The sequence below is a fragment of the Streptomyces sp. NPDC002328 genome, from assembly GCF_042890065.1.
In the GTDB taxonomy this organism is placed as follows: Bacteria; Actinomycetota; Actinomycetes; order Streptomycetales; family Streptomycetaceae; genus Streptomyces.
Genome location: NZ_JBIARQ010000004.1, coordinates 55255 through 112371 on the forward strand (window position 1 = coordinate 55255; position 57117 = coordinate 112371).

The 57117-nt window shown below is 72.5% G+C and carries 50 protein-coding genes, 1 pseudogene and 1 riboswitch (2 of these 52 cut by a window edge); of the genes and pseudogenes, 11 read left to right on the plus strand and 40 right to left on the minus strand.

What is annotated here, in order from left to right:
- From tdh to ACFYX4_RS12765, 7 genes and pseudogenes are all read right to left on the minus strand, one after another.
- Positions 1–23, minus strand: partial view of an L-threonine 3-dehydrogenase gene (gene tdh / locus ACFYX4_RS12735; protein ID WP_389330424.1) — the 5' end (the start) only. It extends 1006 nt beyond the left edge of the window; 23 of the gene's 1029 nt are visible here — the first part of the coding sequence; the start codon lies at positions 21–23; the stop codon falls past the left edge of the window.
- Between the two features lie 179 nt (positions 24–202).
- Entirely contained in the window at positions 203–772 is a 570-nt protein-coding gene (locus ACFYX4_RS12740) for a GAF domain-containing protein (RefSeq protein ID WP_389330427.1), read from the minus strand.
- Positions 773–844: 72 nt separating this feature from the next.
- Complete coding sequence (locus ACFYX4_RS12745; RefSeq protein ID WP_389330430.1) at positions 845–1555, minus strand: ATP/GTP-binding protein; 711 nt, start codon at positions 1553–1555, stop codon at positions 845–847.
- The gene (locus tag ACFYX4_RS12750) at positions 1533–1904 is read right to left on the minus strand and encodes a DUF742 domain-containing protein (RefSeq protein ID WP_389331691.1); all 372 of its coding nucleotides are present in this window, start codon (positions 1902–1904) and stop codon (positions 1533–1535) included. The genes ACFYX4_RS12745 and ACFYX4_RS12750 overlap by 23 nt, the downstream gene beginning before the upstream one ends.
- A gap of 2 nt (positions 1905–1906) precedes the next feature.
- A complete protein-coding gene (locus ACFYX4_RS12755; RefSeq protein WP_389330433.1) occupies positions 1907–2341 on the minus strand; it encodes a roadblock/LC7 domain-containing protein in 435 nt (144 codons plus the stop codon).
- Between the two features lie 1493 nt (positions 2342–3834).
- Positions 3835–5046 (minus strand): annotated as a pseudogene (locus ACFYX4_RS12760) (sensor histidine kinase); the annotation flags it as partial.
- A gap of 386 nt (positions 5047–5432) precedes the next feature.
- Entirely contained in the window at positions 5433–6629 is a 1197-nt protein-coding gene (locus ACFYX4_RS12765) for an MBL fold metallo-hydrolase (RefSeq protein WP_389330436.1), read from the minus strand.
- Between the two features lie 160 nt (positions 6630–6789).
- Between ACFYX4_RS12765 and ACFYX4_RS12770 the strand changes: the two genes are divergently transcribed.
- Together ACFYX4_RS12770 and ACFYX4_RS12775 are read left to right on the plus strand one after the other, a co-directional pair.
- Positions 6790–8004, plus strand: a complete 1215-nt coding sequence (locus ACFYX4_RS12770) for a Glu/Leu/Phe/Val dehydrogenase dimerization domain-containing protein (RefSeq protein ID WP_389330439.1) — start codon at positions 6790–6792, stop codon at positions 8002–8004.
- A 79-nt stretch (positions 8005–8083) separates the two neighbouring features.
- Positions 8084–8686 carry a TetR/AcrR family transcriptional regulator gene (locus tag ACFYX4_RS12775; RefSeq protein WP_389330441.1) on the plus strand — a complete coding sequence of 201 codons (603 nt, stop codon included), beginning with the start codon at positions 8084–8086 and terminating at the stop codon, positions 8684–8686.
- A gap of 273 nt (positions 8687–8959) precedes the next feature.
- On the opposite strand, the gene ACFYX4_RS12780 is transcribed toward ACFYX4_RS12775, so the two are convergent.
- The 6 genes from ACFYX4_RS12780 to ACFYX4_RS12805 all read right to left on the minus strand — a co-directional run bounded on the left by ACFYX4_RS12780 (position 8960) and on the right by ACFYX4_RS12805 (position 17481).
- The gene (locus ACFYX4_RS12780; protein WP_389330444.1) at positions 8960–9778 is read right to left on the minus strand and encodes an SIMPL domain-containing protein; all 819 of its coding nucleotides are present in this window, start codon (positions 9776–9778) and stop codon (positions 8960–8962) included.
- A 151-nt stretch (positions 9779–9929) separates the two neighbouring features.
- Positions 9930–10715, minus strand: coding sequence for an SGNH/GDSL hydrolase family protein (locus tag ACFYX4_RS12785; protein WP_389330447.1), 786 nt, complete (start codon positions 10713–10715; stop codon positions 9930–9932).
- Positions 10716–10858: 143 nt separating this feature from the next.
- The gene (locus ACFYX4_RS12790; protein WP_389330450.1) at positions 10859–11593 is read right to left on the minus strand and encodes a DUF6250 domain-containing protein; all 735 of its coding nucleotides are present in this window, start codon (positions 11591–11593) and stop codon (positions 10859–10861) included.
- A complete protein-coding gene (locus ACFYX4_RS12795) occupies positions 11577–13592 on the minus strand; it encodes a hypothetical protein (RefSeq protein WP_389330453.1) in 2016 nt (671 codons plus the stop codon). The genes ACFYX4_RS12790 and ACFYX4_RS12795 overlap by 17 nt, the downstream gene beginning before the upstream one ends.
- Before the next feature lie 270 nt (positions 13593–13862).
- Positions 13863–14894: a peptidoglycan DD-metalloendopeptidase family protein gene (locus ACFYX4_RS12800; RefSeq protein WP_389330456.1), complete on the minus strand. Its 1032-nt coding sequence runs from the start codon at positions 14892–14894 to the stop codon at positions 13863–13865.
- A gap of 4 nt (positions 14895–14898) precedes the next feature.
- Positions 14899–15061: riboswitch (cyclic di-AMP (ydaO/yuaA leader) on the minus strand.
- A gap of 302 nt (positions 15062–15363) precedes the next feature.
- On the minus strand, positions 15364–17481 hold the full coding sequence (locus ACFYX4_RS12805) for an alpha-galactosidase (protein WP_389330459.1): 2118 nt from the start codon (positions 17479–17481) through the stop codon (positions 15364–15366).
- A gap of 231 nt (positions 17482–17712) precedes the next feature.
- Here ACFYX4_RS12805 and ACFYX4_RS12810 point away from each other — a divergent pair, with 231 nt between their 5' ends.
- On the plus strand, positions 17713–18510 hold the full coding sequence (locus ACFYX4_RS12810; RefSeq protein ID WP_389330462.1) for a tyrosine-protein phosphatase: 798 nt from the start codon (positions 17713–17715) through the stop codon (positions 18508–18510).
- A 7-nt stretch (positions 18511–18517) separates the two neighbouring features.
- Here ACFYX4_RS12810 and ACFYX4_RS12815 read toward each other — a convergent pair whose 3' ends face one another.
- From ACFYX4_RS12815 to ACFYX4_RS12910, 20 genes are all read right to left on the minus strand, one after another.
- Complete coding sequence (locus tag ACFYX4_RS12815) at positions 18518–18640, minus strand: DUF6126 family protein (protein ID WP_389330465.1); 123 nt, start codon at positions 18638–18640, stop codon at positions 18518–18520.
- A complete protein-coding gene (locus ACFYX4_RS12820; protein ID WP_389330469.1) occupies positions 18637–19290 on the minus strand; it encodes a helix-turn-helix domain-containing protein in 654 nt (217 codons plus the stop codon). Before ACFYX4_RS12820 ends, ACFYX4_RS12815 begins: the two co-directional genes overlap by 4 nt.
- Before the next feature lie 109 nt (positions 19291–19399).
- Positions 19400–20830, minus strand: coding sequence for an aspartate aminotransferase family protein (locus tag ACFYX4_RS12825; RefSeq protein ID WP_389330472.1), 1431 nt, complete (start codon positions 20828–20830; stop codon positions 19400–19402).
- Complete coding sequence (gene dxs, locus ACFYX4_RS12830) at positions 20827–22734, minus strand: 1-deoxy-D-xylulose-5-phosphate synthase (protein ID WP_389330475.1); 1908 nt, start codon at positions 22732–22734, stop codon at positions 20827–20829. Before dxs ends, ACFYX4_RS12825 begins: the two co-directional genes overlap by 4 nt.
- A 28-nt stretch (positions 22735–22762) precedes the next feature.
- The gene (ispG, locus tag ACFYX4_RS12835; RefSeq protein ID WP_389330478.1) at positions 22763–23920 is read right to left on the minus strand and encodes a flavodoxin-dependent (E)-4-hydroxy-3-methylbut-2-enyl-diphosphate synthase; all 1158 of its coding nucleotides are present in this window, start codon (positions 23918–23920) and stop codon (positions 22763–22765) included.
- A gap of 4 nt (positions 23921–23924) precedes the next feature.
- Positions 23925–24947, minus strand: a complete 1023-nt coding sequence (gene hpnH / locus ACFYX4_RS12840; RefSeq protein WP_389330481.1) for an adenosyl-hopene transferase HpnH — start codon at positions 24945–24947, stop codon at positions 23925–23927.
- A gap of 5 nt (positions 24948–24952) precedes the next feature.
- Entirely contained in the window at positions 24953–25594 is a 642-nt protein-coding gene (locus tag ACFYX4_RS12845) for a 1-hydroxy-2-methyl-2-butenyl 4-diphosphate reductase (protein WP_389330484.1), read from the minus strand.
- Positions 25594–27627, minus strand: a complete 2034-nt coding sequence (shc, locus tag ACFYX4_RS12850; RefSeq protein WP_389330487.1) for a squalene--hopene cyclase — start codon at positions 27625–27627, stop codon at positions 25594–25596. Before shc ends, ACFYX4_RS12845 begins: the two co-directional genes overlap by 1 nt.
- A gap of 119 nt (positions 27628–27746) precedes the next feature.
- A complete protein-coding gene (locus ACFYX4_RS12855; RefSeq protein ID WP_389331695.1) occupies positions 27747–28811 on the minus strand; it encodes a polyprenyl synthetase family protein in 1065 nt (354 codons plus the stop codon).
- An 80-nt stretch (positions 28812–28891) separates the two neighbouring features.
- Positions 28892–30292: a hydroxysqualene dehydroxylase HpnE gene (gene hpnE, locus ACFYX4_RS12860; RefSeq protein WP_389330490.1), complete on the minus strand. Its 1401-nt coding sequence runs from the start codon at positions 30290–30292 to the stop codon at positions 28892–28894.
- A complete protein-coding gene (locus ACFYX4_RS12865; RefSeq protein WP_389330493.1) occupies positions 30289–30441 on the minus strand; it encodes a DUF6380 family protein in 153 nt (50 codons plus the stop codon). Before ACFYX4_RS12865 ends, hpnE begins: the two co-directional genes overlap by 4 nt.
- Positions 30441–31391: a presqualene diphosphate synthase HpnD gene (gene hpnD, locus ACFYX4_RS12870; RefSeq protein ID WP_389330496.1), complete on the minus strand. Its 951-nt coding sequence runs from the start codon at positions 31389–31391 to the stop codon at positions 30441–30443. The genes ACFYX4_RS12865 and hpnD overlap by 1 nt, the downstream gene beginning before the upstream one ends.
- Entirely contained in the window at positions 31388–32290 is a 903-nt protein-coding gene (hpnC, locus tag ACFYX4_RS12875; protein WP_389330499.1) for a squalene synthase HpnC, read from the minus strand. Before hpnC ends, hpnD begins: the two co-directional genes overlap by 4 nt.
- A gap of 360 nt (positions 32291–32650) precedes the next feature.
- A complete protein-coding gene (locus tag ACFYX4_RS12880) occupies positions 32651–33445 on the minus strand; it encodes an ABC transporter ATP-binding protein (protein ID WP_389330502.1) in 795 nt (264 codons plus the stop codon).
- Positions 33432–34361, minus strand: coding sequence for an ABC transporter permease (locus ACFYX4_RS12885; protein ID WP_389330505.1), 930 nt, complete (start codon positions 34359–34361; stop codon positions 33432–33434). Before ACFYX4_RS12885 ends, ACFYX4_RS12880 begins: the two co-directional genes overlap by 14 nt.
- A gap of 98 nt (positions 34362–34459) precedes the next feature.
- Entirely contained in the window at positions 34460–35344 is an 885-nt protein-coding gene (locus ACFYX4_RS12890) for a glycosyltransferase family 2 protein (RefSeq protein ID WP_389330507.1), read from the minus strand.
- Positions 35341–36120 (minus strand): CDP-alcohol phosphatidyltransferase family protein, encoded by a 780-nt coding sequence (locus tag ACFYX4_RS12895; protein WP_389330510.1) that lies wholly within the window; start codon positions 36118–36120, stop codon positions 35341–35343. The genes ACFYX4_RS12890 and ACFYX4_RS12895 overlap by 4 nt, the downstream gene beginning before the upstream one ends.
- Positions 36098–37159 (minus strand): iron-containing alcohol dehydrogenase family protein, encoded by a 1062-nt coding sequence (locus tag ACFYX4_RS12900; RefSeq protein ID WP_389330513.1) that lies wholly within the window; start codon positions 37157–37159, stop codon positions 36098–36100. The genes ACFYX4_RS12895 and ACFYX4_RS12900 overlap by 23 nt, the downstream gene beginning before the upstream one ends.
- Entirely contained in the window at positions 37147–37899 is a 753-nt protein-coding gene (locus ACFYX4_RS12905; RefSeq protein WP_389330516.1) for a sugar phosphate nucleotidyltransferase, read from the minus strand. Before ACFYX4_RS12905 ends, ACFYX4_RS12900 begins: the two co-directional genes overlap by 13 nt.
- Positions 37896–39722 carry a DUF5941 domain-containing protein gene (locus ACFYX4_RS12910; RefSeq protein ID WP_389330519.1) on the minus strand — a complete coding sequence of 609 codons (1827 nt, stop codon included), beginning with the start codon at positions 39720–39722 and terminating at the stop codon, positions 37896–37898. The genes ACFYX4_RS12905 and ACFYX4_RS12910 overlap by 4 nt, the downstream gene beginning before the upstream one ends.
- Positions 39723–39922: 200 nt before the next feature.
- Here ACFYX4_RS12910 and galE point away from each other — a divergent pair, with 200 nt between their 5' ends.
- From galE to idi, 3 genes are all read left to right on the plus strand, one after another.
- Positions 39923–40900 carry a UDP-glucose 4-epimerase GalE gene (gene galE, locus ACFYX4_RS12915; RefSeq protein WP_389330522.1) on the plus strand — a complete coding sequence of 326 codons (978 nt, stop codon included), beginning with the start codon at positions 39923–39925 and terminating at the stop codon, positions 40898–40900.
- Positions 40901–41076: 176 nt separating this feature from the next.
- The gene (locus ACFYX4_RS12920) at positions 41077–42018 is read left to right on the plus strand and encodes a cation diffusion facilitator family transporter (protein WP_389330525.1); all 942 of its coding nucleotides are present in this window, start codon (positions 41077–41079) and stop codon (positions 42016–42018) included.
- 254 nt (positions 42019–42272) lie between these two features.
- Complete coding sequence (gene idi, locus ACFYX4_RS12925; protein ID WP_389330528.1) at positions 42273–42866, plus strand: isopentenyl-diphosphate Delta-isomerase; 594 nt, start codon at positions 42273–42275, stop codon at positions 42864–42866.
- A 71-nt stretch (positions 42867–42937) separates the two neighbouring features.
- Here the strand turns inward: idi and ACFYX4_RS12930 are convergent, their stop codons facing one another.
- Together ACFYX4_RS12930 and ACFYX4_RS12935 are read right to left on the minus strand one after the other, a co-directional pair.
- Positions 42938–43468, minus strand: a complete 531-nt coding sequence (locus tag ACFYX4_RS12930) for an ATP-binding protein (RefSeq protein WP_389331698.1) — start codon at positions 43466–43468, stop codon at positions 42938–42940.
- Between the two features lie 174 nt (positions 43469–43642).
- Positions 43643–44281, minus strand: a complete 639-nt coding sequence (locus tag ACFYX4_RS12935; protein ID WP_389330531.1) for an HdeD family acid-resistance protein — start codon at positions 44279–44281, stop codon at positions 43643–43645.
- Between the two features lie 122 nt (positions 44282–44403).
- On the opposite strand from ACFYX4_RS12935, the gene ACFYX4_RS12940 reads away from it, so the two are divergent.
- From ACFYX4_RS12940 to ACFYX4_RS12950, 3 genes are all read left to right on the plus strand, one after another.
- A complete protein-coding gene (locus ACFYX4_RS12940; RefSeq protein WP_389330534.1) occupies positions 44404–45153 on the plus strand; it encodes an enoyl-CoA hydratase/isomerase family protein in 750 nt (249 codons plus the stop codon).
- A gap of 169 nt (positions 45154–45322) precedes the next feature.
- A complete protein-coding gene (locus ACFYX4_RS12945; protein WP_389330537.1) occupies positions 45323–45454 on the plus strand; it encodes an LPFR motif small protein in 132 nt (43 codons plus the stop codon).
- Positions 45455–45544: 90 nt separating this feature from the next.
- Positions 45545–48001, plus strand: coding sequence for a Tex family protein (locus ACFYX4_RS12950; RefSeq protein ID WP_389330540.1), 2457 nt, complete (start codon positions 45545–45547; stop codon positions 47999–48001).
- Between the two features lie 183 nt (positions 48002–48184).
- Here the strand turns inward: ACFYX4_RS12950 and ACFYX4_RS12955 are convergent, their stop codons facing one another.
- Both ACFYX4_RS12955 and ACFYX4_RS12960 read right to left on the minus strand, forming a co-directional pair.
- The gene (locus ACFYX4_RS12955; protein ID WP_389330543.1) at positions 48185–49825 is read right to left on the minus strand and encodes an ABC-F family ATP-binding cassette domain-containing protein; all 1641 of its coding nucleotides are present in this window, start codon (positions 49823–49825) and stop codon (positions 48185–48187) included.
- A 191-nt stretch (positions 49826–50016) separates the two neighbouring features.
- Entirely contained in the window at positions 50017–51969 is a 1953-nt protein-coding gene (locus tag ACFYX4_RS12960; RefSeq protein WP_389330547.1) for a Xaa-Pro dipeptidyl-peptidase, read from the minus strand.
- Positions 51970–52168: 199 nt separating this feature from the next.
- Between ACFYX4_RS12960 and ACFYX4_RS12965 the strand changes: the two genes are divergently transcribed.
- Positions 52169–53674 carry a M1 family metallopeptidase gene (locus ACFYX4_RS12965; protein ID WP_389330550.1) on the plus strand — a complete coding sequence of 502 codons (1506 nt, stop codon included), beginning with the start codon at positions 52169–52171 and terminating at the stop codon, positions 53672–53674.
- 74 nt (positions 53675–53748) lie between these two features.
- On the opposite strand, the gene ACFYX4_RS12970 is transcribed toward ACFYX4_RS12965, so the two are convergent.
- Both ACFYX4_RS12970 and ACFYX4_RS12975 read right to left on the minus strand, forming a co-directional pair.
- The gene (locus ACFYX4_RS12970; protein WP_389330553.1) at positions 53749–54231 is read right to left on the minus strand and encodes an Appr-1-p processing protein; all 483 of its coding nucleotides are present in this window, start codon (positions 54229–54231) and stop codon (positions 53749–53751) included.
- 79 nt (positions 54232–54310) lie between these two features.
- Positions 54311–55777, minus strand: a complete 1467-nt coding sequence (locus ACFYX4_RS12975) for an amino acid permease (RefSeq protein WP_389330556.1) — start codon at positions 55775–55777, stop codon at positions 54311–54313.
- A 218-nt stretch (positions 55778–55995) separates the two neighbouring features.
- Here ACFYX4_RS12975 and ACFYX4_RS12980 point away from each other — a divergent pair, with 218 nt between their 5' ends.
- Positions 55996–56703 (plus strand): MerR family transcriptional regulator, encoded by a 708-nt coding sequence (locus tag ACFYX4_RS12980; RefSeq protein WP_389330559.1) that lies wholly within the window; start codon positions 55996–55998, stop codon positions 56701–56703.
- A 24-nt stretch (positions 56704–56727) separates the two neighbouring features.
- Here ACFYX4_RS12980 and ACFYX4_RS12985 read toward each other — a convergent pair whose 3' ends face one another.
- A protein-coding gene (locus tag ACFYX4_RS12985; RefSeq protein WP_389330562.1) for a 3-hydroxyacyl-CoA dehydrogenase NAD-binding domain-containing protein crosses the window boundary here: on the minus strand, positions 56728–57117 show its end. The gene runs 1788 nt beyond the window's last position; only the last 390 of its 2178 coding nucleotides appear in the window; its start codon lies beyond the right edge, outside the window; its stop codon occupies positions 56728–56730.

Here is a 57117-nt window from a genome sequence, read left to right on the forward strand (position 1 = left end):
TTCTGCTTGACCAGCGCCTTCACGACGGCTCCTGTGGTTCGGCCCCCGGGTCAGGGCACGCCGAAGGGGCCCGTACCGGGGAGAAATGGAATCCCGTAGCAATCTGCCGTACCGCGCGCCCCGGGTCCATCGAGAGTTTCTTAAGCAGATCAACAGCTCCGCTTCACACGGCGGCGGCAAGCCCCTCCGGCGGGCGGCGGCGTCACAGGGGGAGCCCGTCGCTCTCCCGGTGGCACAGCCGTCCGGCGAGGTCGGCGGCGGTCGCCTTGATCGTCTCCAGGCCGCCTCTCCCCCAGGAGCGGGGCGCGAGATCGGCGACGCACACCGTGCCGAGCGCCATGCCGCTCGGGTCGACGACCGGGGCGCCGAGGTAGGAGCGGACGCCGTACGTGTCGACGACCGGGTTGCCCGCGAAGCGCGGGTAGTCGGCGACGTCCTCCAGGACCAGCGCCTTGCGCCGTACGACGACGTGCGGGCAGTACCCGTGGTCGCGGGGCAGGGCGCGGCCGATCTCGGGCTTGCCGCCGCGGGCGGCCCGGCCGCCGGGCGGGGTGTGCAGCCCGGCGAAGAACTGCCGGTCCTCGTCGATGAAGTTGACCATGGCGTACGGAGCGCCGGTCAGCTCGGCGAGACGGTCCGCGAAGGCGTCGAGGGCGGGCTCGGGCCACACCCCGAGGCCGAGTCGGCGCAGTCTTCGGGTGCGGGCGGGAGCTTCCTTGTCCTCGGGGGTGAGCAGCAGTCGACCGGCCGGGCGCGGCGGGTCGTAGCTCATGAGCGGACTCCGTCCCTATAGAGGTGCGACATATACGGCATCGGCGGCTCCGGGTGCGGGTGTGTGCGGGGATCACATGTGGGCGCCGCGGCTGGGCTGAGGCGCCGCCGGCGCGTGGGCGATGAGGTGCCGGACCAGGGTGAGCAGCGTCTGGACGCTGGACGCGGAGATCCGGGCGTCGCAGCGCACGATGGGGACCTGCGGGTCCAGGTCGATGGCGGCGCGCACCTCCTCGGGGTCGTAGCGGTGGGCGCCGTCGAACTCGTTGATCGCGATGATGAAGCCCAGGCCGCGTTCCTCGAAGAAGTCGACGGCCGCGAAGCACTCCTCCAGCCGGCGGGTGTCGGCGAGGATGACCGCGCCGAGGGCGCCCTCGGACAGTTCGTCCCACATGAACCAGAACCGTTCCTGGCCCGGAGTGCCGAACAGGTAGAGGACGTGCTCGGGATCGAGGGTGATACGGCCGAAGTCCATCGCGACGGTCGTCTCGACCTTGTTCTCGATGCCGTCGAGGTTGTCGGTCGCCGCGCTGACCGTGGTGAGCAGCTCCTCGGTGCTGAGCGGCGCGATCTCGCTGACGGCGCCGACGAACGTGGTCTTGCCGACCCCGAACCCGCCCGCGACGAGGATCTTCAGCGCGGTGGGGAAGGGCGCGGGGCGGTCGCCGTAGGCGGGGCTGTTGCCGTTCGCACGGCGGTCGTCGTAGGCGGAGCTGTCGCCGTGCGCGGGGCTGTTGCCGTTCGCGGAGCTGTCGTCGTGGTCAGAGCTGTCGTCGTAGTCCATCGAGCACTGCCTCCAGTAGGGCCCGGTCGGTGGGGATGTGGTGGTACTCGGGTGGCTTGGTGGTCAGCGCCCCGCAGTCGACGAGGTCCGACAGCAGCACCTTGGTGACCACGGCCGGCAGCTTCAGGCAGGCGGCGACCTCGGCGACCGGGACGGGCGCCCGGCACAGGGCGAGGGCCTGCGCGTGCTCGGGGCCCAGATAGCCGAGGGGGGTCGCGCCGGTGGCCCTGACCTGTGACATCAGGTCGAGGGCGACGCTGGGCCGGGTCCGGCCGTTGCTGACCGTGAACGGTCGCACCAGCCGGCCGGCCGCGTCGTCGAGCCAGGGCCCGTCGCCGGCCGCCGCCACGCTCAAGGTCCCGTCACCGACGGTTCGACGGCGTGCTGCCGGGGGGCGGTCGTCAGGTAGGGGCGGACGCTCTTGACGAGCATGGCCATCTCGTAGCCGAGGACGGCGGCGTCGGCCTCGCGGCCGGCGAGGACGGCGAGGCAGGTGCCGGAGCCGGCGGTGGTGACGAACAGCAGGGTCGAGTCGAGCTCGACGACGACCTGGCGCACGTCGCCGCCGTCGCCGAAGCGGACGCCGGCGCTGCGGCCGAGCGAGTACAGGCCGGAGGCCAGGGCCGCCATGTGGTCGGCGCTGTCGTGGTCGAGGCCGTGCACCGACTTGACGAGGCCGTCGCAGGAGAGGAGGACCGCGCTGGTCGTGTGCGGGACGCGCTGCACGAGGCCGCTCATCAGCCAGTCGAGATCGGATACACGGCCGGTCGGCGCTTCGCTCGCCATGGGGGATCGACTCCTTGGGGTACGCGGGTCTGCGGGAGCGGTGGGGGTTCTGGTGGGAATGGGGGTGGGGGTGGGGGTGGGGATGGGGGCGGGGACGGGGATGGGGGCGGGGGTGGTCAGGGTGCTCATCCGGTCGGCGTGCTCCCGTCGTGCCGGCCGATGAGGAACGACGCCGGGCCCGGGGGCGGGGGCGGGGTGGTCGTGGGGTCGGTGTACGGGTCCGGCTCCAGGTCCTCCGGCTTCAGGCTCTGCTGGGCCTCCGCGAGGCCGATGCCGCGCTGGAAGGCGGCCATGAGGCCGGGGTCGTGACCGGCGGGCCGGTCCACGTCCTGGCGGGGGGCCGGGCCGCCGCGCAACTGGGGTGCGATGTGCTCCTGGGCACGGCGGCGGGGCAGCTGCGGCTTGCCCATGGTGCCGCGCACCGCGCCCGAGCGGGGGGTGGGCGCGATGCCCGCGTTCTCCTCCACCACGGGCCGGTCCCCGGGCCGGATCCCGGGCACGGCCTCCGCCGGATTGGGCCGCTCCGCACGAGCCCCGCGCACGGGCAACGGAGCCGGCCCACGACGGCCCGCCCGCGCGGAGGAGGAACCGAGCAGCTCATCACCCACGTCCGTCGGCTGCGCGCGCCCGTGGGCGTGCGCCTGAGACTGCGTGGGAAACGCGCCCTGACCGCCCGCCAGAGCCGACCCCGAGGCCCGGACGTGGGCCTGGGCATCGGCGGCGAGGGGATCCTGAGCCGGGGCGGGGCCGACACCGGGCGCCTGCGCACGGGAATGCCCCTGAGCCCCGCTCGCCCCCTGCCCCGGGGTCACGGTGCCGCCGGCGGCTCCCCCACTGGGGGCCTGCCCCTGCCCTGCCCCCGAAGCGGACGCCGCCACCGAACCGGAGGCGGGCCCCTGAACCCGGGTCGGATGATCGGAAGCGGTGCCCGACGCGGGGCCCGCGACCGAGGCGTGCGGCCCTGCCGAGCCGGGTCCCGCGGCCGAGGCGTGCGGCGTCGCCGAGGGGTGCGTGGTGCTCGCCCGATGAGGAGTGCTCGGCCGTGCCGGGACTGCGGGCGTTGTCGGGGCTGCCGGCGCTGTCGGGACTGTCGGCGCTGTCGGGACTGTCGGCGCTGTCGGGACTGTCGGCGCTGTCGGCGCCGTCGGCGCTGTCGGGACTGTCGGCGCTGTCGGGACTGTCGGCGGATGCGGCGGTAAAGCCGGCGGCCTGCGCCGGACCTGCGGCGCGGCAGGCACCGCCGCTGCCACCGACGGCGACACCCCGCCCCCGGCACCACGACCGGCACCACCCTCGCCCCCACGACCGGCACCGCCCGCGGACCCGCGCTCGGCCCCCTGCCCAACACCACCCGCAGCCCCGCGCCCGACACCCCCCTCGGCCCCCTGCTCGCCCCCGAGACCGACACCACCCCCCACAACCTGCCCGGCCCCGGGCCCGACACCACCCCCCACAACCTGCCCAGCCCTCGACTCCTCCTCCCCCTCCAACAACCCCGCCGCCGACCCCAACAGCGCCTGCGGTACGACGAGAACAGCCTGGACGCCGCCGTAGATGTTGTTCTGGAGGCGGACGCGGATGCCGTGGCGGCGAGCGAGTTGGGAGACGACGTAGAGGCCGATGCGGCCGTCGGCGAGGAGGCGGCCGACGTTGACCTGGTCGGGGTCGGCGAGCAGGGCGTTCATCCGGCTCTGTTCCTCGACGGGCATGCCCAGTCCGCGGTCCTCGACCTCGACGGCGAGCCCCGAGGTGACGAGGTTGGCGCGCAGCAGCACTTGGGTGTGCGGGTTGGAGAACACCGTGGCGTTCTCGACGAGTTCGGCGAGGAGATGGATGACATCCGCGACGGCGTGCCCGCGCAGCTCCCCGGCGATCGGCGGGACGAGCTTGACCCGCGAGTACTGCTCCACCTCGGCGATGGCGGAGCGCAGCACCTCGGTCATGCAGACGGGGTTGCTCCACTGCCGCCGCGAGACGGCCCCGCCGAGCACGGCGAGGTTCTCGGCGTGGCGGCGGATGCGGGTGGCGAGGTGGTCGACGTGGAAGAGGCCCTTGAGCAGGTCGGGGTCCTCGATCTCGCTCTCCAGCTCGTCCAGGATGGAGATCTCGCGGTGCACGAGGGACTGAAGCCGCCGCGCGAGGTTGACGAAGACCTCCAGTTTCTGTTCGCTGCCGGCCTGGCTGGAGAGCTGGGCGGCCTGGACGACCACAGCGACGGCCCCGTCGTGGGCGCGGGCCAGGTCGGCGGCGAGGAGCTCGAAGTCGTCGGCGTCGCCGGGCGGACCGCCCCGCGTCTTGCGCGCGGGCGGGGCCTCGCCGCGGCGCAGTGTGTCGAGCAGGGCGCGCAGGTCGGCCTCGCCGCGCGCGCTGCTCTTGCGCAGGGCGGCAAGGCGGTCGCTGACGGAGCGGGCGGCGCGGTCGGCGGCGACGGCGGCGACGAGGATCCCGACGCCGGTCACCCCGATCGCGCCGGTCAGGACGGCCCACAGGGTGGGGCTGGGCCGGGCGCCGGTGGAGCGCACGGTGAACAGGACGGCCGCGCAGGCGCTGAGGGCGACGGCGGTCGGCGGGAGCACGGCGAGCCGCACGAGCTGCGGCCGTATGTGCGTCTCCACCGGCGAGAGTGCGGGGCGGGCGACCGGCCGTCCGTGCCGTCCGCCCTCGCGGCGGTCTGCGCGTGGGGCGGGTGCGCGGAGGTGAGACATCGGTGACCTCGGTGTCCTCGTACTGTCGGTCCGTCGGGCGTGGTGGCTCGCGCGGGGTGCGCGACACGGGCACGCGCCATCACGGTGTCGGTCGAGAGGGCCGGAAATTCGGCCGCACGTCGCCCGACGGACACTCACAGTAGTCGCCAACGCATCATGTGCGGTGGGCAGTTGACAAAGTCCCCCGGAGAGAGTCCCGCTCTGGTATGAGGCTTCGCACGACAGACCGATAAGGCCCGCAATGCCCTCGTTCTCGGATCACACCGGAACGACGAAGGAACGATCGAGGTCGATCAAAATTGGTCACTGTCGGTGAACGGTCCGCGAGGCGCGCCGCCCGGAGCGCGTCCGGTCCGCCAGATGTCTACGCGCGCCCCGCGGCCGACTCAGCGGTCCCCCGCCAGATCCAGATCGTCGCGGTCCGACGGCGTCGGGGTCGTCTCCGGGCGGTGGGTCCGGCGCCAGGGGCGGGGCAGGGGGGCGGAGACGCCGCGCCACCACGGCTCTGCCGGGATCTTGCCGGTCGGTTCGAACGGTTCTCCGGGCTGGGGGAGCGCCACCGCCTGGCCGGCGTCCTCGGCGGCGTCCTTCGTCCACTCCCCCGGCTCGGCCCACGGGTGCATGGCCAGGTTGAAGGTGCCCCAGTGGATGGGCAGCAGCACGCCCGCCGGTTCGCCGCCCTGGAGGTCGAGGTGGGCGCGGACGCCCTCCTCCGGGAGCATGTGGATGTCGGGCCAGAACTCGGAGTACGCGCCGATCTGGATCATCGTGGCGTCGAACGGGCCGTGCTCCGCGCCGATCTCGCGGAAGCCGTCGAAGTAGCCGGTGTCACCGCTGTGGTAGATCCGGTGCTCGTCGCCCGCGACGACCCAGGAGGCCCACAGGGTGTGCTGCGTGTTGCGCAGACCCCGGCCGCAGAAGTGGCGGGCCGGGGTGGCGGTGAGGGTGAGTCCGCCGACCTTGGTCGCCTCGTGCCAGTCCAGCTCGCGCAGCCGGTCCGCGGAGACGCCCCAGTGTTCGAGGTGGGCGCCGACGCCGAGCGGCACCGCGAACAGCGTGTCGGTGCCGGCCAGCGCCTTGATCGTGGGCAGGTCCAGGTGGTCGTAGTGGTCGTGCGAGATGACGACGACGTCGACCGGACCCAGGGCGGCGAGCGGCAGCGGAACCGGGTGCAGCCGCTTCGGTCCCGCGAAGGGGAAGGGGGAGCAGCGCTCGCCCCAGACCGGGTCGAAGAGCACCCGGTGCCCGTCGATCTCCGCGAGCACGCTGGAGTGGCCCAGCCAGGTCAGCCGCAGGCCCGTGGCGGCCGGCTTCGCCAGGTCGGCGAGCGTGGTGGCGTGGACGGGGAGCGTGCCGACCGGGGCGCGGCGGGTGCGGGTGTTCTTGTCGAGGAACGCCTTCGCCAGGTCGAGCGTGGAGCCCGAGGGGCGGGTGCGCGCCGGGCCGCCGGGGTTCTGGAAGACGCCGTCCTTGAAGTGGGGCGATCTGCGGATGCGCGCCAGGCGCTCACCGCTCGGGTCCGCGCCGAAGGCCTCGGGCTGCAACGCGCGGAGCCCGGAGCTCGGGGAACGGAAACCGGCCACGGTACCTCCAGGTGGAGTCGCTGAGGATTCCATTATGGTCGGCCCCTACGACAACGCCGGACCGGCCTCGGCACAGGACCCCGGCACCGCGTTGACACAGCGCCCTCCGACTCCCGATACTGACCTGCCGTTCAGTAGAGGCCCAGGTCGAGGAGCCCGTATGACCACCCCCGCGACCGTCCCCACGACCACCCCCGCGACCGCCCCCTTGCTGTCCCTCACCTGGACCGACGACCTCACCGGCCGCCAGGGCTTCCTGGTGGTCGACCGGCTCGTGCGCGGCGTGTGCAGCGGCGGGCTGCGGATGCGGGCGGGCTGCACCCTGGACGAGGTGACCGGCCTCGCCCGCGGCATGAGCCTCAAGGAGGCCCTGCACTACGACCCCGAGGCCCGTTACGTCCCCCTCGGCGGCGCCAAGGGCGGCGTCGACTGCGATCCGCGGGACCCGGAGGCATACGGGCTGCTGGTGCGGTATCTGCGGGCGGTGCGGCCGTACGTCGAGAGCTGCTGGACCACCGGCGAGGATCTGGGGCTCACCCAGGACGTCGTGGACCGGGCCGCCGCCGAGGCGGGGCTCGTGTCGTCGGTGCAGGCCGTCTATCCGCTGCTCGACGACGAGGACGCGGCCCGACGGCGGCTCGCCGACGCCTTCGCCGTCGAGGTGGACGGCATCGGCCTGGACGAGCTGGTCGGCGGCTGCGGAGTGGCCGAGTCGGTGCTCACGGCCCTGGACCGGGACGGCGTGGCGTACGCCGGGACGCGGGTCGCGCTCCAGGGGCTGGGCACCATGGGCGGGGCCACCGCGCGGTTCCTCACACGCGCGGGGCTGACGGTGGTCGCCGTCGCCGACGTCAAGGGGACGATCGCCAACCCGGCGGGCCTGGACGTGGAGGCGCTGCTCGCCGCGCGGGACGCGCATGGCACCGTCGACCGCGCCGTCCTGCGCCGCGACGACCGCGAACTGCCGGGCGACGCCTGGCTCTCCGTCGACGCGGAGGTGCTGGTGCCCGCGGCGGTGTCGTACGCGATCGGGGTCGAGGAGCAGGAGCGGATCACCGCGCGGTGGATCGCCGAGGCCGCCAACATGCCGGTCCTGCCCGAGGCGGAGGAGCTGCTCCACGCGCGCGGGGTGCGCGTGCTGCCGGACGTCGTGGCCAACTCCGGGACGAACGCCTGGTGGTGGTGGACGCTCTTCGGCGACATCGGCGCGGACGCCGACGAGGCCTTCGCCCACACGCGCCGGTCGATGCGCGCGCTGGTCGAACTGGTCCTCGCGCGCGCGGAGGCCGACGGCACGACGCCCCGGGCCGCGGCCCACGCCATCGCCGCGCAGCGCCTGCCGGCGATCACGGAACGGTTCGGCAGCCGGCGCTGAGGCGGGGTGCCCCCTGGGAGCGTGCGGGGCGGCCATGAGCGCGTCGGCGCAGGTCACGGGGGCTGTGTAGGGTTGCCGCGTGGCGAGAGTGCGGTTGAGCGTGGCCGAGCGGCGCGAGGAGTTGCTGCGGGCGGCCATCGAGCAGATCGAGGCGCGGGGCGTCGCGGCGGTCAGGATCGCCGACGTGGCCGCCGCGCTCGGCGTGAGCAACGCGCTCGTGCTCTACCACTTCGAGACCAAGGAGAAACTGGTCGCCGCCGCCTTCGCCTACGCCGCCGAGGACGATCTCGCCCGGCTGCGCAAGCTGCTCGGCCGCCGCGCCACCGCCCTGCGCCGGCTGCGGTCCGCCGTGCGCTGGTACGCGCCCACGGGCCAGGCCAAGGGCTGGCGGCTGTGGATAGAGGGCTGGGCGGTGTCGCTGCGCGAGCCCGCGCTGCGGGAGGTCGCCCGCGACCTCGACCGGCAGTGGAAGGCGGCGCTGTCCGAGGTGATCGCCGAGGGCGTGGCCGCGGGCGAGTTCCGCTGCCCCGACCCGTCCGGCACCGCCCTGCGCCTGACCGCCCTGCTCGACGGCCTCGCCGTCCAACTGACGTCCTACCAGGGCGCGGTGTCGCGGGCCAAGGCCCAGGAGTGGGTCGAGGACGCGCTCGTCCGCGAGCTCGGCCTGCCGTCGGCTCACTGAGCCACGCCGGTCCGCCGACGGCTGGACGCCGGGGACCGGCGCGCCGCTGCCGCACCACCGTCGACCCGCCCGCCGACCGGGACTCCGCGCACGGCGCGCACCTGGGCCTCGGGCGGGGCGGCGACACGTACCGGGGCACCGCCGACGGGACCCGGCTGACGCCGGTGAACCGGCTGCGTCCGGTGGTCGGCCTCGGCACCGGTCCGCTGCGGCTCGGCGGCAACGTCATCGAGGTCGAGGTGGCGGCACCGCCCGGGGGAAGGGGCGCGTCCGTCAGGTCAGTTCGTAGACCGCCGTCACGGTCGCCGTCGTCCGGACCACGCCCGGTGCGACGGGCACCCCGCCGGCGGCGCCGAGCGCGTCCGCGGCCGGTGCCATGGGACGGGCGGAAGCGACGGGGCCCTCGCTGAGGGAGACGAGGCGGCCGAGGCGGTGGCCGCTGAGTTCGGCGTACTGCTGGGCCTTGTCGTGGGCGTCGTCGTGGGCGGCCCGGCGGGCGCGGGCCTGGAGCGGGGCCGGGTCGGACACCTCGAAGACGACGGAGCCGATGCGTCCGGCCTCGCCGGTGGCGTCGGTGATCGCCTGGAGCACCGCGCCGGTCCGCTCCACGTCCCGCACCTTCACGGAGAAGGACTGCGTCGCCTCGTAGCCCTTCAGCCGGGCGGCGCCGTCCGGGTAGTCGTAGACGGGGTTGAGGGCCACGTTCTCGGTACGCACGTCCCGGTCGGCGACGCCCTGTGCGTGGACGGCCTCCAGCAGCGCCCGTGCCGCCCGGGACTGCGCGTCCACGGCCCGCTGCGGGGTCGGGGCGGTGGCCTCGACGCTCGCCGCGACGACCGCGAGATCGGGAGCGGCGCTCGCGCTGCCCTCACCGGTCACGGTGACGGTCCCGGCGGAAGCCTCGGTGTGGGCCGGCACGGCAGACAGGGCCGGCGCGGCGAGGTGGCCGGGCGCGGCGGCCGACGCGGGCACGGCGACGACGGCCGGGACGACCAGGGCGAGCAGGGCCGCGCCGGCGGCGACGGCCGCACGGCGGGAGAGGCGGAGCCGCCGGGACGGGCCGAGCCGGTGCGGCGGGTGGGGAAGGGACATGCGGAACGTCCTTCGGGGCTGGGGGGACGGTGTGCGGTCATCCCAGCACCCGGCCCGGCCCGCGCGGCCGCACCACTCCCGTGTGCTCACCTCACTGGTGGAGCGTGGAGCGGCGGGCCGCGCGCCCGGAGGGCTCACCCCGACCGGCGCGTCACGCCACCGAGGCGATCCACGACTTGATGTCGTCCGGCGACAGCGCGCCCTTGGCCGTGATGTGGTCCCCGGACGACTCCCCGCGCAGCCGGCGGCCGATCCACGGCACCAGGTACTCGCGGGCCCAGTGGACGTCGTCGCGGCGGACGTCGAGAGCGCCGCGGGGCGGGAGCGGCGGCCAGGCCTGCTCCGGGTCGGCCGGGATCTCCAGGCCGAGGGCCTGCCCGGCGCGCAGCGCCACGCGCGTGTGCCCCTCCGGGGAGAGGTGGAGCCGGTCGTGGTCCCAGGCCCGGCGGTCCTGGACGGACCTCAGGGACCACAGGTCCAGCACGGGACAACCGTAGCGGTCGGCGATGGCGCGCACATGTCCGTTGTAGGTGGCGATCTTGCCGCGCAGGTGCTTGAGGACGGGGACGCCACGGGTGTCGAAGCCGGTCGTCACCATGACCGTGCCGGACACGGCGGTGAGTTCGGCGATCGCCCGCTCGAAACGCTCGGCGACCTCGTCGGGGTCGGTGCCGGGGCGGAGGATGTCGTTGCCGCCCGCACAGAAGGAGACGAGGTCGGGCGCGAGCTCGACGGCCCTGGGCAGCTGGTCGGCCATGATCTGGTCGAGCAGCTTGCCGCGCACCGCGAGGTTCGCGTACCTGAAGTCGCCTTCCGGGCGCCGGTCTGCGAGGAGTACCGCGAACCGGTCGGCCCAGCCGACGAACGCCCCGTCGGGCCCGGGGTCGCCGACGCCCTCGGTGAAGCTGTCCCCCACCGCCACGTACGACCCGATCACTGATCTGCTGTCACTCTTCGAATCGTCTGCCACAACAGGGCATGATTCACCTTCGAATGTGACCTACGCGACCGTAGGCAAGGGTTGACGGACGGTGAGATAAGACACCCTTAAAGAGTTTGCCAATCGGGGAATAGCGTCCCTCACCGCCCCCGCCGGGTGGACCACACCCGGAAGTCGTTGATCCGGAAGTGGCTCCAGGTGGTGCGGAAGGCGAAGTGCCCGCCGGTGTAGGGCTCGGGGTCGACGTGGTCGAAGACCAGCCGCCCGTTGTTCCACCACCGCACGGTGGACCCGTCGGAGACGATGCGGACGTGGTTCGGCTCGTTGGCGACGAGCAGCGGCTCGGTGTAGTCGTACAGCAGCGGCCGCTCCCCCGGCCAGCCGACGTAGCGGCGCAGCCGGGTGGTGGTGTTGGTGTTCGCGCCGTAGCCGACGTAGTACGTCCTGAGGTTGTCGTACTCCGCGAGCGCGCCGCCCCTCGGGGTGGCGAAGAGGTCGTCCGGGGAGCGGGCGTCGACGGCGTTCCAGAAGTTGTTGAGGTCGGAGACGCGGTCGTTGACGCCGCCCGCGGAGACGGGGGTGGCGGTGTACTCCAGGACGTACGGTCCTTCGAGCCGCTGGCGGAACCAGATGGTCGCGCCGGCGGGCACGTCGACCTCCAGGGTGCCCCGGGAGGCGGTGACGGTGCCGCCCTTCTCCAGTTCCACGGCCCACCGGCGCAGTCCGTGCCGGAAGTCGTCGTGGGCGAGGAGCCGGCGATGCCGGGGCGCGCCGTGGCCGGCGGCCGTGCTCGCGGCGGCGGTGTGCGCGGGGGCGAGGGCGGCCAGGGCCGCGCCGGCGGCCAGGGCGCCGAAGGCTCTACGCGTGGTCGTCATGGGAGACGGCTCCTTCAGGGGTCGTGATCGCGGGCCTGGGGACACGCCGTGTCTCGGCGCCCAGGTAGTAGTCGGTGTACGTGGACTGGAGGTAGCCGCGCACGGTCCAGCCCAGTCGGTACGCGGGGTTCTGGGCCAGCGTGTAGAAGCGCGTCCGCGTGGGCTCGGTGGTGGTGTAGAGGCGCAGCGCGGTGTGGTCGGCGGTCTCGGCGAGGATCTCCTCGCGCCAGTCGCCGACGAGATCGCCGTAGAAGGGGGTGGCGTTGCGCGCGCCGGAGACCACTCCGGCCGGTTCGAAGATCCTGGTGCTGGTCTCGGTCGCCGGGTCCCACTTCTCGACGTGGGTGAAGTCGAGCAGTTCTGACGCTTTGTCACCGTCCCACCAGATGCGGAAGTTGACGCTGGGCGTGGTGGTGGACACCTTGCCGTCGCGAACGTTGAAGACGCCCGCGCCGGGCCGGGTGACGTCGGCGGTGGAGGTCCAGTACTCGTAGCCCGGGTGCCCGGGGTCGATGTCGGCGGCGTTGCCGCGCCCGGTGTCCAGGTCGGCGTCGCTCACCGGGTCCGCCGGGTGCGCGCCGGTGACGAGCCGCTCGCCGGTGTCCGCGTCGTAGTAGTACCAGGGGAACGCGGAGACGACGCCCAGCTCCGACTGCTGGATGGCGAAGCCCTCCAGGCCGGGCCGGGCGGGGTCGAGGTCGGCGATGTCGAAGCGGTCCCCGTGGATGGCGCGGTCGACGACATAGCGGAGGGTGCCGTCGCTGTTGACGACGTAGTTGCCGTCGGCGATCTCGTCCTTGCCGTCCTGGTCGACATCGACGGTGCGGATCTGGTGGAAGCTGCTCGCGCCGGCGGCCGGGTCGACGACGTGCTTCCAACGGCGGGTCAGCTCGGTGCCGTTGAAGTCCCAGGTCTGGAAGAGGATGCGGAACGCGCCGCGGCGGGCGCCGACGCGGGTCACCAACTTGGTCACGAGCGAGGGGCGTTCGCCGTCGAGGTAGGCGATGCCGAAGTGGCCGCCGGAGGGGCCGTCGGCGGTGAAGTCGTCGGGGACGGGCTGCCGGGTGCGTTCGGCGCCGGTCGCGCCGTCGATGACCGACACGAACTGGTCGGCGGGCGAAGGGGATTCGACTTTCGCGCCGTCGGCGAACGTGGTCCCGGCGGCGGTGTGCGCGAGCACCTCCGCCCTTCCGTCGCCGTCGAGGTCGTACACGGTGACGTTGTCGTCGTTGCGGTAGCCGCCGATGGGCGTGGAGCCGCTGATCGCCGCCGGGGCCGGGTCGTTGGCGCCGTTCCCGCCGGCCTGGGTGTAGGAGCCGGGGCCGAGGTCGACGCGCCAGAGCCGCTCGCCCGCGAGGCTGTACGCCTCCAGCAGGTCGGGCCGGTCCCGGGTCCCGGACAGCCGGCTGACGACGAGTTCGTAGCGTCCGTCGCCGTCGAGGTCGCCGGGCCAGGCGTGCTGGACGGTGTAGCCGTCGGCGGCGGCGAGCGGGATCTCGGCGTAGCCGTCGGTCCAGCGCAGGGCGGGCGAACTCGGCCTGCTCTCCCGTCCGTCGATCACCGTGCGCACGGTGTAGACGCCGGTCCCCCGGGTGTCGTCCTGGTACGTGGTCGACTTCCGGACGGGCTCGCGGTTGAGGCGGCGGCCGTTCTTGTACACGTTGAAGGCGATGGCGTCGCCGTGGTGCGCGTACTCGGTGCCGAGGAGGCGCCAGCTGAGGAACACGCCCTTCCCGGACGGCACGGCGACCAGGCCCCGGTCCAGGTCCTCGACGGTCCTGCGCGGCTGCTCGGCGGCCCCGGGCGACCGCTCGGCGGCCTGACCGACCGGCGCGGCGACGAGCCCGGCGAGCAGGGCCACGGCGGTGGCGGCGGCGGAGAGGGCGACTCCCCTGGCGGCGATTCCCCTGGCGGCGGTGCCTCTGGCGACGGTGCTTCTGGCGACGGTGCTTCTGGCGACGGTGCCTCTGGTGACGGTGTGTCGGTCGACGCCGGACACGGGGACCTCCATAGGGCGTTGGAGAGCGGTGAAGGTGGAGGGAAAGCGCTTGCTCGTCAGCTGACGGAGATCACTGTGTCCTCGTCCCGCCACCGCTGTCGACACCCCGTCAGGGTCTGCCATGAGACCGCAATACGACGATCATGAACGCGCAAAGCCGAAGGCCGGGCCCCGTGGATCGGGGTCCGGCCTTCGGCTTGCGTGTCAGTGCCTGCCAGTGCCTGCCAGTGCTTGTGAGGGCGCTCGGGCAGGAGGGTGGAGCGGCGGTGGTCAGCCGACGGAGACTCCGTGCGAGCGCAGGTAGGCGATCGGGTCGATGTCGGAGCCGTAGTTCGGCGAGGTGCGGATCTCGAAGTGCAGGTGCGGGCCGGTCACGTTGCCGGTCGCGCCGGAGAGACCGATCTGCTGGCCGGCGGAGACGCTCTGGCCGGCCGAGACCGACAGCGAGGACAGGTGGGCGTACTGGGCGTAGTAGCCGTCGGCGAGCCGGATGACGACCTGGTTGCCGTACGCGCCGCCCCAGCCCGCGGAGACGACCGTGCCCGCGCCGACGGCCTTGAGGGTGGTGCCGGTCGGGGCGACGAAGTCGACGCCCGTGTGGTAGCCGCTGGACCACATGCTGCCGGACATCCGGTACGGGGTGCCGACGGAGGCGTTGGACACGGGGAGGCTGAAGCCGGAGACGCTGCCGCCGCCGTTCCCGGAGGTCTGGCTCGTCGACGCCTTGGACGCCGAGGACTTGGAGGACGACTCCGAGGCCTTCGACGCGGACGACTTCGAGGCGGAGGACTTCGACGCGGACGACTTCGAGGACTCCGCGGAGCGCGAGGTCTTCGAGGCGGAGTTCTCCGAGGAACCGGTGGAACCGGTCGAGCCGGACGGCGACTTGGCGCCGCCGGCCGCGGCCCGCTCCCCGATCGACAGTTTCAGACCCGGGTGGATCAGCGACGGGTCGGCGCCGACGGCCTCGCGGTTGTCCGAGTACAGCTTCTGCCAGCCGCCGGTGACGTTCTGCTCGTCCGCGATCTTCGAGAGATAGTCGCCGGAACGGACCGTGTAGGTCGCGGACTTCGCCGCGGCCTTCGAGTCGGCGGCGGCCTGCTGCGCGACCGGAACGGTCTGGACGGGCCGCTCCGAAACGGAGGAGACCGACTGGGCGGCGGCCGACTGGGCCGGGGCGGCCTGGGCGCCGGCGGCCCCGATGAGCGGGAGGGCGAGAGCCGCGCCCCCGGTACCGGCGGCGGCGATGGAACGGGTGAAACGCTGAGCCTTGGGACGGCGGTGCTTACCCTTCGCGGGCATGGCGAATTCCTCTCCGGCGCCTGCGAGGTGAGCTGTCGGGTGCGGACTGGAGATGCCCGGCCGCGCCGAGGCGCGGCTTTACCCCAAGCCTGTTCCGGAGACCGGAACAGGCGGTTCTGCCTGTGGGTCCCCCGCTCCTGCCGTACACGGGTGAGTGTCTTCGGTTTCCGGGCGGCGGCAGGATTGGGCGTCCGTCCGGATTGAGGTGGAACGTAAGCGACTCAGACGTACGGGGACAAGCGAAGGTTGTGCCGGTGACGCCCGCCTTGTGGTCCGCTGTGAGAAAACCCGGTCACGCTCCGTGAATCCGGTGACGGATTCTGCGGGAAACACCCATGAAAACTCCACGAATTACGTGAACATGACGCACAACGTACGGTCACGAATATGACGCTGCTCACGTGACGTCTCTCCAGGTTCCTTTATTCCGGACCTAGTTGGAATGAAGGATTTAATTCGGACAGAGTACTCAGATGCGACGCAGACGGATAACTGCCGCATCAAGGTCACCGCGCAACCCGGTACGCAACCCGTGATGCAACAGCACCGCCCCTCGGTGCACTTCGCCCGTTTCGAGGCATTCGTACGATCCTGTCGGGTCGAGTCCGCGCAGTCGCAGCGCCGGCGCCGGCTCGCCGTACCGCTGCGCCTGGAGCCAGGCGAGGACGACGGCCTCGTCCCCGCGCACGTACTGCACGGCGCTCAGCCCGCCCTCCGGGGCGCGCAGCCGGTGGAGATCGCCGCGCTGGACGAGGGGCCGGATCTCCTTGTAGAGATCCACCCATCGCCGGGCCTCGGCGAGCTCCTCCTCGGTCCACTCGGAGAGGTCGCCGCCGACGCCGAGCACCCCGGCCATGGCGCTGACGAACCGGAACCGCAGCGAGCTGGCCCGGCCGTTGAGCTGGGTGTTGGGGCTGTCGGTGACCCAGGCGGCCATCACCCGCGCGGGGTGGATCTGGCTGAAGCCGTGCTGGACGGCGAGCCGGTCCAGCGGGTCGGTGTTGTCGGAGGTCCACACCTGGTCGGTACGGCTCATGATCCCGAGGTCGATCCGCCCGCCACCGCCCGAGCAGGACTCGAAGGCGACGCCCGGGTGTGCCGCCCGCAGCCGGTCCAACAGGGCGTACAGGGCGCGCACATGGTCGACCCAGAGCCGCTGCGGGTAGGGGTCGTCGGGCCAGCCGGCGTCGGTGAAGGCGCGGTTGAAGTCCCACTTGACGTAGTCGATGGGCGCGCTGGACAGCAGGGTGTCGAGGCGCTGCCACAGATACTCCCGGACGTCCTCGCGGGCCAGGTTGAGGACGAGCTGATTGCGCAGTTCCGTCCGCTTTCGTCCCGGCTGGAACTGCACCCAGTCGGGGTGCGCCCGGTACAGGTCGCTGTCCGCGTTGACCATCTCGGGCTCGACCCAGATGCCGAACTGCATCCCGAGCGCGTGCACGTACTCGGCGAGCGGCTTCAGCCCCTTGGGGAAGCGGTCGGGGTTGGGCGTCCAGTCGCCGAGGCCCGCGTGGTCCCCGGTGCGCGCCCCGAACCAGCCGTCGTCGACGACGAACAGCTCGACGCCGATGGCCGCGGCGCGGCGGGCGAGGGTGGCCTGCTGCTCCTCGGAGATGTCGAAGTAGGTGGCCTCCCAGGAGTTGAAGAGCACCGGCCGGTCGCGCTCGGCGTCCGGGATCACGTGGGCGCGCTGGTAGGCGTGCCAGGCGCGGCTCGCGCCGCCGTAGCCGCCGTCCGTCCACAGGCCGGCGAAGACCGGCGTGGTGAAGGTCTCGCCGGGCGCGAGCCGCAGCAGGCCCGAGTCGTCGTAGCCGGCGCCGCCGGTGATCTGCACGCGCGCGTCGGGCAGTTGGGCGACGGCGATCCGCCAGGAGCCGGACCAGCCCAGCGCGCAGCCGTAGACCTCGCCGTGCTCCTCGGTGGCGTCGGTGTCCAGGGCGACCCAGGGCAGGTGCTGGTGGCCGGTGTGGCCGCGGCGGCTGCCGATGACCTTCTCGCCGTAGGTGAGGGGCGCCCGGGTGAGCCGGGACTCGGCGGCCCAGCGACCGTGCAGCTGGGACATCCGCCAGCCGTCGCGGTCGGGCAGCGTCCAGACGGCGGAGTCGGCGCGCAGCAGCTCCAGCGGCTCGCCGCCCTCGCCATCACCCACGCCGTCGCCGTCGTCGCCCTCGTGGCGCAGGGTCGCCCAGCGCTCCACGACGTCGTCGCGCATCCGGTAGTGCAGGGTGACGGACAGCACGCCGTCCCGGAAGCGCAGCCGCAGCTCGTCGCCCTGCTCACCGTCCTCCGTCTCATGGCCGGCGAAGGTCCACTCGGTGCCGCGCCGCCCGGGGGTGCGCACGGACAGGGCGGGCCGTACGAAGCGGGCGCCGCCCTCGACCGGGTACTCCTCGCGGCCGTCGAGCGGGGACTCGAAGGCCCAGTAGTCCGGGAGCGGGCGCACGGCGAGCGCCTCGGCGTCGGCGAGCTCGATCCGGGGCCCCCAGTGCAGGTGCACGAGCTCGTCGGCCTCGGTGACATGGACGGCGTAACTGCTGGCGGGCCCGGACAGGAGCCAGGTACGGCCGTCGGCGGCGGACTCGGGCATCAAACCCCCACTGATTCGAACAGGTGCGATCAATCACCAACATCATCAGGGGTGGGCGTCCCGCCGGGCAAACCTCGGCGGCCGGCGTGCGCCCCCGGCGGATGCCCGCCGGTCCGCCTCCGGTGACCGCCCGTGCACGTCTCCTTGCAGCACGAATCGATGTCGTATGGTCGAGGAAGTTCCGTCGGTCACCGAGCCGCGCCGACCGGGACCGACCGGGAGGGAGCCCCCGTGACGCAGCAGATCCCGTCGACCGAGCCCGAGCTGGCCGGTGTGCGCAACTTCCGTGACGTGGGCGGCCTGCCGACCGCCGACGGCCGGAGGGTGCGGCACGGCGTGCTGTTCCGCAGCGGCCATCTCGCGCACGCGACCGGCGAGGACGCCGCGTTCCTCTCCTCCCTGGGCCTGCACACGATCTTCGACTTCCGCAACGCGGCGGACGTCAAGCTGGAGGGCCCGGACGTCGAGCTGCCGGGCGTGCGCAACGTGAACCTGCCGCTGTCCGACCCGGCGGACGGCGCCGAGTTCTGGCGGATGGTCCGCGACGGCGACATCGACCAGCTGCGCCGGATCCTCGGCGACGGCCGGGGCGCGGACCGGATGATCGCCTCCTACCGCTCGATCGTCACGGACCGCACGGCCCAGCACTCCGAGGTGCTGCACTCGCTGGCCGAGGACAGCGTCCCCGTCCTGATGCACTGCGCGGCGGGCAAGGACCGCGCCGGTCTGTCCATCGCGGTGACGCTGCTCGCGCTGGGCGTGGAGCGCGAGGCGATCCTCGCCGACTACCTGGAGTCCAACGCCAAGCACCGCCGCTACAAGGTGCACCGCAACGGCAGCTCCGGTGACACCTACTCGCCCGAGGTCATGGAGCTGCTCGGCCCCCTCTTCGACGCCCGCGCCGAGTACCTCACGGCGGCGCTGGAGACCATCGAGGTCACGTGGGGCGGTGTCGACCCCTACCTGGAGCAGGGCCTCGGCCTCTCGGCGCAGACCAGGGAGCGGCTGCGGGAGCGCCTGCTCGACTGAGCCCGCGTCACTGCTTCGTGCCGGCCTCGAACAGCAGCCAGATGAACGCGGCGAGGACGTGTCCGACGGCGATGTAGATGATCAGCCGGATCCAGATCCCGCGCGGGAACCTCTCCTCCATGTCGCTCATGGCGTCTCTCCAGGGGTGGGGCCGAGGCACAGGGCGGCCGTCGGACTCTGCAACAGGGTGTGGACGAAGAGCAGTTCGACCCCGTCGGGGTCGCGGGCCGCGATGCGGTGCGGGGTCAGCGAGTCGAAGTGCGCGCTGTCGCCCGGCCCGAGCCGGTGCGTGGCGTCCCCGAGCCGCAGCGTCAGCCGCCCGCGCAGGACGTGCAGCCACTCCTCCCCGGGGTGGACGCGCACGATGTCGCCCTGGGAGCCGTAGGGCACGTGGACGCGCAGGGCCTGCATGGCCCGCCCGGACGCGCCGGCCTGCCAGTAGGTCCAGCCGCCCGCGCGGGTCGGTTCCATGTCGGCGGCGCGCACGACGGCGTCCCGGTCGGCGACCGTCTCGCCGAGCAGTTCGGAGACCGTCGTACCGTAGACACGGGCGAGCGCCAGCAGCATCGGCAGCGAGGGCTGGCGTCGCCCGGTCTCCAGACGGGAGAGATGGGCGGGCGACAGCCCGGCGGCGCCGGCCGCGGTCTCCAGGGTGAGACCGGCCAGGCGGCGCAGGGAGCGCAGCTGCGGGGCGACGGCGGGGATACCGTCGGCCGGGTCGGAACCCGGGCCCGGGTCGGCACCTGGGCCGGAATCCTGGTCGGCGTCGGAAGGGCTCATGCCTCCATTCAGCCGCAACTTTGCCTCTGCGGCAAATTACTTGCCTCAGAGGCAAAAGCCCCGCGCCGGGCGAGGCGAAAGCCACCGCGCCCGGCCCTCGCCCCCGCGCTCACCGGCCGGCGACCGCCTGCTTGACGAGCGTCTTGCCGAAGTCCCACATCAGCCCGCCCCCGTTGTGCGCGTCGTCCATCACCTCGGTGAAGGCGTCCACGAACCGGTCCACTTCCTTCTCCCCGATGACGAGCGGCGGGATCAGCTTGATCACCTCCAGCCGGTCGCCGGACACCTGGGTGAGGATCCGGTGCCGCTGGAGCAACGGCACGACCACCATCTGCGCGAACAGCCCCTTGCGGGCGGCCTGGAGCATCGCCCAACGGCTGCGCAGCTTCAGCGACTTCGGCCGGCCGAACTCGATGCCGATCATCAGCCCCCGGCCGCGCACGTCGGCGAGCAGCTCGTACTTGTCGACCAGCGCCGCCAGCCGCGACTTCAGCAGCTCGCCGGTGACGCGGGCGTTCGCGATGATCCCCTCGTCCTCCATGACGGACAGCACGGCGAGACCGGCGGCCATGGCCTGGGCGTTGGAGCCGAAGCTCGCCGAGTGCACCAGCACCCGGTCCATGGACGAGTAGACCTTCCTGAAGATCCAGTCCTTGCCGAGCGTGGCCCCGACCGGCACATAGCCGCCGGAGAGCGCCTTCGCCACGCACACGAGGTCCGGTTCGACGCCGTCCGCGTGCTGGTGGGCGTAGAAGCAGCCGGTGCGGCCGAGGCCGGTCTGCACCTCGTCCGCGATGAGCAGCGCCTTGTGCCGGTGCAGGAGTTCCTGGGCGGCGCGCGGATAGCCGGGCGGAGCCTCGTGCACGCCCTTGCCCTGGATCGGCTCGACGATCAGAGCGGCGACGTCGCCCTTGGCCAACTCCGCCGCGAGGGCGTCGAGATCGCCGAGGGGCACGGCCGTGTCGGGCAGCAGCGGGGCGAAGCCGTCGCGGAAGCCGGACTCGCCGTTGACCGAGAGGGAGCCGGCGGTCAGGCCGTGGAAGGCGTGGTCACAGTAGAGGATCCGCGGTCTGCCGGTCGCGTGGCGGGCGAACTTCAGCGCGGTCTCGACGGCCTCGGTGCCGCTGTTGCCGAAGAACACCCGGTCCAGGTGCGGGGTATGGGTGAGGAGCTGCTCGGCGAGCAGTCCGGGCAGCGGCTGGCAGTCGAACCGGGTGAGGTCGGCGAGCTGCGCGTCGAGCACGTCGTGCAGCGCCTTGCGGACGACGGGATGGTGCCGGCCGAGGCCCATCACGCCGAACCCGGCGAGCATGTCCAGGTAATCGGCGCCGTCGGCGTCCCAGAAGTAGGCGCCCTCGGCCCGCTCGTAGACCTTGTCGAAGCCGATCGTGTGCAGCATGCGCGGCAGTTGGTGGTTGAGGTATCTGTCGTGCAGCTCGTAGCGTTCGGCCCCGCGCGCCGCGAGCAGCGCGCGCAGGTCGAACTCCCCGGCCCTGCCCCTGGACGGGGGCGAGGGCGACGCGGATTCGGCGGTCGTCATACGTCGTGCTCCTTGGACTCCTTGGAGTTCTCGAACTCCTTGACGGCCAGGCTCGCGCCGATCCGTCCGGCGATCTCGACCGGCGTGAGGCCGATGTCGGCCAGCACCTCCGCGCGTTTGGCGTGCGCGAGGAACTGCTCGGGGATGCCGAACCGCCGTACCGGCACGTCGACTTCGGCGTCGCCCAGGGCGAGCGCCACGGCCGAACCGACGCCTGCGGCACGGCTGTTGTCCTCGACGACGGCCACCAGCCGGTGCGCGGCGGCGAGACCGGGCAGCGCCGGGTCGACGGGTTTGACCCACCGCGGGTCCACCACCGTGCAGTCGACGCCGCGCGCCGCCAGCAGCTCGGCCGCCTGGAGGCACACGGGGGCCATGACGCCGACGGCGACCAGCAGCACGTCCGCCCGTTCGCCCCGGCGCAGCACGTCCATGCCGCCGACCCGGTCGACCGCCGGGATCTCGGGGCCCACCGACTCCTTCGGGAAGCGCACGAGGGTCGGCGCGTCGTCCACCGCGACGGCCTCCCGCAACTGGGCGCGGAGTTGCTCGGCGTCGCGGGGCGCGGCGATCCTCAGGCCGGGGACGACCTGGAGGACGGACATGTCCCACATGCCGTTGTGGGAGGCCCCGTCGACGCCGGTCACGCCGGCCCGGTCCAGCACGAAGGTGACCCCGCAGCGGTGCAGGGCGACGTCCATCAGCAGCTGGTCGAAGGCGCGGTTGAGGAAGGTGGCGTAGACGGCGACGACGGGGTGCAGGCCCCCGGTGGCGAGCCCGGCGGCGCTGACCGCCGCGTGCTGCTCGGCGATGCCGACGTCCCACACCCGGTCCGGGAAGCGTGCGGCGAACGGGCCGAGGCCCACCGGGTGCAGCATGGCGGCGGTGATCGCCACGACGTCGTCGCGCTCCTCGCCGATCCGCGCGATCTCGTCGCCGAAGACGGACGTCCAGGACGGGCCGCCGGCCGGTACGAGCGGTGCGCAGGTCAGCGGGTCCATCACGCCGACGGTGTGGAAGTGGTCCTCCTCGTGGGCGAGGGCGGGCTCGTAGCCGCGGCCCTTCTCGGTGAGGCAGTGCACCAGCACCGGCCCGTGGAAGCGCTTGGCCCGCCGCAGCGCGGACTCGACGGCCTTGACGTCGTGCCCGTCGATCGGGCCGAGGTACTTCAGGCCGAGGTCCTCGAACATGCCCTGCGGGGCGAACGCGTCCTTGAAGCCCTTCTTCGCGCCGTGCAGGGACTCGTACAGCGTGTGGCCCACGACCGGGGTCCGCTGGAGGACGTCCTTGCCCCAGGCGAGCACCTTCTCGTAGCCGTCGGTGGTGCGCAGGGTGGCCAGGTGGTTGGCGAGCCCGCCGATGGTCGGCGCGTAGGAGCGTTCGTTGTCGTTGACGACGATGATCAACGGCCGGTCCTTGGCGGCCGCGATGTTGTTGAGCGCCTCCCAGGCCATGCCCCCGGTGAGGGCGCCGTCGCCGACGACCGCGACGACGTGCCCCTTCTCCCCGAGCACCTGGCGGGCCTTGGCGAGTCCGTCGGCCCAGCCGAGGGCGGTGGAGGCGTGGCTGTTCTCGATGACGTCGTGCTCGGACTCCTCCCGCGAGGGGTAGCCGGACAGGCCGCCCTTGCCGCGCAGCTTGGAGAAGTCCTGACGGCCGGTCAGAAGCTTGTGCACATAGCTCTGGTGGCCGGTGTCCCACAGGATGCGGTCGGTCGGCGACTCGAAGACCCGGTGCAGCGCGACGGTCAGTTCCACCACGCCCAGGTTGGGGCCGAGGTGGCCGCCGGTGCGGGCGACCGCGTGCACCAAGAACTCCCTGATCTCTTCGGACAGTTCGCCGAGTTCCGCCTCGGACAGCGCCTTCAGGTCGCGTGGTTGCCGGATGGTCTCCAGGATCGTCACGATCGGGCCCCCTCTCGTTCCGTGCTGCTCAACTCACGGTGACGGCCGGCTCCCCCGCCGCGACGCCGTCCTGCTCCATCTGCTCGGCGATCCTCATCGCCTCCTCGATGAGCGTCTCGACGATCTTCGACTCGGGGACGGTCTTGACGACCTCGCCCTTCACGAAGATCTGACCCTTTCCGTTGCCGGAGGCGACCCCGAGGTCGGCCTCCCGTGCCTCGCCGGGGCCGTTGACCACACAGCCCATCACCGCGACGCGCAACGGGACTTCCATGCCCTCCAGGCCGGCGGTGACCTCGTCGGCCAGCTTGTAGACGTCGACCTGGGCACGGCCGCAGGACGGGCAGGAGACGATCTCCAGCCGCCGCTGCCGCAGGCCGAGGGACTGGAGGATCTGGATGCCGACCTTGACCTCCTCGGCCGGCGGCGCGCTCAGCGAGACGCGGATCGTGTCGCCGATGCCCTGGGACAGCAGCGCGCCGAAGGCCACCGCCGACTTGATCGTGCCCTGGAACGCCGGCCCCGCCTCCGTCACGCCCAGGTGCAGCGGGTAGTCGCACTGCGCGGCGAGCTGCCGGTAGGCCTCGACCATCACGACCGGGTCGTTGTGCTTGACGGAGATCTTGACGTCCCGGAAGCCGTGCTCCTCGAAGAGGGACGCCTCCCACAGCGCGCTCTCCACGAGCGCCTCCGGGGTGGCCCTGCCGTGCTTCTGGAGCAACCGCCGGTCCAGGGAACCGGCGTTGACCCCGATGCGGATCGGCGTGCCATGGTCCGCGGCGGCCCGCGCGATCTGCTTCACCTTGTCGTCGAACTGCTTGATGTTGCCGGGGTTGACGCGGACGGCGGCGCAGCCCGCCTCGATCGCCGCGAACACGTACTTGGGCTGGAAGTGGATGTCGGCGATCACCGGGATCTGCGACTTGCGGGCGATGACCGCGAGGGCGTCTGCGTCGTCCTGCGTGGGGCAGGCGACGCGCACGATCTGGCAGCCGGACGCGGTCAGCTCGGCGATCTGCTGGAGGGTCGCGCCCACGTCCGAGGTGCGGGTGGTCGTCATCGACTGCACCGACACCGGGGCCCCGCCCCCGACCGCGACCGGGCCGACCTGGATCCGGCGCGAGGCGCGCCGTTCGGCGATCGGCCGCAGGGGCGCCTCGGGGACGCCGAGGGAGACGGCGGTCACCGGGTCACTCCCGGTTCCCGGAGACCGTCTCGCGCATGGCGCGCAGCGACTCCTTGAGCGAGCCCATGGTGGCGAGGACGGCGGTGGGCTCGTAGCCGCAGTGCGCCATGCAGTTGGCGCAGCGCGGGTCCTTGCCGCGACCGTACTTGTCCCAGTCCGTCTTCTCGATGAGTTCGCGGTACGTCGGCACGTATCCGTCGCTCATCAGGTAGCAGGGCTTCTGCCAGCCGAAGAGGGAGTAGTTGGGGATCGCCCAGGCGGTGCACGGGAAGTCGACCCTGCCCTCCAGGAAGTCCAGGAAGAGCGGGGAGTGGTTGAGCCGCCAGCGGCGCCGGTTGCCGCCCGCGAAGGCCTTCTTGAACAGCTCGCGGGTCTGCTCCACGCCGAGGAAGTGCTCCTGGTCGGGCGCCTTCTCGTAGGCGTAGGCGGGCGAGATCATCATCTCGTCGACCTGGAGGTCGTCGTTGAGGAAGTCGAGCACCTCGACGATGGTCTGCGGGGTGTCAGTGTTGAAGAAGGTGGAGTTGGTGGTGACCCGGAAGCCGCGCCGCTTGGCCTCCTTGATCGCGGCCACGGCCTCGTCGAACACGCCCTCCTTGGCCACCGACTCGTCGTGCCGCTCGCGCAGTCCGTCGATGTGCACGGCGAACGCGAAGTAGGGGGAGGGCTTGAAGCGGTCCATCTTCTTGCGCAGCAGCATCGCGTTGGTGCAGAGGAAGACGTACTTCCTTCTGGCCACCAACTGCCGGACGATCTCGTCGATGTGAGGGTGCATCAGCGGTTCGCCGCCGGCGATCGACACCATCGGGGCGCCGGATTCGAGCACCGCTCCCACGGCCTGCGCGACGGGCATGCGCTGCTTGAGCACGCCGGCCGGATGCTGGATCTTGCCGCAGCCCTCGCACTTGAGGTTGCAGGCGAAGAGGGGCTCCAGCTCGACGATGAGCGGGAACTTGTCCCGCTTGCGGAGCTTCTGTTCAGCCAAGTATGTAGCGACCTTGATGGACTGGCGCAGCGGCATGGCCATCTGGCTCACCTCCGGGGGAGCAGCACATTACGGTGCCATTCGAAGAATGCAGGCAGGACGGAACGAAGGACGCGGAAAGCCGATATTCCACCGCGCACCGTGCCGATCCGGACGAGTTCATGTTCAGGAGCGTCCACGACCACCCGGACGGCCGCAACCGGGCGCATCGAAGCGCGGACGGCGCTCAGGAGCGTGGCCGCCGACTCCATGTCGGCCGCGATCGCGCCGGTGGCGAGCAGGTCGGACCGCTCCGGGCCGCGCACCACGTGGTCGGATCCGGTGAGGGGGCCGGTGTGGACGGTGCGCCCCGGCAGGGTGCGCACGAGTTCCTTGACGAGCAGCTCGACGCCCACGCACGGCACGGTGCCGCGCGGGTCGCGGGTCTCCTCGGCGACGACGAGGTCGCCGGGGTGCATTCCGGGGGCGAGTCCGGCGCAGAAGCCGGTGGCGAGCACGGCCGCTCCGCTCAGCGGCGGGTCGGCCAGGACCCGGGTGACGGTGCGCTCGGCCGCCTTCGGCCCCATCCCGGTGCGCAGGACGGTGACCGGCCCGCCGGCCCCGCCGCGGTCGCCCATGCGCAGGGCGAGGTGCTCGATGCCGAGCGCGCAGGCGATCAGCAGCGGGGCGGAGGCGGGCTGCGCTCTCATCAGCTCCCCTCGGCCTCTGCGGGGACCGTGTCGTCGACGACGACCCGGACCACCGTCTCGGTGAACGGCTCGCCGTGGACGTACCGGCCGAGCGCGGTCAGCGGGAACACCTGCCGGTAGAGGTGGTAGTTGATGGAGAAGTCCCACGGGAAGCCGGTGCCGGTGAACTGCGGCTCGTCCCAGGAGCCGTCCTCGCGCTGGGTCCGGGCGAGCCAGGCCACGCCGCGCTCGACCGCCCCGGACTCCCGCTCCCCCGCGGCGAGCAGCGCCATCAGCGCCCAGGCCGTCTGGGAGGCGGTGGAGGCGCCCCGGCCGCTGAAACGGACCGGGTCGTCGTAGGAGCGCAGGTCCTCGCCCCAGCCGCCGTCGTCGTTCTGGACCCGCTCCAGCCAGGCCACGGCCCGCCGGATCGCCGGGTGCTGGACGGGCATCCCGGCGGCGGTCAGCGCGGGCACCACGGAGCCGGTGCCGTAGACGTAGTTGACGCCCCAGCGGCCGAACCACGAGCCCTCCGGCTCCTGTTCGGCGAGCAGCCAGTCGATGCCGCGCCGGGTGCGCGGGTCGTGGGCGAGACCCTCGACGGCGAGCATCTCCACGACGTGCGCGGTGACGTCGGCCGACGGAGGGTCGATGACCTCGCCGAAGTCGCAGAACGGCAGCCGGTTGGGGAAGCGGCTGGTGTTGTCGACGTCGAACGCGGCCCAACCGCCGTTCCTCGACTGCATCCCGAGGTTCCAGCGCACCCCGCGCCCGATGGCCTTCTCCACCCGCTCCGGGTCGTGGTGGCGCACCCGGCGCAGCGCGAGGACCACCTCGGCGGTGTCGTCGATGTCGGGGTAGTTGTCGTTGTGGAACTCGAACGCCCATCCCCCGGGCGGGAGTTGGGGCCTGCGTACGGACCAGTCGCCGGGCCGTACGATCTGCTCGCCGAGCATCCAGTCGGCCGCCTTGACCAGTTGGGGGTGGTCGGCAGGCACCCCCGCGTCGGCCAGCGCGATCGTGGCGAGGCAGGTGTCCCACACCGGCGACTGGCAGGCCTCGATCATCCGGGCCCCGTCCTCGCGCCGGACCGCGTACCGGTCCAGGGACTCCAGGCCCGCCCGCATCACGGGGTGCTGGAGGTCGTAGCCGAGCAGGTACAGGGCGATGACGGAGTACACGGCGGGCGGCTGGATGCCGCCCCAGCAGCCGTCGTTCTCCTGCCGTTCGATGATCCAGCGGGCGGCGGAGTTCATGGCGGCGCGGCGCAGCCGGCGCACCGCGACCGTGCGGTAGCCGCGTACGACCTTGTCGAGGCGCTGGAAGAGGCCGTCCCAGGTGTGCACGGGCGCCGGCGGCCGGGGCGGGTTGGGCCGGGCGGGGTCGGTGTGCAGCTCGTCGAGGGGGAACGGCGCGGGACGCACCGGGCGTTTGGCCGAGACGACGGTGAGCGGGACGATGGTCTGTCGGGCCCAGCAGCCGAAGTTGTAGATGCTGAGCGGGAACCACTTCGGGAAGTACAGCAGTTCCGGGGGGAGTTCGGGCAGGTCCTCCCACTTCCACCAGCCGAACAGGGCGAGCCAGATCCGGGTGAAGACCCGGGAGGCGGCGATGCCGCCCTGGTCGCGGATCCAGGCGGAGGCTCTCGCCATGTGGGGCGCGTCGGGCGGGTCACCGGCCAGGCGCAGGGCGACGTAGGCCTCGATGGTGGTGGAGAGCTGTCCCGGGCCGTCGTGGAAGGTGGCCCAGGTCCCGTCCGCGCGCTGCTCGCCGCGGATGAAGAGGGCGGCGGCCGCGGTCGTCGACTCGTCGCGGATGCCGAGGAACTGACGGAGCAGCAGGTCTTCGGCGTCCATCGTGACGTTGGTCTCGAGGTCGCCCTTCCACCAGCCCTCGGCGTCCTGCCGGGCGAGCAGGAAGTCGGTCGCGCGGAGCACCGCGCGTTCGGCGGCTTCTTGTACCCCGGCCGCCGCGGGGGTGTCGCTGTCGGTTTCGCTGGCCGCCGCAGCCCGGGGCGGCAGGGCCCCGGGACTTCCGTCGGTCGTCGCTGTCATGGCTTCCCCTTCGTGCAGTGTGCATGGCGTTGCGTCTGCTGTGGGTCCGCCGTCGGCCGGTGCGTCTCTTCCCTCGACACCGGCCGGCGACTACGCGAGGGCTATTCGACCGATAGTGATCATCTCTTTCGTACGACGACGAAGTCGGCGAGCGCCGTGAACCGGTCCCGCACCCGCTCGGGCATGTCGACGGCGGTCAGCGCCTCGATGGCGACGGTGTGCTGACGGCGTGCCTCCTCGGCGGTCCACTCGCGCCCGCCGGCCTCCTCGATCAGGGCGGCGCGGGCCGCGAACTCCTCCTCGGAGAAGTTCTCGAAGTCGCTGCTCTCGGCGTCGGCGGCGAGGATCTCGCCGAGCCGCTCGGAGGCGGGGCCGCCCGCCGCGAGCGCCGCGACGACCGGCAGGGACTTCTTGCGCTGGCGCAGGTCGCTCCAGGTCTGCTTGCCGGTGGAGACCGGGTCGCCCCAGATGCCGAGGAGGTCGTCGACGGCCTGGAAGGCGAGGCCCAGGTGGTAGCCGTACTTCTCCAGGGCGTCGGCGGCACGGTCGTCCGCGCCGCCGAGCACCGCGCCGATGGAGCTGGCGCAGGCCAGCAGCGCGCCGGTCTTGTTGCCCTCCATCTCCAGGCACTCCTCGACGCTGACGCGGTCGCGGTGCTCGTAGGAGATGTCCTGCGCCTGACCGTCGATCAGGGCGCGGCTGGCGGTGGTCAGACGGCGGGTGGCCCGGCCGGCCTCGGCCGTGCCGAGTTCCAGCAGGACCTCGTTGGCGAGGGCGAACAGGGCGTCGCCGACCAGGATGGCCTGGGCGGGGCCGTGCACCTTCCAGACGGTGTCGCGGTGGCGGCGCTGTTCGTCGCCGTCCATCAGGTCGTCGTGCAGCAGCGAGAAGTTGTGGACCAGTTCGACGGCGACCGCGCCGGGCACGCCCACCTGGGGCGGGGCGCCGGCGACCTCCGCGGAGAGCACCGCGAGCGCGGGGCGCACGGCCTTGCCGCCGTCGCCGTCGGTCGGGTTGCCCTTCTCGTCGATCCAGCCGAAGTGGTAGGCGGCGACCGTGTCCATGGGGGGCGCCAGACGGTCGACGGCCGCCCTCAGCACCGGTGTGGCCAGGGTCCGGCCGCGCTCCAGGAGCGCGGCCACGTCCACCGCGGTCTCTCGAGCGGCCGTCGAGGCCGGGGGCACAGGGGGCACGGTTTCTCCTCTTGTCGCGGTACCGGAGGGGGTGCGGGAATGTGCCGAGCCGTGCGGGTTCTGATAGCGCATCACGCCGCCTCCTCGAGGGTGAAGAGGTGGCGGGGGCGGGGCCGGCCGAGGGCGCCGAGCGCGGCGTCCGCCGCGCCGACGCCGCTGCGGACCGCACTCTCCATGGTCGCGGGCCACCCAGTGGCGGTCCACGCTCCGGCCAGGTACAGGCCGGATGCCTTGGTGCGGGCGCCGGGCCGCAGTCGCCCGACGCCGGGGGCGGGCGCGAACGTCGCCGTGCGCTCCCGGGTCACGAAGAAGTCCTCCACCCGGGCACCGCGCGCGCGGGGCAGCAGCCGCTCCAGTTCGGGCAGATAGCGCTCGCGCAGCACGGCGACGGGCTCGTCGATCTCGTCCTGCGCGGCCGACTGCGACAGCGCGAGGTACTGTCCCCGGCGCAGTCCGGAGGCGTCGGTGCGGTCGAACACCCACTGCACGGGCGTGCCGAGCGCGGCGACGAACGGCGCGTCGAGCACCTTGCGGTCGTAGACGACGTGCACGTTGAGGATCGGCGCGGTGTCGATCGCGAGGAGCCGCTCGGGGGCGTCGAGCGCCCCGTCGGGCAGCAGGTCGTACGTCTCGCGCTGCGGTACGGCGAGGACGACGGCGTCGGCGCGGAGCGTCTCGCCGGGGACCTGGACGGTCCAACCGCCGTGCCCGTCGGGGGAGACGGAGGTGACGCGGGTGCGGACCTCGGTGCGCACGCCGGCGGCGTCGAGCGCCCTGCGGGCGAGCCGGTCGTGCAGGTCGCCCAGCGGGACGAGGGCCCAGCCGATGTCGGCGGCGCCCGGCTCGGACAGCAGGCCGGTCTTGAAGACCGTCGCGGCGAGTTGCAGGGAGGCGTCGCCCGCGACGGCGTTGAGGGTGGCGACCCCGACCAGGTCCCAGAGGGCCTCGACGGCGCGCGCCGACTGGCCGTGGGCGGTCAGCCAGCTGCCGAAGTCCTGGGCGTCCAGGGCCGGGTCGTCGAGGTCGAGCCCCTTCAGCGCGAGCGCGGCCCTGCCGACCTTGGCGCGTTCGGCGAGGGAGAGGTGCGGGTACGTGGCGAGGCTGCGGCCCAGGTGGAGGGGGACGGGCAGCGCGTCGCGGCGCAGCCTGCCGAGCCGTCGTCCCTCGGGCCGGGCGAGATCGAGAACGGGCACGTCGAGACGTTCCTGCAAGGGCGCCAGCGCCGCCGCGTCGATCCGGTCGAGGAACCAGCGGTAGGCGGTGCAGCAGCGCAGGTACACGTGCTGGCCGTTGTCGACGGTGAGCCCGCCCCGCCGGAAGGAGAAGGCGAGGCCGCCCAGCCGGGGCCGGCCTTCGAGCAGGGTGACGCGGACGCCGGCGTCGGCGAGCGCGAGCGCGGCGGTGGTCCCGGCGAGGCCGCCGCCGACCACGACCGCCTCGTTCAGCGAGTCCGGGAGCAGTTCGTCGCTCATCGTGCACCTCCCCCTGCGTGCCCGCGGTGACGTTCGCGCCGCGCACGGCGGGCCGTCGCAGTCAGGGACGCCACGCCGCGCCGGAGGGTTGCGCACCGCTTCACACCGAGCGCGTCGCCCCGGTCCACCGTCTCGCCCCGGGCGGCCATCAGAGGGGCCTCCTGACGGTCAGCCGGGACACATGGCGGGCGTCGAGACCGGACAGCCCGCGCACGGCGACGTACGCCTTCTCCCGGCCGGGCAGCGAGACACGGCCGCGCAGCACTGCCTCCGGATCGCGTTCGATCCGGTCGAGGAGACGGCGGTAGATGCCGGCCATCGCGGCGACGCAGGCGCCGCTGCGCCGGTCCAGCATGGGCAGCAGGCGGTAGCCCTCGGCGAAGAGGGCGCGGGCCCGCCGCACCTCGAAGTGGACGAGGCCCGCGAAGTCGGAGCCCTCCGGCGGCTTCGGGCCGTCGAACCCGGCCGAGCAGCCGAACTTGGCGAGGTCGTCGGAGGGCAGATAGGTCCGGCCGCCCGCGGCGTCCTCGCGGACGTCTCGGAGGATGTTGGTGAGCTGGAGCGCGAGCCCCAGCGTGTCGGCGTACTCCGGGGCGCGTTCGGCACCGCGCGCCCCCGGTTCGGTGCCGAACACGCCGAGCGAGAGCCGTCCGATGGCGCCCGCGACGCACCGGCAGTACGCCTTGAGGTCGTCCCAGGTCTCGTAGGTCTCGCCGCGGACGTCCATCAGGACGCCGTCGATCAGCTCGTCGAGGCCGCCCAGCGGGATCGGGAAGACCCGCGCGGCGTGCGCGAGGGCGACCGCGACCGGATCGGTGTCGTCCTCGTCGACCTCGCCCTCGCGGACCCGGGTGAGCAGCGCCCGGGTGCCCTCCAGCCGGGCGATCTTGACGTCGCCGTCCAACGCGCCGTCGCCGATGTCGTCGACCCGGCGGGAGAACGCGTACAGCGCCGACATGGCGCGCCGCTTGGGCACGGGCAGCAGCCGGATGCCGTACGCGAAGTTGCGCGCCTGCTGTCCGGTGACGGCCTCGCAGTAGCCGTAGGCGGCGAGTACCGGTGCGGACGCGTGCAGCGGAGAGTCCACGGCCTCGATCACCCCTCTCCTCGCAGGATCACGCCCACCTCGCGCAGCAGCCGGAGCTTGCCGGGCGCGGGCGGGCCGGGAAGGACGTCGTAGCGGGCGGCGGCGATCGCGTGGAGGGCCGCCCTTCCTCCCGCCACGAACCCGGCGAGCAGCAGCCGGAGCCTGCCGTGGACGCTGCGCACCAGCGGGTCGCCCTCGGCCAGCAGGTCGCGGGCGCGCTGCGCCTCGAAGGCGATCAGGGCGCGCACCGAGGCTCCCGCGGTGGGCGCGGCGAGGTCCGCCTCCGTCACGTGGAAGCGCTTCATGTCGGCGGCGGGCAGATAGACGCGGTCGCGGCCGAGGTCCTCGGCCACGTCCTGGAGGTGCTCGACGATCTGGAGCGCGGTGCAGACCGCGTCGGAGCGGCGGATCCGCTCGGGCGTCGCGGAGCCGGTGACGGCGAGGACGAGCCGGCCCACGGGATTGGCGGACAGCTCGCAGTACGCGAGGAGGTCGTCGTAGGTCTCGTAGCGGGTGACGAGCTGGTCCCGGCGGTTGGCGGCGATCAGGCCGAGGAAGGGCTCGGGGGTGAGGGAGCGGCGGCGGACGGCGGGCTGGAGGCGGCGCAGCAGCGGGTGGCGCGGGACGCCGTCGAAGACCCGGCGCAGGTCGGCCTCGAAGGCGTCCAGCAGGACGAGGCGGTCCTCGGCGTCGGCGCCGGACACGCCGAGCAGGCGGGCGTCGGCGCCGCCCGGGGCGAGGTCGCCGTCGCCGATGTCGTCCACGAGACGGGCGAAGCCGTACACGGCCGTCAGGTCGTCGCGCCAGGCGGCGGGGAGGAAGAAGGGGGCCACGGGGAAGTTCTCGTCGGCGGCCTTGGCGAGGGTGTCGCGCTCCGGGCCCCGGGTGCGCGACGCGGTCGGCGCCGTCACCGCCGGCTGCCTCGGGCAGGGACGGCGCGTGCTGCGTTGAGCTGGGGAGTTTCCGTAGCCATTGCCGTCACATCTCCCGTTCTACACCGACAACCCGATACCCACTATTTCGGACACGCCGCCCAGCTGCCGCACGGCAGCCCTGCGTGAGGATGTCGCGTCTTATCGCCACACTTGCACGTGTTTCGGGACCGGTACAGCTTACGTTGTACAACGCAGCGTGGTTCCCGGGGGTGTCCCGCGCATCACAACAACACACCGATCCGTGTCAAGCTTCCAGCGCCGCACCGGAGTTGACGGTTCCTTTGCAGACGCGGGGCCCCACCGGCCAGTCCCGGCGGGGCCCTGACGGACCGGCGGCTACTTGGCCGTGAACTTCTCGTACTCCTTGAGGACCTCTTCGGTCGGGCCGTCCAGGCGCAGTTCGCCGCGCTCCAGCCACAGCACCCGGTCGCAGGTGTCCCGGATCGACTTGTTGCTGTGGCTGACCAGGAACACCGTGCCGGCCTCCTTGCGCAGCTCCCGGATGCGCTCCTCGGAGCGCAGCTGGAACTTGCGGTCGCCGGTGGCCAGCGCCTCGTCGATCATGAGGACGTCGTGGTCCTTCGCGGCGGCGATGGAGAACCGCAGCCGGGCCTGCATGCCGGACGAGTAGGTGCGCATGGGCAGGGTGATGAAGTCGCCCTTCTCGTTGATGCCGGAGAAGTCGACGATGCCCTGGTAGCGCTCCTTGATCTGCTCCCGGGACATGCCCATGGCCAGACCGCCGAGGATGACGTTGCGCTCGCCGGTCAGGTCGTTCATCAGGGCGGCGTTGACGCCGAGCAGCGAGGGCTGGCCGTCGGTGTAGACCCGGCCGCTCTCGGGGGGCAGCAGACCGGCGATGGCGCGCAGCAGCGTCGACTTGCCGGAGCCGTTGGAGCCGATCAGGCCGATGGCCTCGCCCCGGTGGGCGACGAAGGAGACGCCCCGCACCGCGTGCACCTTGCGCACGCCGCGCGCCGCGTCGTCGGAGCCGCGCTTGAGGATGCGGCTGAGGGCGGCGGTGGCGCTGCCCTTGCCGGTCTTCGCGCCGTTGACGCGATAGACGATGTGCACGTCGTCGGCGATGACGGTGGGGACCCGCTCGCCCGGCGCCCGCTCAGCCACGGCCATACCTCTCCTCCGCCTTCCAGAAGTACACGAAGCCGCCGACGGCGAACAGGACGGCCCAGCCGACCGCGATCGCCCACACGTGGTCCGGCAGGTACTGGCCGCCGTACTCGTCGATGAGCGCGAAGCGCATCAGGTCCATGTAGACGGCCGCCGGGTTCCACTGGAGGACGGTGGACAGCCACTGCGGCCGGTCGGCGAGGAACACGGGGATGGAGAACATCACGCCGGACGCGTACATCCACGTCCGCATCACGAACGGCATGAGCTGCGCGAGGTCGGGGGTCTTCGCGCCGGCCCGGGCGAAGATCAGCGCCAGGCCCGTGTTGAAGCAGAACTGGAGGACGAGCACGGGCACGATCAGCGCCCAGGACGCGGACGGGTAGCTGCCGAAGGCGATCGCCACCAGGAACAGCACGACCATCGAGTACAGCAGCTGCTGGAGCTGCTGGAGGGCGAAGGAGACCGGCAGGGAGGCGCGCGGGAAGTGCAGGGCGCGGACCAGGCCGAGGTTGCCGGAGATCGCGCGGACTCCGCTCATGACCGAGCTCTGCGTGAAGGTGAAGACGAAGACGCCCGTGACCAGGAACGGGATGTACACGTCGCGGGACATGCCCTTACCGGCGTTGAGGATCACGCCGAAGATGAAGAAGTAGACGGCCGCGTTAAGCAGCGGGGTGGCGACCTGCCACAGCTGCCCCAGTTTGGCCTGGCTGTACTGGGCGGTCAGCTTCGCCTGGGAGAAGGCCAGGATGAAGTGACGGCGCCCCCACAGCTGGCGGACGTAGTCCCGCAGCGAGGGGCGGGCCCCGCTCACGGCCAGCCCGTACTTGGCGGCCAGTTGCGCCGCCGTGAGGCCCTCGTCGGGCGACGGGGGCGCGCTCACCGCGACTCCGCCGTCATGCGTTGTCTCACTCACAGGTCGGAAACTTTCGTCTTCGGGATGCCCCGGCCAGAAGGGGGCCGGGTAAGAGCCGGGGGGCCGCGGCACGCTCCGGGGCCCTCGGGTGGAGCTTGTCAGATGACGGGAGGCCGGCCCAGTTTGGTCAGCCGCCACACCGTACGCCACTTCATGGGGCGGCGCGGTCCGCACGGGGTGGCCCAGCCTTCGCGGAAACCGCCGAACCACGCCTTCAGCGCGGGCCCCGAGGGGCGGCGCAGCAAAGTGAGCAGCAGCCACACGCCGAGGTACACCGGGACCAGGGGCGCGGGCAGGTTGCGGCGGGCCAGCCAGACGCGGTTGCGGGCGACCATGCGGTGGTAGACCGCGTGCCGCGAGGGCGCGGTCGTCGGGTGGTACAGCACCATGTCGGACCGGTAGTCGATCATCCAGCCCGCGTCGAGGGCCCGCCATGCCAGGTCGGTTTCCTCGTGCGCGTAGAAGAACTCGTCCGGCAGCCCGCCGACGTCGGCGAAGACCCGGGTGCGGACGGCGTTGGCGCCGCCGAGGAAGGTGGTGACCCGGGAGGAGCGCATCGGGTCGGAGGCGCGCAGCCGGGGCACGTGGCGGCGCTGGGTGACGCCGGTGTCGGGGTCGGCGATGCGGAAGCTGACGATGCCGAGCCCCTGGTCCTCGGCGAACGCCCGCCGGCACAGCTCGGCGGTGTCGTGGTGGGCCAGCAGGCCGTCGTCGTCGAGGAAGAGGAGCACGTCGACGTCCCGGCCGCTGGGCCCGAAGGCCTCGATGCCGACGTTGCGGCCGCCGGGGATGCCGAGGTTCTCCGGCAACTCGACGGTCCGCACGCCCTCGGGGACCTCGGGGACGGGCGAGCCGTTGCCGACCACGACCACGTCGACCGGGTCGCCGTCCTGCTTGGCGATCGAGTCGATCAGCGCGCGTAGCTCGTCGGGGCGGTTGCCCATGGTGATGACGACCGCGCCGACCTTCAGGGACGCGCTCACTTCAGCCTGCTCGACGCGAGGATGGACACCAGGTGCAGCAGTGTCTGGAGCAGGGCGATGCCGGCCAGCACGGCGACGCCGAGCCGGGAGAAGAACAGGTCGCCGCGGACCTGGTCGGCGATCGCCAGCCCCAGGATCAGCAGGGACGCCTCCATGCCGAGGATGAGCCGGTGGAACTTGAGCGCGGCGGCGGCCCTGCGGGCGAGCGCCATGCCCGAGGAGCGCGGCTCGGACGCCGCTTCCTTGACCGGCGGCAGCCCGCCCTGGTGCCGGGCGACGCCGACGAGGTCGGTCTCGGCCTTGATCAGGATCGCGCCGAGGGCGGCCAGCGTGCCGAGGAACGCCCACAGCCAGTCGATCCGGCCGCTGCCCCACAGGTCGGCGGCGCGCAGCCCGAAGCCGACGAGGACGGCGGCGTCGGTGAGATACGCCCCGACCCGGTCCAGGTAGACCCCGCCGAGGGAGTACTGCTTCTTCCAGCGGGCGATCTCGCCGTCGACGCAGTCCAGCAGCAGGTACATCTGGACGCACACCAGGCCGAGCACCGCGCCCCAGATCCCCGGCACCAGCAGCGCCGGGGCGGCGAGGACGCCGAAGACGGTCATCAGGTACGTGAGCTGGTTGGGCGTGACCCTGGTGTTGACCAGGTAGCGGTCGACCCGCAGGGACACCTCGCGCATGTAGAGGCGTCCCATCCAGTGCTCACCGCTGCGCCGGTCCTTCACCCCCGGAGGGTGGACGACCGGTCTGAGTTCAGCTACCGATGGCCTTGACATAGTCGGCGTAGGTGTCCTTGATCTGTTCGGGGGTGAGGGCGAGGTGTTCGAGGATGGTGTAGCGGCCGGGGCGGGTCTCCGGGGCGTAGGCGACCGCCCGGACGAACTCCTCGACCGTGAAGCCGATCTCCTGGGCCAGGACCGGCAGGCCGTGCCGGCGCAGCACGCCGGCCATGTGGACGGACTCCTCGTGCGCGCCGCGCAGGTACATGGCGAAGGCGGCGCCCAGGCCGCACTGCTCGCCGTGGGCGGCGGCGCGCTGGGGGAAGAGCAGGTCGAAGGCGTGGTTGATCTCGTGGCAGGCGCCCGAGGAGGGGCGCGAGTCGCCCGAGACGGACATCGCGATGCCGCTGAGGACCAGCGCCTCGGCCAGCACCTGGAGGAAGCCGGTGTCACCGACCCCGCCGGGATGGCGCAGCACCGCTTCGCCGGCCTGCCGGGCGATCGCCGCGGCCAGTCCGTCGATCTTCTCGCCGTTGACCCGGTTGGCCAGCTCCCAGTCCGCGATCGCGGAGATGTTGGAGACCGCGTCGCCGATCCCGGCGCGCACGAACCGCACCGGGGCCTGCGCGATCACGTCCAGGTCGATCACGACCGCGATCGGGTTGGGCACGCCGTAGGAGCCGCGCCCGGCGTCGTTGTCCAGCGTCGCCACCGGCGAGCACAGCCCGTCGTGCGCCAGGTTCGTCGGGACCGCCACCAGCGGCAGCCCCACCCGCGCCGCGGCGAACTTCGCACAGTCGATGATCTTCCCGCCGCCCAGCCCGACGACCGCCTCGAAGCGGCCCGCCCGCATCTCGCCGGCCAGCCGCACCGCGTCGTCCAGCGTCCCGCCGCCCACCTCGAACCAGGTCGCCCCCGGCATCGAGGCCTCGAGTCGCTGACGCAGCCGCGCGCCCGACCCGTTGGAGACGGCCACCGCCAGCCGGCCCGAGCGCGCGATCCGCTCGTCGGCCAGCACACCCGCCAGATCGTCCAGCGCACCCGCACGGATGTCCACCACGACCGGCGAAGGAATCAACCGCGTCAGTACCGGCACGCGATCTCCCGACCCCGCGCCAGATCGTCATGATTGTCGATCTCCACCCACGGCACATCACCGATCGGCGCCACATCGATGCGGAAGCCGCGGTCCACCAGCTCCTGGTACCCGTGCTCGTAGAACTGCTGCGGGTCGGCGTTCCACACCGTGTGCAGCGCGTCCGCCAGCTCAGCCGCCGCGTCGCCCTCGATCAGGGTCACGCCGATGTACTCGCCGCTCGCCTCCGCCGGATCCATCAGCTTCGTGATCCTCGTCATCCCGCGCTCCGGGTCGACGACGACCTTCATCTCCTCCTCGGCGAGCTTCTTCACCGTGTCCACCGCGAGGATGATCTTCCTGCCGTCACCGCGCGCGGCCAGCAGCGTCCGCTCCACCGACACCGGATGCACCGTGTCGCCGTTGGCGAGGATCACCCCGTCCCGCAACGCGTCCCGCCCGCACCACAACGAATAGGCGTTGTTCCACTCCTCCGCCTTGTCGTTGTCGATCAGCGTCAGCTTCAGCCCGTACTTCGCCTCCAGCGCCGCCCGCCGCTCGTACACCGCCTCCTTGCGGTACCCCACGATCACCGCGACCTCCGTCAGCCCGATCTCCGCGAAGTTCCCCAACGTCAGATCGAGGACGGTGAGCCCGTCGGCGTCGCCCTCGGGCCCCACCGGCACCAACGCCTTGGGCAGGGTGTCGGTATAGGGGCGCAGACGCCGTCCGGCGCCGGCGGCCAGCACGAGGCCGATCATGCGGGTTCTCCTTCGTCGTGTACGGCGGGCGCGCCACCCAGATGAGCGGCCACCCAGAAGCGGATGCTCTCGGTGAGCACCAGCAGGGCCACGGCCACGGCGAGGGCCGTGAGCGCGACCGTGAACTGCGCGGCGGTGAGCAGCGCGGCCAGGACGGTGACGAGCAGCGTCCGTCCTTCCTGTCCCCCTGCGGCGCGCACCAGCCAGGCCGGTGGCGGCGCTCCGGTGTCGCCCCAGTTGCGGTACACCGTGTCGTAGTGATGGTAGGCGACGGCGGCTACCAGCCCGAAAGCCGCTGGTAGGGCTCCGTTCACGTCCGCCTCGGCGGCCAGGACGAGGACGGTGCCGTATTCGGCCGCGCGGAAGACGGGGACCACCAGCCAGTCCAGTGGGCCGGTGAGGGGGCGGGAGACGGCGACGGCGGAGCACAGGACGTACACGCCGGCCGCCGGGACGACCCACCAGCTCGTGCCGAGGGACCAGGCGACGGCCAGGACCGTGGCGGCTCCGGCGAGGGCGGCGAGCGGCGCGAGGTGCGGGGCGCGGACCCGGACGACGCGGGACAGCAGCTCGGCGAGCGGCCCGCTGTCGGCGAGGGCGGCCAGGGACCGCGCCTCCCGCTCGGTGAGCGGAGTCCTGCGGCGCAGTGAGCGCAGCACCCGTCCGGCCGTGGTGTAGACGGCGGCGAAGGCGGAGCCGGCCAGCAGGGCGTAGAAGGTGATGCGCGGGGTGGCGACGGCCGTGAGGACGGCGATCATGGCCCAGCGTTCGCCGATGGGCAGCACGATGATCCGGCGCGCCCAGACCGTCCAGGCGACGCTGTCCAGCCGGTCGGCGAGGACCGGCGCACCGCCGCCGGCTCCGGATTCGGATGCGGATGCGGCGTCCGCGTCGCGGTTGGCCTCGTGGTAGGCGAAGTCGACGACGTGCCGGCAGGTCTGCACCACCATCGCGCCCAGGGCGAGGGCCCACACGTCGTCGCCGCCGCGGGCCGCGCCGAGGGCGAGGCCCGCGTAGAAGGCGTACTCCTTGGCCCGGTCGAAGGTGGCGTCGAGCCAGGCCCCGAGGGTCGAGTACTGGAGCGAGTAGCGGGCGAGCTGGCCGTCCGCGCAGTCCAGGACGAAGGACGCGATCAGCAGCACGCCGGCCGCGACGAAGCCCACCCGGGTCCCGGTGGCCGCGCAGCCGGCCGCGATCAGCGCGGTGATCAGCGAGGCGGTGGTGACCTGGTTCGGGGTGAGGCCCCGGCGGGCGCACCAGCGCGCGATGTGACGCGAGTACGGGCTGATGAAGTAGGTGGTGAAGAAGCCGTCGCCGGCCTTCACCGCCGACCTCAGGCGTACGGCCTCGTCGTCGACGGCGCTGACGGCCTGCCGCGCCTCGTTGCGGGCCTGCGGGTCGGCGGGGACGGCCGCGACCAGGGTGCCCAGCACGGGGCGGTGGACGGCGACGCCGTCGGCGTCCAGCGCGCCGACGACCCGGTCGGCCAGGCTGCCGACGACGACGGCGGCACCACCGCTCGCGGAGTTCTCCCGGGCCATCGCGCGGGTCAGGGCCTGGCGGCCTTCCCCCTGCGCGGTGAGGGCCCCGGGGATCGCGGCGAGCGGGTAGCGGGGGTCGGTGAGGCCGAGGCGCAGCGCGTGCGGGTGGCCCACGAAGCGGCTGTCGACGAGGGCGACGCGCTGGTCACCGGGTACCGAGGCGAGGAGCGTCTCCGCGTCGGCGGCGTCGGCGGCGGTCCTGACGTCGAAGCCGAGGGAGCGCAGGTCGCCCTCGATCGACGATCCCGGGACCGGCTGACCGGTGAGGATGGCGGTCGGCAACCGAACTCACTCCCTGGATTCCGGCGCGCCGCGCCGGTCGTCTGCATGATGGGGACACGAAATGATGGGGACACGAAGGGCACGCCCCGTGGCTGCGCCAGCCGGGCGGCATGTCGGCAGAGGCTATCGGATCCGGGGAAAGCCGTGTTCACCGGCCGTTCAGGTGAGGCCTGGTGGGCACCCCCGTAGGGTGTGCAGACATGACGTGGCTGATCACCGGCGGAGCCGGATACATAGGCGCCCACGTGGCACGCGCCATGACCGAAGCCGGCGAGCACACCGTCGTCCTCGACGACCTCTCCGCCGGCCTCCCCGCCCGGCTCCCGCCCGGCACCCCCCTCGTCACCGGCTCCGTCTCCGACCCGCGCCTGCTCAAGGGGCTCCTCGCCGAGCACGCCGTCACCGGCGTCGTGCACCTGGCCGCCCGCAAGCAGGTGGCCGAGTCCGTGGCACGGCCGACGCACTACTACCGGGAGAACGTGGGCGGCCTGGCCACCCTCCTCGAAGCAGCCGCCGAAGCCGGAGTGGGCCGCTTCGTGTTCTCCTCCTCCGCGGCCGTCTACGGCGACCCCGGCACCGATCTCATCACCGAGGACGCCCCCTGCGCTCCGGTGAACCCGTACGGCGAGACCAAGCTCGCCGGCGAGTGGCTGGTGAGGGCGGCGGGCGAGGCGCACGGCATCGCGACGACCTGCCTGCGCTACTTCAACGTGGCGGGGGCGGCGGCGCCGGAGCTGGCCGACACCGGCGTCTTCAACATCGTCCCGATGGTCTTCGACCGGCTCACCCGCGGCGAGGCCCCGCGGATCTTCGGCGACGACTACCCCACCCCGGACGGCACCTGCGTCCGTGACTACATCCATGTCGCCGACCTGGCGGAGGCGCATCTCGCGGCGGCCCGGCGGCTGACCGCGACGCCGACGCCCGGGGACCTGACGGTGAACGTCGGCCGGGGCGAGGGCGTCTCGGTGCGCGAACTGGTCACGCTGATCGGCGAGGTCGCCGGGGACACCCGACCGGCCGTGGTCGAGGCGCGCCGCCCGGGGGACGCCCCGAGGGCCGTCGCCTCGGCCGCGCTGGCCGCGAAGGAGCTGGGCTGGACCGCGCGGCGCGGGGTGCGCGAGATGGTCGAGTCGGCCTGGCGGGGCTGGTTGTCGCACCGCGGCACGCGCCGGTGAGGACGCCCTGACCTGCGGTTCGTTTCCGCAGGTCAGGGCACATGACAACGGTGTTCAGTGCCGCGTTGCCGGATACCCCCCACCCGTAGTTCACTGTGATCCCGGAACGGAAACCCGAACCGGTATCCGCGTGGACCCCGGACAGGATCCGGACGGACGACAGGAGGGCGGTCTCCATGGGGGCTGGGCACGATCACGGCCACGCTCACTCGCACACGCCGACCACCGGCACCGCCGCGGCGGCGTACCGGGGCAGGCTGCGCGTGGCGCTGGCGATCACGCTCACCGTGATGGTGGTGGAGATCGTCGGCGGGCTCCTCGCGGACTCCCTCGCGCTGATCGCGGACGCGGCCCACATGGCGACGGACGCGGTGGGCCTCGGCATGGCGCTGCTCGCGATCCACTTCGCCAACCGGCCCGCGAGCGAGAACCGCACCTTCGGCTTCGCCCGCGCCGAGATCCTGGCCGCCCTCGCCAACTGCCTGCTGCTGCTCGGGGTGGGCGGCTATGTGCTGTACGAGGCGATCGAGCGCTTCTTCACGCCGGCGGCGACCGAGGGCGGGCTGATGATCGTGTTCGGCGGGATCGGTCTCGTCGCGAACATGATCTCGCTGTCGCTGCTGATGCGCGGCCAGGCGGAGAGCCTGAACGTGCGCGGGGCGTTCCTGGAGGTGGCGGCGGACGCGCTGGGCTCGGTCGCGGTGCTGATATCGGCGGCGGTGATCCTGACCACCGGCTGGCAGGCCGCCGACCCCGTCGCCTCGCTCGTCATCGGCCTGATGATCGTGCCGCGGACGGTGAAGCTGCTGCGCGAGACGCTGGACGTCCTGCTGGAGGCCGCGCCGAAGGACGTCGACATGGGGCAGGTGCGGGCGCACATACTCGACCTGGAGGGGGTGGAGGACGTGCACGACCTGCACGCCTGGACGATCACCTCGGGGATGCCGGTGCTGTCGGCGCACGTGGTGGTCCGCTCGGACGCGCTGAACGCGAGCGGTCACGAGAAGATGCTGCACGAGCTCCAGGGCTGCCTGGGCGACCACTTCGACGTGGAGCACTGCACCTTCCAGCTGGAGCCGGGCGGCCACGCCGAGCACGAGGCCCGGCTCTGCCACTGACGCGGCCCGGTACGCGGCCCTCGCCGGCCCCGCCCCCGCCCCGCACCACTGTCACCCTTGCCGCACATCTGTTCAGGGCGGTTCCGCGCCCGTCCCGTAGGGCAAGATCAGCCACCGGGCCCCGCTTCCGGCGGCGGACCGGCGAGGGCCGCGTACCGTGCCGCGCGCGGGACATGCGGGCGTTCGCGCGAAGCGCCGGGAGTGCCGGACGCGTACGGCAGACTGGGGCGCGAGGACCGATGCTAAGGATGGGTATGCCGATCACTCCTGCCACCACGACGAACGGTTCGTCGAACGGCGCCGCGGACGCGATTTTGCTGGAACTGGTCGACGAGGACGGCCTGACCATCGGCACCGCGGAGAAGCTCACCGCCCATCAGCCGCCGGGGCAGCTGCACCGAGCGTTCTCGGTGTTCCTCTTCGACGAGCGGGGGCGGCTGCTGCTCCAGCAGCGGGCGCTGGGCAAGTACCACTCCCCCGGCGTGTGGTCCAACACATGCTGCGGTCACCCCTACCCGGGGGAGGCGCCGTTCGCGGCGGCGGCGCGGCGCACGTTCGAGGAGCTGGGCGTCTCGCCGTCGCTGCTCGCGGAGGCGGGCACGGTCCGCTACAACCACCCGGACCCGGCCTCGGGGCTGGTGGAGCAGGAGTACAACCACCTCTTCGTCGGGCTGGTGCAGTCGCGGCTGCGGCCGGACCCGGACGAGGTCGGCGACACGGCATACGTGACGCCGGCCGAGCTGGCCGAGCGGCACGCGAAGGACACGTTCTCGGCCTGGTTCATGACGGTGCTGGACGCGGCCCGTCCGGCGGTCAGGGAGCTGACCGGCCCGTCGGCCGGGTGGTGACGCCCGGCCTCCGGCGTCCGGCGTCCGACGCCCGCCGTCGGATGAGGCCCGCCGTCGGGTGAGGCTCGCGGTCAGGAGGTGCGGGCGGGCTTGAGCGGCAGGACGGCCCAGATCACCTTGCCGCCGCCCTCCGTGCGCTGGACGTCGCACGCGCCGCCCGCCTCCCGGGCGATCTCCCGGACGAGGAGGAGGCCCCGGCCGCCGGTGCGGCCGTGGTCGGTCTCCAGGGCGGTCGGGCGGTAGGGGTGGCTGTCCTCGACGGACACCCGCACCCAGTCGGCTCCGACGGCGACCTCCACGCCGAGCGTCGGCGACAGCACCGCCGCGTGCCGGACGGCGTTGGTCACGAGTTCGGAGACGATCAGCAGCAGTCCCTGCACCATGTCGTCGGAGACCGGCACGCCCTGGCGGAACAGCAGGTCCCGCACCGCGTGGCGGGCCCGCGGGACGGAGGCGTCCACGGCGGCGGCGGTGAACCGCCAGACCCCTTCGTACGGCAGCGGCCGGAGCGCGTCGGCGGCGGGCTCGGGAGCTTCACCCGCTGCGCCGTCGGGGCGTTCGCCGTCGGGGCGTGGGCCGGGCCCGCGCCCGTCGTCGTCCATCGTCCGGTCGCCACCCTCGCGCTCGATTGTCACCACACGTCGAGTGTTGGCACCGGGGCGCACGGCCCCCGACGACTGAACACAAGTCAGCAGATATCGAGCGTTCCCAACCGCTACTGCCCGAGACAGCCGGGAAAGCGACCGCTCCTGTCGGGTTCGTGCCGCTTTCGCGCACTATTCAGGTTGTACGGGTTTGGCGGGACGCTCGCCCGGTTCGTCCCCCGGGGCGTCCTGCACGGCCGGCCGCTCCGAGACCATGCCGACGATGCGCCGGCCGCCGAAGCCGGTGGCGATCAGACCGAGGCCGTCGAAGAGCAGGGCGAGGGAGAAGAAGCAGCCGATCACGTACTGGCTGCTGCTCGGCCATTTCGCCAGCACCAGGACGCCGAGGAGCAGGTCGAAGGCGCCCAGCAGGAGCGTCCAGCCGAACTGGGGGCCGCGCACGATCAGACCGCCGACCAGCCGGAAGAGTCCGCCGGTGAGGAAGAGCAGGGCGGCGAACATGGTGAGCGCGTCGGCGGCCGTGTCGGGACTGCGGATGACCACCACCCCGGCGGCCAGGTTCAGGGCGGCGACGACGAGACCGAGCCAGAAGAAGTTGCCGTCGCGCGACTCGACGGCGTGCAGCAGCCCCACGACGCCGCCGACCAGCAGCAGCCAGCCGAACAGCAGCATCGAGGTCAGCGTGGCGAGCCCCGTGTAGACGAGGCCGACGAGGCCGGCTACGACCAGGATCACACCGAGCACGGTGAGCCGGCCGAAGCCCTTGCGGAGCTTCGCCGCCTCGCCGTGGGGGCGGGTGGACGCGGCCATGGGAGCCTCCTCACATCACGCTCCCCTCGTGGGGTGCCTATGTCACCTTTGCCCTCGATGCCGTGCCGCTCACCTGGCCGGGCATCGATCATGGACGTCGGCGGGCGGTTAGCATCCGGCGCATGGAGCCCGAACTGTTGCACGGTGTCACCGATTCGGTGGCCACCGTCGTCCTGCACCACCCGGCCAAGCGCAACGCCATGACCGCCGCGATGTGGCGGGCGCTGCCGCCGCTGCTGGACCGGCTGGCCGCCGACAAGGACGTACGGGCCCTGGTGGTGACCGGGGCGGGCGGCACCTTCTGCGCGGGGGCCGACATCTCCACGCTCCAGGGCTCGCCCGACGAGGCGCAGGAGCTGTCGGTGCGGGCCGAGGAGGCCCTCGCCGCGTTCCCCAAGCCGACGCTCGCGGTGGTGCGCGGGCACTGCGTGGGCGGCGGGGCACAGCTCGCCGCCGCCTGCGACCTGCGCTTCGCCGAGGAGGGCGCCCTGTTCGGGGTGACCCCGGCGAAGCTCGGAATCGTCTACGCCTCCTCCGCGACCCGGCGGCTGGTGTCCCTGGTGGGTCCGGCCACCGCCAAGTACCTGCTGTTCTCGGGCGAGTTGATCGACACCGAGCGGGCGCTGCGCACGGGCCTGGTCGACGAGGTACTGCCCGCCGCCGAACTGGACGGCCGGGTCGAGGAGTTCACCCGGATCCTGGTCTCCCGGTCCCAGCTGACCCAGGCCGCGGCAAAGGAGTTCGCGAACGGCCGCACCGACCGCGACGCCCACTGGACCGCCCAGGCCCGCGCCTCCGCCGACACCGCGGAGGGCGTCACGGCGTTCCTGGACCGCAGGGAGCCGCGCTTCACCTGGACCACGTCAGGATGAACAGTTCGCTGGGCCATGCGGACGATTCTTCGCGGGGCGTGGAGTGTCCGCAACGACGAGTTGCGCACCTTTTCCGCCATCGGCGGAACGGCGGACGAGCATGATCGGCTGTCGGCGAGGTACCCGTTCACCTCCGGCCGCGGTGGCCGGAGAAGGAAAGGAGTGCTTCGTGTTCCGTGCTATCGCTGATGTGCTGCGGCAGATCGGTGGCGCCATCGCCACCGTCGTGACGCTTCCCTTCCGGGCCGTGGCCCGGCTGTTCGGCGGCGCGTCCGCCTCGACGCGGCGCGGCAGGGCCTGAGGCCCGCCCGGGATCCGCCCTGATCCACGAGACTCGGCGTCGCCTGCCACAATTGCGGCGCAACCTCAGTGGAGAAGGCGGTACGGGATCGTGACGACACCCGGGTCCAGCGCGACCATGGCAGCAGGGTCCATCGAAGGCAGGATCGCCGAGGAGCTCGGCGTACGGGAGCGGCAGGTGAAGGCCGCCGTGGAGCTGCTGGACGGCGGCTCGACGGTGCCTTTCATCGCCCGCTACCGCAAGGAGGCGACCGAGACGCTCGACGACGCGCAGCTGCGCACCATCGAGGAGCGGCTGCGCTATCTGCGGGAGCTGGAGGAGCGCCGGGCGGCGATCCTGGAGTCCGTGCGTGAGCAGGGCAAGCTCACCGACGAGCTGGAGGCGCGGATCCGGGGCGCCGAGACCAAGGCGCGCCTGGAGGACGTCTATCTGCCGTACAAGCCGAAGCGGCGGACGAAGGCGCAGATCGCCCGGGAGGCCGGGCTCGAACCGCTCGCCGAGGGGCTGCTCGGCGATCCGGGCGTCGATCCGCTCGCCGCGGCCGCCGCGTTCGTGGACGCCGACAAGGGCGTCGCCGATCCGCAGGCCGCGCTGGACGGCGCGCGGGCGATCCTCACCGAACGCTTCTCGGAGGACGCCGACCTGATCGGCGAGCTGCGCGAGCGCATGTGGGGGCGTGGGCGGCTGACGGCCAAGGTGCGGGACGGCAAGGAGGAGGCCGGCGCGAAGTTCGCCGACTACTTCGACTTCTCCGAGCCGTTCACCGAGCTGCCCTCGCACCGCATCCTGGCGATGCTGCGTGGCGAGAAGGAGGAGGTCCTCGACCTCGTCCTGGAGCCGGAGGAGCCCACGGACGGGCCCTCGTCCTACGAGGGGATCGTGGCCGGAAGGTTCGGCGTCGCCGACCGCGGCCGGCCGGCCGACAAGTGGCTGAAGGACACGGTCCGGTGGGCCTGGCGCACCCGCATCCTCGTCCACCTCGGCATCGACCTGCGGCTCCGGCTGCGCACGGCCGCCGAGGACGAGGCGGTCGACGTGTTCGCGGCGAACCTGCGCGATCTGCTGCTGGCCGCCCCGGCCGGCACCCGCGCCACCCTCGGCCTGGACCCCGGTTTCCGTACGGGCGTGAAGGTGGCGGTGGTCGACGCGACCGGCAAGGTGGTCGCCACCGACGTCATCTATCCGCATGTGCCGGCCAACAAGTGGGACGAGGCGATCGCCAAGCTCGCGCGGCTGGCGAAGGAGCACGCGGTCGACCTGGTCGCGATCGGCAACGGCACCGCCTCCCGCGAAACCGACAAGCTCGCCGGTGAACTCATCGCCAAGCACCCCGAGTTGCAGCTGACGAAGGTGATGGTGTCCGAGGCCGGCGCCTCGGTGTACTCGGCGTCCGCGTTCGCCTCGCAGGAACTGCCCGGCATGGACGTGTCGTTGCGCGGCGCGGTGTCCATCGCCCGCCGGCTCCAGGACCCGCTGGCCGAACTGGTGAAGATCGACCCGAAGTCGATCGGCGTCGGCCAGTACCAGCACGACCTGTCCGAGGTGAAGCTGTCGCGCTCGCTGGACGCGGTGGTGGAGGACTGCGTGAACGGCGTCGGCGTCGACGTGAACACCGCGTCCGCGCCGCTGCTCGCCCGCGTCTCCGGCATCACCTCAGGGCTCGCCGAGAACATCGTGGCGCACCGCGACGCCAACGGGCCGTTCACCTCGCGTTCCGCGCTGAAGAAGGTGCCCCGGCTCGGCCCCAAGGCGTACGAGCAGTGCGCGGGCTTCCTGCGGATCCGCGGCGGCGACGACCCGTTGGACGCGTCCAGCGTGCACCCCGAGGCGTATCCGGTGGTACGGCGGATGGTGAAGACGTCCGGGCAGGAGGTGGCCGCGCTCGTGGGCAACACCTCGGCGCTGCGCTCGCTGCGGCCGGCCGACTTCGTGGACGAGACGTTCGGTCTGCCGACCGTGACCGACATCCTGAAGGAGCTGGAGAAGCCCGGGCGCGACCCGCGTCCGGCGTTCAAGACGGCCACCTTCAAGGAGGGCGTGGAGAAGATCTCCGACCTGGCGCCCGGGATGGTCCTGGAGGGCGTCGTGACGAACGTGGCGGCCTTCGGGGCGTTCATCGACGTCGGCGTCCACCAGGACGGGCTGGCGCACGTGTCCGCGCTGTCGCGGACGTTCGTCAAGGATCCCCGGGACGTGGTCAAGCCGGGTGACATCGTCAAGGTGAAGGTCCTGGACGTCGACATCCCGCGCAAGCGGATCTCGCTCACGCTCCGGCTGGACGACGAGGCCGCCCCGAAGGGCGGTTCACCGGGCGAGGGCGGCCGGCCGCAGCGCGGCGGCGGACGTGCGCCGCAGCAGCGGCAGGGCGGGCAGCGCGGCGGAGGCGGCGGCGGTCAGCGGGGTGCGGGCCAGCAGGGCGGCGGCCAGCGGGGCGGCGGTCAGCGCGGCGGCGCGGGCGGCGGGCGGCAGGCTCCGGCGCCGGCGAACAGCGCGATGGCCGACGCGCTGCGGCGCGCGGGGCTGGTCGACCCCAAGAACAAGCGCTGACGCCTTGAACGACGGGCCCGGCTCCCGCACCTCGCGGAGGCCGGGCCCTTCTCCGTGCCCAGCAAGCCGGGCCTTCTCGCACCGGCTTCGGCGGCACCCCGAAGGGGCGCGGGGAACTGCGCGACCAGCCACGACGGTGCCGCGGACGAACAACGGCACATCGCGGCGCTTCCAGCGGAGCGGTCAGTGTTCGGTCACCTTGCCGTCCGCCACTTCCAGGCGGCGGGTGACGTGGACCGCGTCCAGCATGCGGCGGTCGTGGGTGACCAGGAGGAGCGTGCCCTCGTAGGCGTCGAGGGCGGACTCCAACTGTTCGATGGCCGGGAGGTCGAGGTGGTTGGTCGGCTCGTCGAGGACGAGGAGGTTGACGCCCCGGCCCTGGAGCAGGGCGAGGGCGGCCCTGGTCCGCTCCCCCGGTGACAGCGTGGCCGCCGGACGCAGCACATGGTCCGACTTCAGACCGAACTTGGCCAGCAGGGTGCGTACTTCGACCGGTTCGGTGTCGGGTACGGCGGCGCTGAACGCGTCGAGCAGGGCCTCGGGGCCGTGGAACAGCTTCCGCGCCTGGTCGACCTCGCCGACCAGGACGCCCGAGCCGAGGGCGGCGTGCCCGGCGTCCAGCGGGATCCGGCCGAGCAGCGCGCCGAGCAGCGTCGACTTGCCCGCGCCGTTCGCTCCGGTGACCGCGACCCGGTCGGCCCAGTCGATCTGGAGGGAGACCGGGCCGAAGGCGAAGTCGCCGCGCCGCACCTCGGCGTCGCGCAGGCCGGCGACGACCGCGCCGGAACGCGGGGCCGCCGCGATCTCCATGCGCAGCTCCCACTCCTTGCGCGGCTCTTCCACGACGTCCAGGCGTTCGATCATGCGCTGGGTCTGCCGGGCCTTCGCGGCCTGCTTCTCACTGGCCTCGCTGCGGAACTTGCGGCCGATCTTGTCGTTGTCGTTGCCCGCCTTGCGGCGTGCGTTCTTCACGCCCTTGTCCATCCAGGAGCGCTGGGTCTGGGCGCGGTCCTGGAGGGCGGCCTTCTTGTCGGCGTACTCCTCGTAGTCGTCGCGGGCGTGCCGGCGGGCGATCTCGCGCTCCTCCAGGTAGGCGTCGTAGCCGCCGCCGTAGAGGTTGATCCGCTGCTGGGCGAGGTCGAGTTCGAGGACCTTGGTGACGGTGCGGGTGAGGAACTCGCGGTCGTGGCTGACGACGACGGTCCCGGCGCGCAGGCCCTTCACGAAGCGTTCCAGGCGCTCCAGGCCGTCGAGGTCGAGGTCGTTGGTCGGCTCGTCGAGGAGGAAGACGTCGTAGCGGGAGAGGAGGAGGGAGGCGAGGCCGGCGCGGGCGGCCTGGCCGCCGGACAGGGACGTCATCGGCTGGTCGAGGTCCACGCCGAGGCCGAGGGAGTCGGCGACCTCCTCCGCGCGCTCGTCGAGGTCCGCGCCGCCGAGGCCGAGCCAGCGCTCCAGGCTCGTCGCATAGGCGTCGTCGGCGCCCGGGGCCCCGTCGACCAGGCCCTGGGTGGCCTCGTCCATGGCGCGCTGCGCCTCGGCGACCCCGGTGCGGCGGGCGAGGAACGCGCGCACGCTCTCGCCGGGGCGGCGCTCCGGTTCCTGGGGCAGATGGCCGACGGTCGCGGTCGGCGGGGAGAGCCGCAGCTCGCCCTCCTCCGGCGCGGTGAGTCCGGCGAGGAGCCCGAGCAGCGTGGACTTGCCCGCGCCGTTGGCTCCGACCAGCCCGATCACGTCGCCGGGCGCGACGACGAGGTCGAGCCCGGAGAAGAGGGAGCGGTCGCCGTGGCCGGCGGCGAGGTTCTTGGCGACGAGGGTGGCAGTCATCAGACGCCAGATCCTAGTCGGCCCGCGGCGGCGCGGTGCGCGACGGTCTCGCCTCACCGCGGTGGCCGTGACGCGTCGGGGAGCGGGGAAGGGCGGAGGGGGCGGCGGTCGGGCCGGTGCCGCCCCCTCCGGGAGGGGCCTGCGCCGCCCCTTCCGGGACGGTCGGTGCCGCCCCCTCCGGGACAGTCGGGCTACGGCACGCGGTGGGTGCGCGTCGGCGCCCGTACGCCGTCCCGCGGTGCGGTGCCGGGTGTCGTGGCCGCCGTCGCTCCGGCCGTCGCCGTAGCGGCGGCGAAGGCGCGGGCGCCGCCGACGAACGGGACCCGGGCCGAGGTGCGGGACAGGTCCAGGGTGAGGCTCGGGGTGTCGACGGGCGGGTCGACGAGGTCCTTGTCGGTGCCGGCGACGATCAGCGCCAGCCGGTGGCCCTCGGGCACCACGTGGTCGGTGGCCGCGAGGTCGATGGTGATCGAGTAGGGCCGGCCCGGAGTGAGCGCGGAGCCCTTCCCGGCGTGGGCGTGGGTACCGAGGTCGGCCCAGCCCCGGCTGACGACGGTGTGGCCGACGTCGGCCGTGCGCGCCGCGGTCTCCCTGAAGCAGGCGCTGTCGCCGGCGCTGCTCACCCCCCAGCAGGTGCGCTCGGCGAGGGTGACGATGCCCTCGCCGCTCGCCGCGTAGTCCCGGACGGTGTCGGGGCCGAGGTCGACGAGGACGGCGCTCAGATGGGCCGTCGCGGTGGTGGGCGTGACGGTGACGGTCACCTCGGAGGAGCCGGACAGGCGCAGGTCACGGGTGAGGGGCGCGGTGACGAAGCCGGCCTTGTCGGGGGTCGGTGCGTCGATCCGCGCGGCCCAGTCGGTCTCGCCGAGCCGCGGGTCGTCGGTGAAGGTCGCGGTCCCCTTGCCCTTGCGCAGGCCGAGGACGCCGACGCCGGGGTGGGCGCCGGGGGCGGGCCGCAGGGTGGCGGTGCGGGTGTCGCGCGGCGGCCAGACCTTCGAGGTGACCCACTGGTCGGGGTGGCGTTCGACGTCGGCCATCGGCTCGCGGTCGACGCCGTTGTCGTAGCCGAGGAGTTCGTGGTCGAACCAGCGGTGCAGGGTCTTCACCCAGGCGGCGCGGCGGAAGTCGAAGGGGTCGACGTGGCCGGTCTGGGAGAGCCAGATCTTGCGCTCGACGCCGTGCCGCGCGAGAGCGTCCCACCACTGGCCGACGTGCTTCATACGGACGTTGAGGTCCTGGAGTCCGTGCACGAGGAAGACGCTGGCTTCGACCTTGCCCGCGTCCTTCACGTAGTCGCGTTCGGTCCACAGCCGGGTCCAGTCGCCCGTGCGGGGCGCCTGCTCGACCAACCGGCGCTGCACGGCGGCGCACTTGGTGCGGGCGTCCGGGCTGTCGACGTAGTTCGACAGCCAGTCGGGGCCGGAGTCGTAGAGCGGGGCGCCCTGTTGGAAGTAGTAGTCGTACCAGGAGGAGATGGCGCTGATCGGGACGATGGTCTTCAGGCCCTTCACGCCGGTGGCGGCGACGCCGTTGGCTATGGTGCCGTCCCAGCTCTTGCCGATCATGCCGGTCGCGCCGTCGGTCCAGGTCGCCTTGACGGCGGTGCCGCCGCTGCGGGCGGTGTAGGCGGCGCCGCGTCCGTTGAGCCAGTCGACGACGGCCTTCGCGGAGAGGACGTCGGACCGGCCGCCGACGTCGACGCAGCCGTCGGAGCGGTTGGTGCCGGCCAGGTCGACGCCGACGAAGGCGTAGCCGCGCGGCACGAAGTAGTTGTCGTAGAACAGCGGCATCTGCGCGACGGCCCCGTTCGCGTCGTACGTCTTGCGCTGGCTCTCGTTGCCGCGTCCGCAGCAGGAGTAGTAGGGGCTGGCGTCCATGATGACGGGCACCTTGCGGCCCCGGGCGGCGGGTTCGCGGGGGCGGACGATGTCGACGGCGACCCGGTCGGTCCTTCCGTCGCCGTCGCCGTCGAGCCGGGTGTCGACCCAGACGGCCTCGCGGACGGCGTTCTCGTAGGAGTACACCGGCTTGCTCTCGCGCGGGGCGGCGTGGGCGGTCGCCGGGGTGAGGAAGGCGGCCACCAGGGCGGTGACGGCCGCGGCCGTGAGCGGTCTCCAGATCGTGAAGCGCGTGCGTATCGGCATGCGCCTGGACGGTACAGCGGTCAACTCATGTATAGAAGAGGGCATTTGTGAGCGGACTGTGGCCGGAACACGTCGATGGACGGTCGGGTCATGACGGCCGAATGGCGATCGTGTGACAGCGGCGGCGCTGGGCAGGTCCCGGGCACAGGGAGTTCGTAGGCTCCCGACAGACCTCGTCCCCCCACGGCTTGGAGCTTTCGTGCACCGCAGACTCATCGCGCCGGGCGCACTCGCCGCCGCGTCCGTCCTGTTGGCGATCCCGGCGTCGGCCGCGAGCGTCTCCCCCGGCGCGCCGGGCATCGGCGACCCCTACTACCCGGCCTACGGCAACGGCGGCTACGACGTCTCCCACTACGACCTGCGGCTGAAGTACCAGCCCGCCTCGGACCGGTTGGAGGGCACGGCGACGATCCTCGCGAAGACGACGCAGGATCTGTCGCGGTTCAACCTGGACTTCCTGCTCGACGTGAGCGAGGTGCGCGTCAACGGCGCGAAGGCGGCGTTCTCCGCTTCGGGAGAGCACGAGTTGGAGATCACCCCGAGGACACCGCTGGCGAAGGGCGCGGCGGTGACCGTGGTGGTGCGCTACAGCGGCGTCCCGTCCTCCAAGGAGGCGTACGGCTTCACCAGTTGGCACCGCACGCCGGACGGCGGGGTCGGCGCCAACGAGCCCGAGTCGGCCTGGTGGTGGTTCCCGAGCAACGACCACCCGCTCGACAAGGCCACCTTCGACGTCTCGGTGCAGGTGCCGGACGGCACCCAGGCCATCTCCAACGGCATGCTCCAGTCGACGACTTCACGGGCCGGCTGGACCCGCTACAGCTGGCGTTCCGACAAGCCGCAGGCGACCTATCTGGCCACCCTCGCGGTCGGCAGGTTCGACATCACGACCGGCCGCACCGAGAGCGGCGTCCCGGTCGTCAACGCCTACAGCAAGGACCTCGGCGCCCACGACGGCGCGGCGCGGGCCAGCGTCGAGCGGACCGGGGAGATCGCCGACTGGCTGACCGAGTACTTCGGGCCGTACCCCTACAACGCGCTCGGCGGGTACGTCCCGAACGTCACCACCGGGTACGCGCTGGAGACGCAGACCCGGCCCTTCTACAGCCCGCGGCAGTTCGCCAACGGGTCGAACACCTCCGTGGTCGTCCACGAGCTGGCCCACCAGTGGTACGGCGATCTGGTGTCCGTCGCCGGGTGGAAGGACATCTGGATCAACGAGGGCTTCGCCCGGTACGCGCAGTGGCTGTGGTCCGAGCACGAGGGCGAGGGCACGGCCCAGGAGATCGCGGACTACGTGTACGCCTCCCGGCCGGCCGACGATCCGTTCTGGACGGTGCGGCCGGGCGACCCCGGCCCGGAGAACCAGTTCCACGTGGCGGTGTACGACCGGGGCGCGCTGGCCCTTCAGGCGCTGCGCGACGAGATCGGCGACGAGGCGTTCTTCACCCTGCTGAAGGGCTGGCCGCAGCGGCACGCCCACGGCAACGCGACCGTCGCCGGCTTCCAGCGGTACGCGGAGGAGGTCTCCGGCCGGCCGCTGGCCGCGCTCTTCGACACCTGGCTGTTCCAGCCGTCGAAGCCGGCCGCGCCCGCGGCGGCCGAGGCCTCGCTGTCGACCCGGGCGCTCGGCACGCGGGGCGCGCCCGAGCGGCCGAAGTCATGGCAGAAGATCGCCGCGACGAACGGGGTGCACGAGCACTGAGCACGAGCACGAGCACTGAGCGAGGAGTTCGTCCCGGGTGACGGTGTCCGTCCGCGCGGACGCTCACGGTGCTCTCAGGCCTCCCCGTGGTCGTACACCGTCACCGCGATGCCGCGCTTCACCAGGCGTTCGGTGATCAGCGGTTCCACCCGGGACCACTTGCCGCCGGCCAGGCCGCAGCCTATGCGGGGCATGTGGACGGAGGCGTCGAGTTCGGCCGCCTTGTCGGCGAGGAGCGCGAGTGCCGCGTCGATGGCCTCGTAGCGCACGGGGACGCCCTTGCTGCCTGTGCGCGTGCCGCGCTGGCCGACCAGGTTGGCCACCCACACGTACGGCTCGACCTGGACGAACTGGGCCGCGCCCAGCCCGAAGTCGTTCGCCGCGCGCCCTCGGTGCCAGGCGCGGTAGGCCGCTTCGGGCTGCGGCCAGCGGCGGGAGAGCGCCAGCACGAAGCCCTTTCCCCATCCCCCGATGTCGTTGCAGACATGGGCGATCACCTTGACGCCCTTCACCGACGGCACGGTGGCGTCACCCCGGACGTAAGTGATCTCCGACATGACGCCACCGTAGGCGGTGCCACTGACAATGGCCTCCGAGCGTCGTGAGGCCGCCGTGCCGAGGCGGAAAGCCGCCGGGCTACTTCGTGAGGTCGGTCAGCTCCCGCTCGGCCGTCCGCGCCACCCGCCGGCGGATCGCGAACCAGCCGCCGACGAGGGCGGCGGCGATCAGCGGGATGAGCAGCAGGGTCTTACGGCCGACCTCGGGGTCGTTCCACATCAGGACGAGCACGGCGACCAGGAAGGCGATGGTGGCGATCTCCGTGACCGGGCTGCCGGGGAGCCGGAAGGAGGGGCGGTCGAGCAGGCCGGCCTTGGCGCGGCGGACGAAGACCAGATGGCAGACCATGATGATCACCCAGGTGCTGACGATGCCGAGGGAGGCGACGTTCAGCACGATCTCGAAGGCCTGCTCCGGCACGAGGAAGTTCAGGCCGACGCCGAGGACGCAGACCCCGCAGGTGAGGAGGATGCCGCCGTAGGGCACCTGGCTGCGGTTCATGCGGGCGGTGAACTTCGGGGCGGAGCCCGCCATCGCCATGGAGCGCAGGATGCGGCCGGTGGAGTACAGGCCGGAGTTCAGCGAGGACATGGCGGCGGTGAGGACGACGAGGTTCATCACGTCGCCCGCGCCGGAGACGCCGATCTTCGACAGGACGGTGACGAAGGGGCTCTGGTCGGCGGAGTAGGCCGAGCCGGGCAGCAGTAGCGCGAGCAGGACGACCGAGCCGACGTAGAACAGGCCGACCCGCCACATGATCGAGTTCACCGCGCGCGGGACGACCTTCTCCGGCTCGGAGGTCTCGCCCGCGGCGACGCCGACCAGCTCCAGGGCGGCGTACGCGAAGATCACGCCCTGCATGACGAGGACGACGGGCATCAGGCCGTGCGGGAGGAAGCCGCCGTTGTCGCTGATCACGCTCAGGCCGGGCGTCCGGCCGTCGACCTCGTGCTGGGTGGCGAGCAGGAAGATGCCGATGCACATGAAGGCGACGAGGGTGGCGACCTTGACGATGGAGAACCAGAACTCCATCTCGCCGAAGATCTTCACCGAGATGAGGTTCACGGCCAGGACCACGGCGAGCGCGATCAGCGCCAGCACCCACTGGGGGATGCTCGTGAACATGCTCCAGTAGTGCGTGTAGAGCGCGATCGCGGTGATGTCGGCGATGCCGGTGGTCGACCAGTTCAGGAAGTACATCCAGCCGGCGACATAGGCGCCCTTCTCGCCGAGGAACTCACGCGCGTACGACACGAACGATCCGGAGGACGGCCGGTAGAGGACCAGCTCGCCCAGGGCGCGGACGACGAAGAACGCGAAGACGCCGCAGACGAGGTAGGCCAGCGCGAGCGCCGGGCCCGCGTTGTGGAGGCGTCCTCCGGCACCCAGGAAGAGGCCGGTGCCGATGGCGCCGCCGATGGCGATCATGTTGACGTGGCGGTGCTTGAGGTCCTTGCTGTAGCCGGCGTCGCCCGCGTCCGCGGGGGTCGTGGCCGCCCGAGGGTGGGAGACGGCCTCGGCCGTGTGCACGGTGTCCTTGCTCACGGGGGGTACCACTCTCTGGTGCGCCCGGGCGTCGTGCGCTCGGGTTTCCTTACGGTCATGGCCCGCGGCTCCCTGGTCGGGGCACAGACCAAGGGGGCAGCTTCCCAGAGGGTGACCGGCCATGCGGTGGCTCATGTCACAGAGGGTGACTCCTCACAGGGTCCTCACTCCTGCCCCACGCCTTTCACAGGAGTGGTGTGACAGCGATACTGCTGCGCATGACGATCGAGACCGAGGAGCCGGCCCTCACGGTCGACGAGCTGGCCGCCCGAGCCGGCGTCACGGTGCGCACGGTCCGCTTCTACAGCACCAGGGGGCTGCTCCCGCCGCCGGTCATCGGCCCACGCCGGGTGGGCCACTACGGTCCGGGGCATCTCGCGCGTCTCGCGCTGATCGAGGAGCTCCAGCAGCAGGGCATGACGCTGGCCGCGATCGAGCGCTACCTGGACCGGCTGCCTCCCGGTCTCGACGCCCACGATCTCGCCGTCCACCGCGCGGTGGTGGCCTCCTGGGCGCCGGACGCGGTGGAGACGGTGACACGGGAGGAGCTCCGGCGGCGGGCGGGGCGGGCGCTGCGGCAGGAGGACGTGGACCGGCTGGCGGCGATGGGCGTGATCGCCGAGGGCGACGCGGAGGGGTCGTACCGGGTCGATCCGGGGCTGCTGAGGCTGGGCGTCCGGCTGCTCGACGTGCCGCTGTCGCCGGCGTCGATCCTCGCGGCCCGCCATGTGCTCGTGGAGCACGCGCGGGCCGCCGCCCGGGAGATGTCGCGGCTGCTGCGCGAGGAGGCCCCCGAGGGCGACGCGCGCGCGGTGCGGTCGCTGTCGGCGCACATGCAGCCGCTGGTGGTGCAGGCGCTGCTGACGGCGTTCCAGCGGTCGCTGACCGAGGAGGTGCGGGAGTGGCTCGGGGAGCCGCCGCCGTAGGACGGCTCCCCCTGAGGCATTCGCTCAGCGGCCGTCGGTGAAGGTCTCCCCCTTCTCGGCCTTCTCGACGAGCAGCGCGGGCGGGGTGAAGCGGTCGCCGTAGCGCTCGGCGAGTTCACGCGCGCGTGCCACGAAGCCGGGCAGGCCTCCCTCGTAGCCGTTGACGTACTGGAGCACGCCGCCGGTCCAGCCCGGGAAGCCGATGCCGAACAGGGAGCCGATGTTGGCGTCGGCGACGGAGGTCAGCACGCCCTCCTCGAGCAGCCGGACGGTGTCGAGGGCCTCGGAGAAGAGCATGCGCTCCTGCATGTCCCGGAAGGGGATCTCCGCGCCCTCGCGGGTGAAGTGCTCGCGCAGTCCCGGCCACAGGCGCGCCCGCCTGCCGTCCTCGCCGTACTCGTAGAAGCCGGCGCC

Excerpts from the sequence above, each read along its gene's own strand:
- ACFYX4_RS12755 (WP_389330433.1), bottom strand. The coding sequence starts at position 2,341 with ATGGCGAGCGAAGCGCCGACCGGCCGTGTATCCGATCTCGACTGGCTG.
- ACFYX4_RS12935 (WP_389330531.1), bottom strand. The coding sequence starts at position 44,281 with ATGGCCGCGTCCACCCGCCCCCACGGCGAGGCGGCGAAGCTCCGCAAG.
- galE (WP_389330522.1), top strand. The coding sequence starts at position 39,923 with ATGACGTGGCTGATCACCGGCGGAGCCGGATACATAGGCGCCCACGTG.
- ACFYX4_RS12800 (WP_389330456.1), bottom strand. The coding sequence starts at position 14,894 with ATGCCCGCGAAGGGTAAGCACCGCCGTCCCAAGGCTCAGCGTTTCACC.
- idi (WP_389330528.1), top strand. The coding sequence starts at position 42,273 with ATGCCGATCACTCCTGCCACCACGACGAACGGTTCGTCGAACGGCGCC.
- ACFYX4_RS12815 (WP_389330465.1), bottom strand. The coding sequence starts at position 18,640 with ATGAGCGACATGGAGGAGAGGTTCCCGCGCGGGATCTGGATCCGGCTG.
- ACFYX4_RS12805 (WP_389330459.1), bottom strand. The coding sequence starts at position 17,481 with ATGCCCGAGTCCGCCGCCGACGGCCGTACCTGGCTCCTGTCCGGGCCC.
- shc (WP_389330487.1), bottom strand. The coding sequence starts at position 27,627 with ATGACAGCGACGACCGACGGAAGTCCCGGGGCCCTGCCGCCCCGGGCT.
- ACFYX4_RS12740 (WP_389330427.1), bottom strand. The coding sequence starts at position 772 with ATGAGCTACGACCCGCCGCGCCCGGCCGGTCGACTGCTGCTCACCCCC.
- ACFYX4_RS12745 (WP_389330430.1), bottom strand. The coding sequence starts at position 1,555 with ATGGACTACGACGACAGCTCTGACCACGACGACAGCTCCGCGAACGGC.
- ACFYX4_RS12780 (WP_389330444.1), bottom strand. The coding sequence starts at position 9,778 with ATGTCCCTTCCCCACCCGCCGCACCGGCTCGGCCCGTCCCGGCGGCTC.
- ACFYX4_RS12790 (WP_389330450.1), bottom strand. The coding sequence starts at position 11,593 with ATGACGACCACGCGTAGAGCCTTCGGCGCCCTGGCCGCCGGCGCGGCC.
- ACFYX4_RS12895 (WP_389330510.1), bottom strand. The coding sequence starts at position 36,120 with ATGTCAAGGCCATCGGTAGCTGAACTCAGACCGGTCGTCCACCCTCCG.
- ACFYX4_RS12940 (WP_389330534.1), top strand. The coding sequence starts at position 44,404 with ATGGAGCCCGAACTGTTGCACGGTGTCACCGATTCGGTGGCCACCGTC.
- hpnE (WP_389330490.1), bottom strand. The coding sequence starts at position 30,292 with ATGAGCGACGAACTGCTCCCGGACTCGCTGAACGAGGCGGTCGTGGTC.
- ACFYX4_RS12960 (WP_389330547.1), bottom strand. The coding sequence starts at position 51,969 with ATGCCGATACGCACGCGCTTCACGATCTGGAGACCGCTCACGGCCGCG.
- ACFYX4_RS12880 (WP_389330502.1), bottom strand. The coding sequence starts at position 33,445 with ATGGCCGTGGCTGAGCGGGCGCCGGGCGAGCGGGTCCCCACCGTCATC.
- ACFYX4_RS12970 (WP_389330553.1), bottom strand. The coding sequence starts at position 54,231 with ATGTCGGAGATCACTTACGTCCGGGGTGACGCCACCGTGCCGTCGGTG.
- ACFYX4_RS12820 (WP_389330469.1), bottom strand. The coding sequence starts at position 19,290 with ATGAGCCCTTCCGACGCCGACCAGGATTCCGGCCCAGGTGCCGACCCG.
- ACFYX4_RS12845 (WP_389330484.1), bottom strand. The coding sequence starts at position 25,594 with ATGAGAGCGCAGCCCGCCTCCGCCCCGCTGCTGATCGCCTGCGCGCTC.
- ACFYX4_RS12955 (WP_389330543.1), bottom strand. The coding sequence starts at position 49,825 with ATGACTGCCACCCTCGTCGCCAAGAACCTCGCCGCCGGCCACGGCGAC.
- ACFYX4_RS12920 (WP_389330525.1), top strand. The coding sequence starts at position 41,077 with ATGGGGGCTGGGCACGATCACGGCCACGCTCACTCGCACACGCCGACC.
- hpnH (WP_389330481.1), bottom strand. The coding sequence starts at position 24,947 with ATGGCCATGCCGCTGCGCCAGTCCATCAAGGTCGCTACATACTTGGCT.
- ACFYX4_RS12980 (WP_389330559.1), top strand. The coding sequence starts at position 55,996 with ATGACGATCGAGACCGAGGAGCCGGCCCTCACGGTCGACGAGCTGGCC.
- ACFYX4_RS12770 (WP_389330439.1), top strand. The coding sequence starts at position 6,790 with ATGACCACCCCCGCGACCGTCCCCACGACCACCCCCGCGACCGCCCCC.
- ACFYX4_RS12930 (WP_389331698.1), bottom strand. The coding sequence starts at position 43,468 with ATGGACGACGACGGGCGCGGGCCCGGCCCACGCCCCGACGGCGAACGC.
- ACFYX4_RS12905 (WP_389330516.1), bottom strand. The coding sequence starts at position 37,899 with ATGATCGGCCTCGTGCTGGCCGCCGGCGCCGGACGGCGTCTGCGCCCC.
- ACFYX4_RS12825 (WP_389330472.1), bottom strand. The coding sequence starts at position 20,830 with ATGACGACCGCCGAATCCGCGTCGCCCTCGCCCCCGTCCAGGGGCAGG.
- ACFYX4_RS12865 (WP_389330493.1), bottom strand. The coding sequence starts at position 30,441 with ATGGCCGCCCGGGGCGAGACGGTGGACCGGGGCGACGCGCTCGGTGTG.